Origin of the sequence: Dactylosporangium sp. NPDC050588, from assembly GCF_040654975.1 — a bacterium.
Classification (GTDB): Bacteria; Actinomycetota; Actinomycetes; order Mycobacteriales; family Micromonosporaceae; genus Dactylosporangium; species Dactylosporangium maewongense.
The window spans coordinates 1-49,166 of sequence record NZ_JBFAJA010000098.1 but is presented as its reverse complement, the minus strand read 5'-3'; the positions used below and the strand labels follow the sequence as shown (position 1 = coordinate 49,166).

Here is a 49,166-nt window from a genome sequence, read left to right as displayed (position 1 = left end):
CCCCCGTTGGCGCGCAGGTCGAGCAGGATCCGGGCCGATCCCTGAGCGAGGGCGAACGCGGCGTCGAGATACGGCTGGGCGAGGCTGACGGCGTCGAGGTCGTCGACGCTGATGAGGCAGGTGCCGTCCGCCAGCCGCCGCACCTGCGAAACGCACGCGGCCCGGGCCCGGACCACGTCAGGGTCGGGATCCGGCCAGCCCGGCGACACGGTGTCAGGCCCGCCGGTGCCGCCGGGCTCGAAGGTGAGCGCGAGATGGCGGGAGACCGTCCACGCACACTGTTCGATCGCCACGCAGTCGGCGCCGGCGACCGGGGCGTCCACGGCCCCGAACCGTTCGGTGAGCACGGCGATGAGCGCGTCGCGTCGCGCGCCCGGTGGCATCAGTCGGTGCAGCCAGCCGGTGAGCCGCTCGACGAGGTCATGCACCAGCAGGACGTCGGACATGACCGAACGGTAGAGCAGCGGGCCCGCGCCCAGCAGCCGCAACCGCTACGCCCGCAGCGAACCGGCGACAGAGTGTCTTCAGTCAACGGAGGAGCTCCGTTTCGGACCTCCCTCCGGAATCGGGTTCGGGCCCGTGTCGCAGCGCGTCTGCTGCGGCAGCGCGTTCCACTTCCTGGTGATCTCCCCTGGATGTCGCCGGCCGCGCGCCACCTGCGGCTACGAGCGGACGCTCTGATCAATGCGTTGCCGATGGGTCAGGGTCGATGCGACACCGGGGTCGCCGTCCGGATGGCCGTCGGTCGTTATGACTGCTTGGTGTGAGTTACGGCGCCCATACGGTCACGTTGAAGGTGATCAGGTCGGGATGCGCCGGTCCTTTTTCGATCGACACGACCTCCAGCAGTGCCACGTTGTTCGCGCTGGTTCGTGCGCAGATGGGGCGCTTCGAAATGAGCTCACTATATGGGATCGTTTGGCCGATCATTCCGCCACTGTGGCATCCCGCGAATGAGGCTCGCCCGTTGGGCGCCGGATCCAGGGTCCCCGCGGTCGCTCGCAGTCCCTGATAATCCTGGCCGAGCAGCAAATCGGCGCCATTGCCGCAGTCCGCGTTCGTCATCCGCCAGTACTCCACCGCGATGGTGTCCAGGTCGACACAGTAGAGGTACGGAAGGAGCAGTGTTCCGCTTCGAAGCTGCCGTCCGGTCGCGGGGCTCGGGCTCGGGCTCGGGCTCGGGTCGGCTTGGACGATGGGATTCGCGGCCAGCGCTCGCAGCATCCTGTTCGCGTCGCGCAGCTCGTCGATCGTCGCCCGCTGCTCAGCGATGGTTCGCCGGTTCGCGTCGTTCTCATTGTTGGCCATAAGCAGGAGGCAGCCGAGGATCGGGCTGACCAGAAACGCCGCCAGTCCGATCGCGGCAACGATGGCCTGGAGGCCGCGGGTGCGGCTGCTGTCGGACGGTGTTGATCCGCCGCGCGGTGCCGGCTCGGATGAACCGTCTGTCTGGGATGACCCGTCCGTCAAGGCGACCTCCACGAGATTGCGCTCGCCATCGAGACCGCGGCGACCTCAGCGAAGGGTAACGATGTCGTGCCAGGAATGGGTGCCCACCACAGCACGCCTGACACACCGGACTGCCACCGCGTAGCGCGACGGCCTCTACAGCCACGCGAGGACAGCGGCATGAGCGGACGTTCACAGTCTGGCGCTGGGCTCTGTTGTAGGTTGGCCGCGTGAACGTGAAGGTGATCGAGGGCAGGCTGACCGAGACGCAGGTCGGGATGGGTCTGGAGCGGCGCGCCTTCGGCGAGTTCGTCGGGCCGCGCGGTGAGCTCGCGTCGTACGCCTTCGGCTGGACGACCGGGGCGGAGCACCACGTCGCACGGCTCACTGTCGGGATCGGGGCCGGGAATCCGGGCGGCGCCAGCTTCCACGCGATCGTCTTCGACAACGATGACAGCTACGCCTGCTCGCTCGTCGACGAAGCGTTCGAGCGCGTACCCGAGGGTGGCCCCGACCTGACCGCGAGCGAGGCCCGCGCACACGAGGACCTGCCGTTCATCTGGTGGGTGGTGGACCACGTCATGGAGCGCGACCGTCGCGCGCGGTGGATGAAGCACTGGCTGCTGGGCACGACCAGCATTCAGACCGGTGAGGTCTTCGCACGGACAGAGCCGATCTTGTACGTCAGCCACGACGCCGACGACGGACTCTGGCAACTCATCGGCGCGAGCGACGCCGACCCCGCCACGGGCAAGCTCAGTCACCTTCATCACGCCGTCGAGCACGACCTCACATTGCTCGACGTGCTCGACCTCGAGCCGGGCGAGAGCGCCTACCGGACCGGGCCGGACGAGCCCTGGACCAACGAACGGTCCTCCCGGTCACCCAGCGGCGAGGGGTGACTCGTGATTGCCAGATGAGGATGCAACTGGACCGGACAGGATTCGAACCCAGCGGCACACGGCACGCCGGCCGGTCGACGGCGAACTACTCACGCGGCGCCTGCTGCATGATCGTCTGAGTGAACGCGGTCAACCTGCTCGGCGACGAGATCGCCAACCCCGGCCACGGAACCGAAGCCGTCGTTTCGGCCCTGCTGGACGTGATGCTGCTCTACATCCTGCGGGCCTGGCTCGCCGACCAGACCGAGGGCGGCCCGGCCACCGGTTGGGCCGCGACGCTGGCCGATCCCGCGATCACCGCTGCGCTGCGCCACATCCACCAGGAACCCGCCCGGCAGTGGACGGTCGAAGCGCTGGGCGCGAAGGCCGGGCTGTCGCGGGCGGCCTTCTCGCGCCGGTTCACCTCACTGGTCGGCAAACCGCCCCTCGGCTACCTGACCTGGTGGCGGATGACCTTGGCAGCGCGCCTGCTGCGCGACAGCAACACATCGGTGCAGACCATAGCGCAGAGCACTGGTTACACCTCCGAATTCGCCTTCGCCAAAGCGTTCAAACGGGAGCAAGGCCTGGCCCCCGGCCAGTACCGCCAGCACTCGCGCAGGTAATCCGATGCATCTCGACTGCCGACTCGTCTCCAACGGCATCGAACTCACGGCGGCCGGCTACCGCGACCCGCGCGTCCCGGACCTTCAGACCGACGCCGTAGGATGCGGTCGTGGTGTCGTTGCTGTCGTTGTCGCTCGAAAAAGCGCTGCATACGCGGTCTGCCGAGCAGGTGCGGGTGATCGTGCGGATCGACGGCGACGACATCAGCCACGCCAACGGCGACGACGGCCCAGGCCCGTGGGATGCGCTGGTGCCGGTGAACCGTTTCGTGGCGACCGGCGACTTCACGACCGCGACGCTTGCCTGCTGCCCGAGCTGCGGCCCGGACTGCTGCGCGATCGAAGCGCGGGTCCGCCGCGAGGGCGACGTGGTGCGCTGGGAGGTGGGTGACCGGCGCGGCGTTCGTCATGTGGGCGAGCGGCGCACAATCCTGTTCGATGCCGCGGCGTACGACGCCGAGGTTGCCCGCATCGAGGCCGACCGCAGCTGGGAGACGGCGATGCACCGGGCCGGGCGGCTCATCCTCGCCGGCCTTGCCCTGCCGTCAGGGATCGAGGGCGTACGGGTCGGCGTGGTCGGCACCGGGGAACTCGAGGTGTGGCTCGAGGAGCCGGACGAGTACCAGATTTGGGTGGACGCCCCGTGGGACCCGCAGCGGCCCGACGAGAGCTCCGCCGCGGTGCGGGCGATGCTCGCCGGACCCGCCGCCGACTGGCCCGCGCGGTGGCACAGCATCAAGGGTGGCCGCGAGGACCCGCCGGCGTACGCCGGTCCGTCCTGGCGGCACTTCGAGTTGTAACGGAACAGCGCGAGTGGCGCCCGGCTTCAGTCGCCGTACGGCACCTGCCGACCGCCGTGACTTGGTAGCTCGCGCAGAACACAACGCGATTGACCGTCGTGGGACGCTGGGGCATGGCTCAGTTGAAGGTCACCTACGACGAGGCCGTGAATGCGGCCTACATCTACCTCAGGCCCGGCTCCGAGGGCGCCAGAGTGGCCCGCATGTACGCGTGCGACCCGATCGGGGTCGACGGAATGATCAATCTGGACTTCGACGGGTCCGGCCGCCTTGTCGGCGTCGAGGTGCTGGCCGCGCGCACGAAGCTTGCACCGGAGCTGCTCGCGATGGCCGAGGACGTCACCGAGCCGGAGCAGAGCGGCGAGTAGCGATGACGGCATGACCTCGGATCTGTTGTGGGACGACGTCCGAGTGGCTGTCGTTGCTGCGGTACGCCGACGAGTTCGGCACCGCCGCCGGCTCGCTGTGCGGCCGGTGACGGTGCCGCGGCAGGAGGTGGACTGCCGTCAGGGCAGGTCCCGGCGCAGGATGTGGTTCAGGCCGAAGTCCGTCTCGATGGAGCGGACGTCGACGTAGCCGAGCCGGCGGTAGAAGTCGTGCGCGGTGATGCTCGCGCTGGTCTCCATGTGGTCGTAGCCGTCGGTCACGGCCAGCGCCTCGATGTGGCGCAGGAGGAGTCGTCCGATGCCGTGGCCGGCGGACGTCGGGTGCACGAACATGCTGTGGACCTTGTTGCCGGCGCGGGAGATCGTGCCGGTGATCCCGTCTGTTTCGGCGACGAACATCTGCCGTTGCGCGGCGAGTTCCTGGACGCGTTGCGCGGTGAAGTGGGCGCACATCCGCTCGATGATCTCGCTCGGGTAGTCGTGGCTGTTGACCTCGCGCAGGCAGCGTTCGATGATGCCGGCCACGGTGGGGGCGTCGGCATTGTCGAACCTTCGAATCGTCACCATCGATCCATCGTGCCAGCATCAGGCGCCGACACGCCCGGGCGAGGCACCGGTGTGACCCGGCGCGGCGGTCGGGTGCACTGTATTCGGTATGAGCGAGGTTGAGCGTTGCCGGATGGTGGCCGACGGCGTCGCGGAGTACGACGATGCCGAGGCGATGGTGGGCATCGTCGCCGACCGGCTCGGGCTGGAGCCCGCCGACCCTCTCGTGCTGGATCCGTGTGCCGGCCAAGGAACCCGGGTTCGGCTGATGGCGGGGCACTGGGCGGTGACCGTGGCGGCGGTGCAGGAGGACGCCGACCTGCCGCTGACGGTGGAGGTCGACCTGACGTACGGCGCCGACCTGCCCGGCCGGCTGGCCCAGCTGGCCGGACCCGCGCTCCGCCCCGGACCCGTCGACTGGGCGGCGGTGTCGGCCCGGATCGGGGTCGAGCTGCCGGACGACTACCGCTGGCTCATGGAGCAGTATGGTCCCGGCACGTTCGACAGGTACCTGACGCTCACCCCGCCCGAGGCGTTGCCCGCTCCGGCGCCGGGCCCGCTCGTCGGGGTGCTGCGGGTCGAGTCGGCGCGGACGCTGCCGGTCGCCACGACCACCGACGGGGCGGTGGTGTCACTGCTCGCGGATCCGTACTGGGACGGCGCCTGGCAGGGCCTGCGGATCGCCAGACCAGACACGGCACCGTGGGACGTCGACACCGGCCTGCTGTACTCCCTGGTGCTGGTTATGTCCGGCCGGTATCCGGTGTCGCGGTTCCCGAGCGCGTCCCCACGGCGCGACGACGGCGAGGAAGCCACCGGACGGTAGGGTTCGGCGCATGTCCAAGCTGGCCGGGAGCCTGTCGGCGGTGTTCGCCGGGTACGCCGAGTTCTGGCTCGGGGTGTCGCGGCCGGTGCCGGCGTTCCGGGTCGAGGTGCACGGGCCGGACCTGGAGCTCACGGTCGAGGTGGACGGGGCCGAGCGGCGCGTGGTCGGGCGGCTGTCCGCCTACGCGGTGCTGGCGCACCGGTTCTGGGCCGCGGTCCTGCCGCCACCGGTGGTCATCCCGTCGCTGATCCGCGAGGGCAACGAGGGACGCGACTGGGCGCAGTTCGACGACGAGCACGCCGGAGCACCGCTGCGGGAGGCCGCGGCCTGCCTGGAAGCGGCGGGCGAGCGGACCGAGGCGGCCCTCGTCCATCGGCTCCTGGCGGCCACCGACGGCGACTGGGGTGTCCCGCCGTGGACGAGCGACGAGGACTACACCGGCCATCACCAGGTGCCGGTGCCGTTGCTGGCGGAGGTCCAGCGCCGCAGCCCGGTCGTGGAGCGGATCGCGGGCCGCAAGTCCTGGAACGCCACCGGTACGGTCAAGGCGCTGCAGGCCGGCATCGGGGTGAGCGACCCGTCCGACCGGCTGGCCCTCGCGCACCTCGCCGCGCACACGATCGGTGAGTGGATGTGGTCGGAAGGGCTCAAGCACGACGAGGCGCTCCGGTTCCTGCTGGCGATGACGACCGATCCGGACGCCGCCGGCATGGTGGCGCTCGGCGGGGCCGAGGACATGGCGCTGGCGCTGGCCCGGCAGCGGGCGTACGCGGAGGCGATCCCGTGGCTGACCGCCTGCGTCGACGGCGACGTCCGCGTGGCCGAGCTGGCCGCGGCCCGGCACGAGTGCCGGCTGGCGGTCGGCGACCCTGCCGCCGACGACGACTGGGCCCTGGTCGAGCGGACCATCGACGCGCCGGACGCCAAACGGAACCGTGGCGAGGCGTACTGGAACGACGTCCGGTTCTCGGGCGGTCTCGCCGCCAGGCGCGCGGTGGCCCTGGCCCGGGCCGCGGAGGCCACCGCGTTGCGGGCCGCCGGTGAGGATCTGTGGCTCGTCGAGCAGGTCCGCCGGTACGGACGCGACACCGCACGCAAAGGCATCGAGCGGCTGCTCAAGCAGCGGGCCCGCACGCCCGGCGACGACGAGGCCGCCGCGCTGCGCGCCCGCGCCCGGGACCTGTGCGAGCAGGCGTTGCGCACGGCCGGGCCGGAGGCGGCGGACACGACACCCACCACCGTGGAGGGCGGCAAGGACCGGGAGCGGTTCTTCCGTGCCAACGCGCTGTTCGGCTCGGTCGGCCGGGCCCGCGAGGCGCTCGGCGACCGCGACGGCGCGCTCGCCGCCTACACCGCGGCCCGCGACATCGCCCTCGCCTCCGGCATCACCGGCGACTGGTGGGACGGCGACGTCCAGCGGGTCGGAGACGCCGCTTAGGGAGCGTCGACGACATCCACCACCTCGCCTTCGTACGTCCACACTTCCGGGGGTGGGCCGAACGCGCGGCGAGCGGCGCGCGCGGCCAGACCGGCGACGGCGGCGTTGGCGCCACCGCCGATCCCCGTGCCGACGCCGGGCGCGGTCGCGGCCCCGCCGACCGCGGCACCCGTCCCGGCCAGGGCGCTGACGTACATCCGCTCCAGGTTGCGGATCACCTGTGCCGGTGTCGCGTCCGGGTTCCGCTGGCGGGCCCGGGCGACGTTCCTGGCCACCAGCGAGCCGTGGACACCGATCGCCCTGTCCAGCACGTCGAGCACCCGTTGCCCACGTCCGGCCGCCGGAACCGGACCTTCGGGGGCTTCGGTGTCCACATCGTCGTCGCGTGCCGTCATGGCCGCGCCGCGCTGTTCGACACCCCGCAGCGCATGGTCTTCGGCGCCACCACGTTCCGGGAGAACGCGGAGATCATGTCCTCCGGCATCGACCCCCACACGCTCGACGAGTGGAACGTCCGGACGATGCGGATGCCGGCGACGGTGATCTCCTCCACGTTGCGGGACACGCTCGGCTGGCCCGACGCGACCATCGTCAGCGGCGACGCGGTGGACATCGTCAAGCGGCTCAAGGAGGAGTCCGATGTGCCGCTGCGCTCGCAGGCCAGCCTGTCGCTGAACCGGGCGCTGATGGCCGCCGGCCTGGTCGACCGCCTGCAGGTGACCATCTTCCCGGTCATCTCGGGCCTGACCGGGACCAGCCCGATCCTCAAGGGGCGCCGCCGACTTCGACCTCGAGCTGCTCGAGAGCCGGACCCTCGACGGGCGCACCCAGGAGCTCGTGTACCGGCCGACCCGCCGGCGGTGAGGTTCAGCGCAGCTGCGGCAGGAAGCGGTGCCGGGCGAGCGCCGCTGTCGTCTCGGCCGCGAGGGCGGCGACGAGCGCGGTGATCGCCAGGATGACGACCCAGGCCCAGATCCGGGCTCCCGGTGGGTGGCCGTAGGCGATCCAGTGCAGCCCGAACGTGGCGACCGCCGCGTACGGGAACGCGTACGCCCAGAATCCGGAGCTGAAGCGCAGGTGGCGGTACATGCCGATGAGCCGGAGCTGGACGAGTGCCGCCAGGAGCGTGTAGCCGGCGAGCCCGAAGGCCACGGCGTCGACCTTGCCGTGGGTGATGGCCAGGTACGCCAGGCCGGCGAGGGCGGGCGGCGCCGCCAGGATCGCCAGGGTGGGTTGCAGCTGCGGGGGAAGCGGCCCGCGGAAGTACAGCCGGGCCAGGATCATCGACTCGATGACGAGCCACGACACGAGCCCGAGGCCGAAGAACACCCGGGCGAGCCCCGGCCAGCCGGCGAGCGCCGCGCCGATCGTGGCGATGAGCCCCCCGGCGACCGTGGGCAGCACGTACCCGGGGTGCAGCTTGTCCATGTCGAGGCCGCCGGCGATCCACTGGCCGGTCATCCACCCGGCCAGCACGACCGTGATGATGGCGAACACCCCGAACAGCCACTGGCCCGCTCCGCGGTCGTGCCGCATCAGGCCGATGGACAGCAGCATGCCGACGATCGGGATCACCGAGATGAACGGTCCCAGCACCGGGTCGGTCAGTTCGGCGCCCCAGCCGCCGGCTCGCCGCGACACCTGCGTGACGTAGCCGACGAGCAGCGTCAGCCAGACCGCGGCCGCCAGGATGCACAGGATGTCGGACACGAGGGCGGGCGCGAATCCCAGCACCGCGGCGTAGCCCCAGCAGCCGGCCAGGCCTGTCAGGCCGTACGCGATACCGAACAGATTCGGTGTGATCCCGACGCGTGGCTCATTCGTCCGTGCGTTCACCGCGGCACGCTACCCGCCGATCCGGCCGTTATGCCGGTGCCGTGGTCCCGGGCATCAGCCGCATCCGTCGGTTGCCGGCGTGCCCGCGACCCGGCCGCCGATGCGTTCGGGGTGGCCGGGCCGGTTGTCACCGCGACCGCTGAGGACCCGCTCGCGGCACGGGTCCTCAGCGGCGGCGCGACGGTCAGACGATCGTGGCGGGGAAGCGGTCCCAGACCCGGTGGGCGCCCATCAGCCGCAGCACGTCCGCGAAGACCGCTTCGGCGGCGTCGCCGGTGACGACGCCCGGTGCGCCGGTGACGCCGGTCGTGGTCAGCACCGTGGTGCCCGCGCCCCAGGCGCCGATCGCCTTGGCGTGCCGCCAGCACTCCTCGACCAGCAGCAGGACCCGCGGGTCGACGGCGGCGTCGGCGGGCTCGGCGGCGCGGGACGGGGGTGCGTCGGGGGCGGGGACGGGCGCGCCGGCGAGCAGCAGGGCGTCGAACTCGATCGACCGGCCGGTGGCGAACGTCCGCTGGACCGGCAGGCCGCCGGCCATCCCGCCGTGCGGCGCGATCAGCAGCGGCACCATGCCGGCGGCGAACACGGCCTCGCGGAGGGCTCGTACATCGGCCATGTCGCCTTCAGGGTCGACGACGACGCCGACGGTGCGGCCGTCCGGCGGCCACACGCGCCCCACCTGTGACAGCGCGGGGCTCGGCGTCACCGCGGCCACGGGCGTGGCCGGCTGCGGTGCGGGCAGGCCCAGCCCGGCGGCCACCTGCGCGCACAGCACCGGGTCGATGTTGGCGAGGGCCTGCAGCTGCCGTTCCTTGATCGCCTGCTCGTAGCACTTGCCGAGCTCGAAGGTGTACGCGCGGACGATGTGCTCCTGCTCCACCGGCGACATGCTGGCCCAGAACAGCCGGGCCTGGCTGAAGTGGTCGTCGAACGACGCCGGGTTGGCGCGGATCTTCGGCGCCGCCGCGACGGTCACCGGGGTGTCGAGGAAGGCGTGCTCGGCGTCGCCGGCGACGAAGGGGTTGCCTCCGTCGAGGGAGTTCGGCCGGTACGGTGCGACCCCGGCGTGCACGGCCTGCTGGTGGAAGCCGTCGCGGAGCATGTCGTTGACCGGCGCGTGCGGCCGGTTGATCGGGATCTGCGCGAAGTTCGGGCCGGCGAGCCGGGTGATCTGGGTGTCGAGGTAGGAGAACAGCCGGGCCTGCAGCAGCGGGTCGTTGGTGACGTCGATGCCGGGCGGCAGGTGGCCCGGGTGGAACGCGACCTGCTCGACCTCGGCGAAGAAGTCCCGCGGCGTCTGGTTGAGGACCATCTTCCCGACCGCCTGCACGGGTGCGAGCTCCTCCGGCACGATCTTCGTCGGGTCGAGCAGGTCGATCCCGGCGAACGTCTCCTCCGGCGTGTCCGGGAACACCTGGACGCACAGCTCCCACTCGGGGTAGGCGCCGGACTCGATCGCGTCGTACAGGTCGCGGCGGTGGAAGTCGGGGTCCATGCCGCTGAGCATCTGTGCCTCCTCCCACACCAGGGAGTGCACGCCGAGCTTCGGCTTCCAGTGGAACTTCACCAGCACCGTGTCGCCGGCGTCGTTGACCAGCCGGAACGTGTGGATGCCGAAGCCTTCCATCATCCGGAACGAGCGGGCGATGCCCCGGTCGGACATGTTCCACATGACGTGGTGCTGGGCCTCGGTGTGCAGCGACACGAAGTCCCAGAACGTGTCGTGCGCGCTCTGCGCCTGCGGGATCTCGCGGTCAGGGTGCGGCTTGCCGGCGTGGATGATGTCGGGGAACTTGATGCCGTCCTGGATGAAGAAGACCGGCATGTTGTTGCCGACCAGGTCGAACGTGCCCTCCTCGGTGTAGAACTTCGTCGCGAAGCCCCTCGTGTCGCGCACGGTGTCGGCGGAGCCGCGGGACCCCAGTACCGTGGAGAACCGCACGAAGACGTCGGTCTCCTTGCCCTTCCTGAGGAAGCCGGCCCGGGTCAACGTGTCCGCGGTGCCGTAGCCGGTGAAGACGCCGTGCGCGCCGGCGCCGCGCGCGTGCACCACCCGCTCCGGGATCCGCTCGTGGTCGAAGTGCGTGATCTTCTCGCGGAGGTGGTGGTCCTGCAGCAGGGTCGGCCCGCGCGGCCCGGCCTTGAGCGAGTGGTCGGTGTCGCGCAGGCGCGCGCCCTGCGCCGTGGTCAGGTATGCGCCCTGCTGTCCGTTCGCCACGGGCGGCGCGCCGGTCTTCTCCCCCGTCGGCGTCCGCGTGTCGGGGGCACCCTGGTCCTGCTTCGCCGGCAGCGGCGGCGCCGGCGTCGTCGGCTCCTCGACCGTCGGGGTCCCGCTGCCCGGCGACCCGGGCACGTCGGGCGTCAGCAGGTCGGCCACCTTCTCTGCGGCGGCTTCGACGGCGTGCTTGACGGCCTTCGCGGGCTTGCTGGTGACCATGGCGAGTACCTCCATGAAGTGGGCTCATGCAGGCCTTTCGGAATACCCGTGGCAGGTCAGGACAAACTCCTCCCTCGGCGGGCTCAGTGCCCGGGCGGCGGTCCGAGGAGCTCGATCGCGTGCTGGGCCGCGGCGTGGCCGAGGGCGACGGGATCGATCGGTCCGGGGTCGGGCAGCCGGGGTTCCCGCGCCGGCTCGCCGACCGCCGCGGCGAACCGGTCGAAACCTGACGGCGTGGTGATCTGCAGGGTGCGCAGGGGTTCGTCGGCGCCGACGACGAACGAGTGCGGCAGTCCCGTCGGCAGCAGGACGAAGTCACCCGGGCCGGCGGACAGCACCTGCCCGTCGCAGTGGAACTGTGCCGTGCCGGACAGCACGTAGAACAGCTCGTCCTCCTCGAGGTGCCGGTGCAGCGGCGGCGCGAAGCCGGGCGGGTTGACGAACTCGACGACCGTGAGACGCCCCCGCGTCTGCGCACCGGTCGCCTTGACCGTCACCAGGCTGCCGAGGAACCACAGCGCCTCACCCTCGCCGTCGCGCCGCACGTACGGACGGACCTGTTCCGTGTCTGACATGACCCGCTCCATTCACCATACCCGCGTCTAATGAATACGTTGCTAGTATGGCGGAACCATGAGCGATGTCAACGGCAAGCCGCGGCGGCGGTACCAGTCGTCCGTCCGCGAGGAGGGCGCCCAGCGGACCCGCCGGGCGATCGTGGCCGCGGCCGGCGAACTGTTCGTCGAGCGCGGGTATGTCGTCACCTCGCTGGCCGAGATCGGCGCAGCCGCCGGCGTCGCCCGGCCGACCGTCTTCGCCGCCTTCGGCTCCAAGCCCGCCCTCCTCAAGCAGGTGCTCGACCAGGCGCTCGCCGGCGACGACGAGCCCGTGGCCGTCGCCGACAGGCCGTGGTTCCGCCCCGTCTGGGACGCCACCACGCCCGGCGCGGTCCTCGACGCCTACGCCGACGCGTGCGTCGTCATCGCCCGCCGCGCCGCGCTGCTGTTCGAAACCGTCCGCAGGGCGGCCGACGACGCGCCGGAGGTCGCCGAGCTGTGGGACACCCTGCAGCGCAACCGCCGGGCGGGCGCGGCGATGGTGGTCAGGCACGTCCAGACGCTCGGCGACCTCGCCCCGCCACTCGACACGGAATCCGCGACGGACGTGCTGTGGATCTACAACGACCCGGGCCACCACGCGGCCCTGGTGTCACAGCGCGGCTGGCCCGAGGACGCGTTCCGCCGCTGGCTGGCCACCAGCATGCGCCGCGCGCTCCTGCCCGGCTGACCGCTCCCGGCCCGTCCGGCGGTGCTCAGTGCGTCGGGACGTAGCCGGTGCGGTCCGCGTCGGTGATCTGGCGCAGCACCCGGGCGGGGTTGCCCACGGCGAGCGCGCCGGCGGGCACGTCCCGGGTGACGACGCTGCCGCCGCCGACGACGGCACCGTGGCCGACGGTCACACCGGGCAGGATCGTCACGCCGCCGGCGATCCACACGCCGTCGCCGATCGTGATCGGCCTCGCCCGGCAGGCGCCGGCCTTGCGCTCGGCGAGGTCCAGGGCGTGGTCGGCGGTGTAGAGGCCCACCTTCGGGCCGATCAGCACATCGTCACCGATCGTGATGGGCGCGCCGTCGAGCATGACGCAGTCGAAGTTGGCGAAGAACCTCGCGCCGACGTGGATGTTCGTGCCGAACTCGCACCGGAACGTCGGCTCGAACTGCGCGCCCTCGCCGACGGTGCCCAGCACCTCGCGGAGCAGGGCCTCCCGTTCGGCCTGCGGTCGCCCGTACGCGGCGTTGTAGGCATTGGTCGCCAGCACTGCCCGCTGCCGGGCGCCGATCAGCTCGGCGGTGAGGTCGTCGTACATCGCGCCGGTGGCGATGTGCGCGAACTGCTCGGAAAGGCTCACCATGGGGATCAGGCTCCTCGGCACGGATCGACGTAGGTCAGCCGTGGCACGAGCGTCCTCCACTCGTGCGGCGACAACGGCTTCTGGAAGAGCCGGCACGCGGCGACCACCGGGTCGCCGGCGACGTGCCGCAGGGTCGGTGTCGTGCCTGGCTGGGCGGGGGTCTTCCAGACGGCGATCCAGTCACCGATCCGCCCGTTCGTCCGGTAGACGCGGACCTGGCGGTAGTCGCCGCTCTTGCCCATCGGCTGGAGTGCGCCGGTCGAGGTGTTCACCGCCTGTAGCTTGCCCGCCACGATCACGGATGCCCATCGCTCGTCGTCGGTGAGGTAGACCGCCGACGACAAGGGACCGCCGAGCGGGACGACCCGCTGCTGCCCCGTGGCGAGCCGCACGATCCGGAGGCTGCCGTCCCGTTGCCCGAGCACGGCGACCTCGTCGCCGACATCGACCGAGGTGTACCGGTCGCCGGGCCCGACGTACACCGGTGGCAGGCGACGGTTCCACACCGACCAGTTCCCGGAGGCGTCCGCGAACACGCCGCCGTCCATCAGCATCTCGCCGGTGGCGGTGACCCGCGGCGGATCCTGGGTCAGGTCCAGCAGCCGCGTGGTGTCGCTGGAATCGGATTTGAGCAGCACCGAATCGCCATTGTCGAAGTCGACCGTGTCCACGCCGGTCGCCACCGTCCGCCAGGCCGGCGGGTCCGCGGCGAAGTCGACGACCGCGACGACACCACCGCTGAGGACGACGGCACGGTCGTCGTGACCGGGCACGGTCACGGCGTCGTCGTACTCGATCGAGCGGGCGGGCGCCGTCCCCACATCGACCAGGCGGTCGTCGACGAAGACGAGCCGTGGTCCGGAGACGGATACAGTGACGTCGGTGTCAGCACCGCCCCCGTAGCGCGGCCGACCCGGGTCGGCGGGATCCCAGAGCGTGACGGCGCCGGCCGCCGACGTGGTCACCAGGACCTCGCCACTGGCGTTGGTGTCGAGCTTGGCGGCGGGGTCGGCGAGCGTCGCCACCCGGGGTGGTTCGGTCGCGAGGTCGATGACTCGGACGTGGGTGCCGTCCCGGCCGGCGGCGTACACCCACCGGGTGGCGTCGCTCGCCGTCTCCGTCACGTCGGTCGCCAGAAGCACCTCGCGCGCGGGCCACGCGCGGGCGTCGAAGGCGGTCAGCCGCCCGTCCGGGTACAGACACAGCAGCCGGCCGCCCGGGCCGATGCTGAGCTCGGCGTCGTCGTCGATGTGGGCGGACTCCAGCCGTGAATTCGACAGTTGCCACACCAGGCGGGGCGACCTGAACGACACCGCCCAGCCGCCGTCGGTGAACAGGTGCTGCAGCGGACCGGTGTCACCCAGCGGGACCGGACCGGCCGCCGACGTGTCGGCAGGTCCCCAGGCGGTGCCATGGCCGCCGTCGTCATTGAACATCAGCCACTGGTCGCCTTCGACGATCTCGTTCGCCGCCCGCCGCCAGGTCAGCACGTCGCCCGTCGCGAGCAGATCCAGGACGGACCCGAGATCCACCAGCGACGACTTGTCGGAGTCCAGCGCCGCCGCGGCGGCGCGCAGCCGCATCGCCGTCATCGGATCGGACTCCTGCAGGGTGTCCGCCTTGTCGATGAGCTCGGCCGCGTCGTCGCTCTTCTCCGCCGCGATCGCCGCCTCGAGGCGGTCGCGGGCCACCGGGAACGACACCGTCACCAGCAGCGCCGGCAGCACGAGCATCGCCACGGCCGTGACGCCGAGACGGGCGGCCCGTCGCGGCGGCGGACGCTCACCGCGCAGGATCGCGCCGACCTCCGCGCCCGTCTCCACCAGCCGCCCGTAGCGGCCGGGGCGGTGCCCGGCGGCGAGGCGCTCCAGCAGGCGGGCGTGACGGAACTGGTACACCGAACCCAGCTGCCGCAGGATCGCCCGCTCGTGCGCGTCCTCGAGGAACGTGAACAGCCGCCACGGCAGCCGCCGCCACAGCACCAGCCACCCGTGCGCGATCATGTAGGACACGCTCGGCGCGCCGGAGCCGAGCAGCACCGCGCCGAACGCGACCAGCGCCGCCCACGGCGCCGCCTCCAGCGGGGAGTCGGTCGAGTTCCCGGCGAACTGGACCAGCGATCCGCTGCTCATGCCGGACGTGACCATCGTGAGCAGCGCGTCGCCGAGGCCCGCGGTCACCGCGCAGCTCAACGCGGTCACGGTCAGGCTGATCAGGTCGCCGCGCAGCACCGTGCGCGGGGTGAGCGGGGTGTCGGCCTCGACCGGCGTGGCGAACCACCGCCCGACGCCGACCGGCAGTCCGACGGTCGCGCCGACGACGAGCACCGTCAGCAGCCCGGCGATGAGGCCGCTGCGCAGGTCGCGCTCGGACACCCCGGCGACCACGCCCAGTGTGAGTCCGGCGGGCAGCCCGAACGCCAGGCCCATGCCGAGCCCGGAGACCAGCCGCGGCACCAGCAGGCCGGGGCGGGGCGCCGCCCGGTTCGGCGTGGAGCCCCGGCCCAGCGCCAGGCCCTGCAGCACCACGCTGAGCGCCATGCCGAGGCCGGTACCGAAGACGAGCAGCTGGATGAGCTGGTAGAGCAGGCCGATCCCGCCGGAGGTGGCGCGGCCGGCGAAGTACCAGCCGGTCGCCGCGCAGACGACGAGGGCGCCGGCGAGCCCGTCGCGGGCCGCCGCGCCGACGAGCCCCGTCCAGCGCCGCCGGCCGGTCGCGGGCGTGTTGGTGGCGGTCATGCCGCGGGCCGCGTTGAGCCCGGCCACCGTGCCGGCCGCGAGCCCGATCCCGGCGCCGAACAGGGCGTCCGGTGCCGCGCCGTACCCGAAGGGCTGCACGTACGCCGTCGCGGCGGCACCCACCGCCGCGATCACGGCCGCGACGGACCAGACGACCACCCCGGTCGGCACCGCCCGCGCCAGGTGCCACCAGGCGAGGTTCGGCGTCGCGAGCCGCTCCTGCAGGTGCGCCGCCAGGAACGACAGCGCCCGCTCGGCGACCGGCAGGCGGCCGGCCGGGTAGACCGTCGGCAGGAGCCGGTCGAGCAGGTGCTGCTGGATCGCAGGGACGTCGGGCAGCGCGCACAGCTCCGCCGGCGTGGTGTGCGGCCGCTCGTACACGGCCCGGGCGAGCGCGGTCATCAGCGGCGTCGACAGGGCGGTGGCGAGCGCACCCGCCGGCTCCTGCCGCATCCGCTCGACCACCTCACGCCAGCGGTCGGCGTCGACCTGCTCGCCGGTGATGAACGCGATCGAGTCGCTGACCCGGATGGGCCTGATGACCGCCAGCGCGGCGAGGCGCAGCGGCGCGACGTCGGCGAGCGCGGCGTTGAACTCGGCCCGCCGGCAGGTGACCACCGTCTGCAGCCCGCCGACCCCGGCGACGTCGTTGAGCGCGTCGAACACGTCCGGCAGCAGCCCGGCGGGCATCTCGTCCAGCCCGTCCAGCACCGGCAGCACCAGCCGCTCGGCCACCAGCCGCGCGGCGGCGTCCGGGCCGTACCGTGCGGCGTCGGCGAGCTCCGGATAGTCCTCGACCAGCCGCCGCGCGATCCACTCGTGCAGCGTCTCCTGGTCGGCGCGCCAGGCGGCGAGGCTCAGCAGGACCGGCACGGGCCGCTGCACGGACACCGGGTCGTCGTCCCGGTCGGCCGCGGCCAGCACGAACAGCATCGCCACGGTCGACTTGCCGGCGCCCGGCTCGCCGAGGATGACCAGCTGGCGGTGCTGCAGCCGGCGGAACGCGTCCACCAGCGCCGCGGCCGGCTCCCGTCCGGTCGTCTCGTCGACGAGGTTGCCGGGCGTGATCGTCAGCGAGGCCGGCCGGCCGGGCACGGCGTTCTCCCAGCGCAGCTGCAGCGGCCGCGGGTGGCGCAGCCGGCGGTCCCCGACCTCGTCGTGCCACTGCTGGAGGATCTGCCGGCGCAGGAACCTGGCCGCCTCCAGCAGGCGTTGATGGTCGGTCGTGCCCGGCTCCGTCGCCGTGACGGACTGACGCCAGGCGATCGCCGCGAACACGAGCTGCCCGAGCCCCGCGACCAGGCCGATCGTGTCCACCGCGCGACCGAACGGCTGCAGCCCCCACCCGACGGTGATCGACCCTGTGACGACAGCGACGGTGGCCAGCCACCGCCAGCGCGGACGCGGCACTCGCCGTGGACGGGATGCGGACACGGCGTCATCATGTCGCACCCCGGCGACCCCGGCCACCCAACATCATCTCGCGACGCTCCTGAACGACGTCGATGGTTGGCGGTTGACCTGGAGTCCACTCCAGGTCTTAGGGTGCGCGGCATGCGATACCGCACTCTCGGCCGGACCGGCATGCAGGTCAGCGTCCAGTGTCTCGGCACCATGATGTTCGGCGCCGTCGGCAACCCCGACCACGACGACTGCGTGCGGATCATCCACGCGGCGCTCGATCACGGGATCAACTTCGTCGACACCGCCGACATGTACTCCGCCGGCGAGTCGGAGGAGATCGTCGGCGAGGCGCTGCAGGGGCGGCGGGACGACGTCGTGCTCGCCACGAAGGTGCACTTCCCGATGGGTGAGGGGCCGAACCGGGGCGGCAACTCGCGGCGCTGGATCGTGCGGGAGGTCGAGGACAGCCTGCGGCGGCTGCGGACCGACTGGATCGACCTGTACCAGGTGCACCGGCCCGACCCGACCACCGACGTCGAGGAGACCCTGTCGGTGCTCACCGACCTCGTGCGGCAGGGCAAGATCCGGGCGTTCGGCTGCTCGACGTTCCCCGCCGAGGAGATCGTCGAGGCGCACCACGTCGCGGAACGCCGGGCGCTGCACCGGTTCCGGACCGAGCAGCCGCCGTACTCGCTGCTGGCCCGCGGCGTCGAGAAGGACGTCCTGCCGGTCGCCGCCCGGCACGGGATGGGCGTGCTCACCTGGAGCCCCCTCGCGTCCGGGTTCCTGACCGGCCGCTACCGCAAGGGCGACCCGATCGACCTGTCCGCCGGACGCGCCGCCCTGAACCCGGCCCGGTTCGACCCGTCGCTGCCGGAGAACGCCCGCAAGCTCGACGTGGTCGAGCAGCTCGTCGCCGTCGCCGAGGACCTCGGCTGCACGCTGCCGGAGCTGGCGCAGGCGTTCCCGGTCGCGCACCCCGCGGTCACGTCCGTCATCATCGGCCCGCGCACGATGGCCCAGCTGGACGCCTCGCTGAAGGGCGCCGGCCTGACCCTCGACGACGCCGCCCTCGACCGCATCGACGAGATCGTGCCGCCGGGCACCGACCTGTACCGGGCCGACGGCGCGTGGCGGCCACGGTCGCTGACGGACCCGTACCCGCGCCGCCGCCCCGTCGCCGAACGCGCCGCGGCGTAACGAGGCGGCGAGCAGGAGGGCGAACCCGTTAGGCTGGCCGGCTGCCGTACGGAAGGCCGAGCGTGACAACTGACCCAGTAGCCCTCCCGCAGTTCTGGCAACTCAGGTGGCGGGACGTCGATCCCGCCGCGCGTCCCGTGGTCGACCCGGCCGGTGTCGCGGACCTGGTGCGGGCGCTACCGCCGGCCGCCGACGTCCCGCCGGCCGGCACCGACTGGCGGCTCGTCGACCTCTGGTACGACCGGATGACGCAGGCGCTGGTCGAGCACCTGGGCGACTGGGTGGTGAGCTGGTGGTACACCGTCGCGATGGAGGACTTCCAGGGTCGCGGACCCGTTCCGGTCTGGCGGGCGGAGCGTCCCGCGGTGACGGCCCCGACCCCGGAGGAGACGCTGTCCCTCCTCGCCGACGCCGTGGTGGCCTGGCACGAGCTGCTGGTCGAGCTCGCGACCGACGCCCGCGGCCGCTTCGCGGCGGCGGTCCCGGCGGAGGCGGACGGCACCGGCGAGCCGCCGGCCTGGCGAGCCGTTCGAGGCGACATCCAGGTCATCCGGTACACCGTGCTCCCGGACGGCCCGCTGCCCTATCCGTGGCAGCTGAACTGGGCGGACACCGACGTCCAGGATCGGCCCTTCGATCCGGACACGGTCCGGGCGGTGGTGGGCGACCTTGTCGCGGCGTCCGGGTTTCCGGGCGCCGACAGGCGGCTCAGGGGCCTGTGGCTGGACAGCTTGTCGTCCGGGCTTGCCGCCCGGTACGGGCGGTGGGCGGTGGGTTGGCGCTGGTCGGTCGGCGAGGGTGACCTCGACGGTGGCCCGGTCGGCTCCTGGTGCTGCGTCCGGCACTCGGTCACCACACCCGAAGCGACCGTTGCCGCGATCTCGGCGGCCCTGATCGAGTGGCGCGTGTGGCTGGACGACCTGGCGGAGCGGTTCGACCGGTTCCTGCCGCTTCCCGCCGACGACCTCGACGGATGGGAGCGTGCGGTCGCTCACCTAGTGACCGCCGTCGGTGACCGCACGCACTACGAGTCCGGCTGGTACGGCTGCTGCACGACGGTGCTGTGGTGGTTCCTCGAAGCGGCCGGCATCGACTCGGCCCGGCGGAGTGAGCTGATCGAACACGCGGTCGGCGGCCGGTTCCGCAGCTGGGTGGAGCCGAAGCGAGCGGTCGTGCTGTCGGTCGCCGAGGACCTGGCCCAGCGGGTGGCCGTTGACCGAACCTGATCACCTGACGGTGTGGCTCCGGTTGCGGGAGACCATCGGCTGGCGGGAGCTCGTCCCGCACCCGGAGGTGCCGGTGCCGGCGATCCGTGACGGCTTCGCCCTCTGGGCCGCCGGGTCCGACCCGCGACGGCAGTGCCGGCTGCTGACCGCATACGACGACGTGCGGCGCGAGGCCGCCGTCGGCGCCGACCTCACCGCGGACCTCCTGGCCCGCTGGAACCGGGCCGTCCGTGGGGTCCCGGTCGCCGCGTTCCGCCGGGCGCCGGCGCACGCGAAGCACGGCCGGGAACGGTACGGGCTGCACGCCGACACCGAGCACCGGTTCGCCGCCTGCCTGGCGGAGACCGCCGACCGGGACACACCGGTGACGGCCCGGGCCGCCAGGGTCTACCTCGACGTCGCCTTCTTCCACCCGTACGACGACGGCAACGCCCGCCTCGCCGGGCTGGTGCTCCAGTTCGTGCTGCTGCGCGAGGGCGTCGAACTCGACGAGGTCGCGCCGATCCTCACGACGGTGCGCCGCGCCGACGACGCCGAGGGAGCGGCCGACCTGGCCCGGCTGGTCCACGGCATCGCCGCGGCCACCCGTCGCCGCTGGCTGCGGGCGAACGGAGCTCCTCCCGCGTACTGACACCGCGCGCTGCACGGGATGCGCGGACGGCTTACGGTGGGATCATGAACGACGGTCTCGCGGATCACTTCCTGCTGCTGGCTCTCGACGACGAGGGCAACCACCTGGTCGGCGACCCGGCGCTCGACTACGGGCTCGCCGGGGCGGTGCTGCTCGACCTGATGCTGGCCGGGCGGATCGACCTCGCCGGCGACCAGGTCGTGGTCACCGACGCCACGCCGACCGGGGACCCGGTCGCGGACGCGGCCCTGGACCGTGTCGTGCTGGAGAAGAAGCCGCGCAAGCCCGACGCCTGGATCCAGCCGCTGGCCGACGGGCTGCGCGGGCGGCTGCTCGACCGGCAGGTCGAGGCCGGGGTGCTGCGCCGCGAGCAGGACCGGGTCCTGTGGGTGTTTCCCCGCACCCGGTACGCGTCGGCGACCGGCACCGAGCCCGCCGCCGAGACCACGGTCCGGCGGGACCTCGCCGCCGCCCTCGACGGTGACGGTCCCGTGCCCGCGCGGACGGCGGCGCTGCTCGGGCTCGTGCAGGCGGTCGACCTCGCGCGGAAGCTGTTCCCCGGCCGGGACAAGAAGGAGCTGAAGGCGCGCATCGACGCGATCGGCAAGGACAACTGGGCCGCCGACGCCGTCCAGCAGGCAGTCGCCCGCATCCAGGCCCTCATCGCCACGATGACCGCCGTCTCCGTCGCCACCACGGTCATCACCACCAGCTGATCAGGCACCACCGCGGTCAGGCACCACCGCGGTCAGGCACCACCGCGGTCAGGCGCCCCCGCGGTCAGGCGCCCCCACGGTCAGGCGCCCCCACGGTCAGGCGCCACCGCGGTCGGGCGCCCCCACGGTCGGGCGCCACCGGCTGGTCGGGATCGGCGGCGTTTGCGGAGGCGGACCAGGGCCGGGATCCACGGGGCGGTGCCGAGGACCGCGAGCAGGGTGAGCAGGGGCAGCCGCCACCACCACTGGATGGTCTCCGGCGGCGTGGACGGTGTCTGGGCGACCCACGGCCGGGCGGTCTTCGACCAGGCGAGGAACGCGTCGCCGACCGGGACGAGGCCGAGGGCGTAGCGCTTGGTCCACGGCGTGCCGAGCGGCAGCCCGGCCAGCTCGCCGTAGTTGGCCAGGGCCGCGGCGAGCGGGGCGTCGTGCTGCACCTGGGCGGCGCCGATGGTGACCACAGTCGCGGAGAGACTGACGCCGAGCGGCAGCGGCCCCGAGTCGACGTCCGCCGGGCCGTCCAGACCGGCCGGGTACTCGCGCACGGCCGGGCCGAGGCCGAGCGGGCGCACGACGTACTGGTCGCGGAAGCGCAGGTACTGCTCGCGGGCGAACGCCGGGTCGATGTCGCCGAGGAACCGGTGGATGATGCTCTGCGACGTCGCGCGGGCCACCTCGAGCGGCTCGCCAGTGGCGGGGTCGGCGCGGTGCGGCAGCAGGCCGGTCCGCGGGTCGAGCCGCTCGCGGGCGCCGGCGATCCAGCGGGTGACGGTCGCGCCGTACCGTGGCGGCAACAGCGCATCGTGCAGCCGTAGCGACGCGATGGCGACGGTCGAGTCCACCGGCCACGCCTGCCCCGGATAGGCCTGCAGAAACGGCGACGCCGACCCGTCGAACGCGGTGCCGAGCGCCTCGGCCGCCGCCGCGAACCGCGCCTGCTCCCCCGGGTCGCGCTGCCCGGCGGGTTGCAGGCTCAGCACGCCGCCGAGCAGCCAGTTGCTCCAGCCCTGGTAGAAGACGCCGTACGGCGGGGTGAGGCTCTCGCTGAACGGTGCCTTCCCGGCGGGCTCGTCGAGGTGCCGCCACGCCCACCTGGCCTCGCGCAGCGCCGTCGCCCGTTCGCCCGCGGGGCCGCGCATGCCGAGCTCGACCCAGGTCAGGCCGTACAGCACGTGGAGGAAGAAGTACCCCTCCGGGTACAGCTGCTGCGCGTCCTCACCGGCGCCGTCGTCCAGCGCGGCGCGCAGGAACGCCAGCTGCCGCCGCACCCCGGACGGCTCGCCGCCCGTGCCGCCGGTGGCGGGCGCGACCAGCCGGACCGCACCCACCAGCGCACACACGCTGACAACCACAGCGACGGTACGGCGTACCCACCGCAGCCAAGACATCCGCTGATCTTAGGAGGCGCTGTCCATGCTTTCGGCCCCGAACGACGCGCGGTCAGGCGGGCAGGTCGCCGGCCCCGCGAATCGAGGCGGTGACCGGGTGCGGCAGGAACACCCAGCAGCGGGCGTAGTGGTCGCCGCCGGGCCACGTCGACGGTTCGCCGGTCGGCAGGAACCCGACGGTGACGGCACGGCTGTGCATCAGGTCGCCGGGCATCGCGGTGTACGCGAGGGCCCAGTCCCGGCACTGCTCCCCGAACGCCGCGTCGCGGGCCGCCGCGGTCTCCGGGAACGCGGGCGCCGTCGACTCGGCCACGCCGGCGAACTCCATGTCGTGCGGCTCCGTGCACGGGGTCCGTTTCGTGCCGGCCCACTCGTCGTCGGCGACGAACCTGATGGCGCAGCCAAGGGTCAGGTCGCTGGACGGTCCGTGTCCGCCGTGCGCCGAGCCTTCGCGGTCCCGGACACTGGGGCGGAGGGCGGACGTGTCCCTGTGGTCCCGCGAGGAGGGGCTGAGCGACATGACCCTCAGCACCTTCGTCCGCGAGCACGACGGCGAGATCCAGGTCGACGTCACCGACCTCCACGTGCTCTGACCCCATCCCCACCGACGAGGAAGGCAGGGCCGCCACCGACCGGTCGCGGTAGCGGCCCCTGCCTTGTGGGTCAGGCGAACTGGGCGAGCAGCGCCGCCGGGGCGGGTTGCACGTCCGTGGCGGCGGGCTTGCTGATCGAGACCGGCTTGCCGAAGTCCGTGAACGTCGACGTCACCGTCGACGGCGGGACCTGGCCGGCGCCGGGCATCTTCACCGTCAGCGAGGTGACGTAGCCCTCGGCGCTGACCGTCGCCTCGAACGGCACCGACTTCGCCGCGTCGCCCATCTGCTGGAGCAGAGCGGCGGCGGCTGCCGGGATGTTGCGCTTGGTGGCGTCGAGCGTGCCCTTGTACGTGCCCGAGCCGGTGCGCTCGACCGACACGATCGTGTCAGCGAGGCCCTTGACGTTGGCCGGGTCGTCCGGGCTGCCGAGTCCCAGCTTGCTCAGCGACGTCTTAGTGCCGTCGATGTACATCCACTTCTTCGGGTCGACGCCCGGAATCGGCAGGCTCAGCTTCAGGTACAGGTCGGTGCCGACGACGATGACATCGCCATTGATCTGCTGCCCCTGCGCGGTGATGGTCATCGTGCCGCTGTTGGCCTTCTTGGCAGGGTCGCTGGAGCCCGTCAACTTGCTGCTGGCCATCGCGCCTGAATCGGTCGTCGACGTGTACGTCACGGTGACGCCGCTCAGTTTGCGGAACGCGCTGGTCAGCTCCGCGCGCGCGTCGGCCGTCGGTGACGCCGCGGCACTGGTCGATCCGTTGGCCGCCGGAGCGACGTCGCCGTTCTGGTTCTTGTCACCGCAGGCCGCGGTGACGGTGAGTGCGCCGGACAGCGCCAAAGCAAGCAGGACATTCCTGCGAGACCTCATCAGTTTCCTCCCGTTGGGCGGCTCCGTGCCGCCTCGGCGAGGATAGTCACGGCGCCGGCGGACCGCCGCACCCGGTGCTGGAAGCCGATCCGGAGGCGGTCCAGTTCGGTCTGGGTGCCGATGTCGGGTTCTTCTGACGGCGATCGACCTGATCGTCGGCCCCGGCCGCTTCATCGCCTACGGCCCCTGACCGTCACCCGCTACCGTTCTGCCGGTGCTGGTTCGGAGATCGTCGGTGCCCGGCCGGCGGTAGCCCGGTTCGCAGGGCGCGGTCCAGTGTGCTCATCAGCTGGGCGACACGGTTGCTGCCGGTCGGGGCCGGCGGGTAGCGGCGGAGCACGTCGATGAGCGGCGGCGTCGCGCGCTGCCGTGACCGTTCCAGCAGGGCGTCCCCGATCGTGGGGTCACCGCCCGCCATCACCTCCCCGATGCGGGCGGCGCTCGCGGAGGCTCGCAGGATGTGGCCGACCTGGCCGGCCTGGGCGATGGGGTGCAGGTATGCGGCCGAGGCGGCGTCACCGGCGGATCGCGCGGCCAGTCGCGCGGCCTCGGAGGGTGCGGACCGGGCGGCTCGATGCGCGTCGAGTGAGGTGACGCGCTGCAACTTCGTCCTGTTGGCGCCGTTGACGAACACCCACGCCGCGTCGATCGCCGCGCGGGGGCGAGGATCGTCGGGAACGGCCAGCTCGAAGACCGGCAGGACCTCCTCGGCGTGCCTGACCACGTACCGCGCCACGACGCGCAGCTCGTCCATCGTCAGGTCGAAGTCTCCGGACACGGTGTGCGGGCTCGGTGCCATGTCCATGAATCGTAACCTTGAACGTCCGGTAGAGGCTCTGCGACCAGTCCTCTGCCTGCCTGCGTCCGAAACCCTCAACGGGTCCAGGAAGCGTGGCATCCTCTCCGGGTGATCATCAGCGCCTTGACAGAGCAGGACCTCGACTCCTGTGCCTCGCTGTACGTCGCCACGTTCAACGCGCCGCCGTGGAACGAGTCCTGGCGCGTGGAGGACGCCACGCGGCGACTCGGGGACTTCCTCGCGACTCCGCGTGCGTGCGGTGTCGGTCTGCGAGCCGTGGATGGCGAGCTGCTGGGGTTTGCGATCGGGCACCTGGAACGGTCGGGAGCCGAAGACCACTTCCTGTTGCAGGAGTTGTGTGTACGGCCGGCACGCCAACGGCAGGGACACGGCAGCGCGCTGCTCGGAGCCCTGGCGGGCCGCATGCCCGACGTCCGTCACTGGTACCTGCTGACCGCTCGGGACAGCGACGCTGCACTGTTCTACGAGAAGCACGGCTTCAGGCCGGCTCCGCGGATGGCAGTGTTCGTCCGCCCATGAGTCCGTCGACCTCGAGGCTGTCGTGCCGCCGGGTCGGTGGTCAGATCGCGTACCTGCGGCTGCACTCCCGATCAGTTCTGGGTCGGGAAGTCGCGCAGGGTGCGGGTCTCGGTGGTGAGCAGAGGCAGCGGGGCCAGGACGTACAGGGCGGCGAGCGCCCACATCGCGGGCCGGATGCCGAGCGTCGAGGCCAGCAGGCCGGCGGTCGCCGCGCCGAGCGGGACGGTGCCGAAGACGAAGATGCGGGAGGCCGCGGTGACCCGGCCGAGCAGGTGTGCGGGGACGAAGGTGCCGCGGAAGGTCATGGTCATGACGTTCGACATCGTGGCTCCGGCGAGGGCGATGAAGGAGCCCGCCGTGAACAGTGACAGGCGCCAGCCGTGGCCGCCGAGCGGCAGCAGCAGGACGAAGGGGGCGGCGGCGAGGTTCGCCAGCAGGTAGGTGCGGGCGCTGCCGAAGCGGCGGGACGCGCGGGAGGCGAGGGCGGCGCCGAGGATGGCGCCGAGGCTGCCGACGCCGATCACGAGGCCCGCGGTCCCGGGTGGGGTGCCTTCGGCGCGGACCAGGAAGACGACGCGCAGCGCGGTGATGCCCAGCATCGCGAAGTTGGTCACCGCCGCGACCACCAGCATGGCCTGCAGGAGGCGTCCCCGCATGATGAAGCGGATGCCGTCGGCGATCTGGCGCAGCATGCCCGGGCGGTCGCCCGCAGCGGGGCGCGGCTCCGGGGCGGGGCGCAGGCCGAGCAGGCAGGCCGCCGACACCAGGAACGTGCCGGCGTCGATGAGGATGCCGCTGACCGGGCCGGCCGCCTGGGCCAGCAGGCCGCCGAGGCCAGGTCCGACGACGAGGGCGACCGACGCGCTGGTCTGCAGCTTGGCGTTGCCTTCCATGAGGTCGTCCGCGCCGACGAGATGGGGCAGGTAGGCGTTGAACGCCACGTTGGCGAAGACGCCGGCGGTCCCGGCGAGCAGCGCGGCCACCAGCAGGACGGGCATGGTCAGTACATCGGTCCAGGCCGCGATCGGGACGGCCGCGAGCACCGCCGCGGAGGCGAGGTCGGCGATCAGCAGGGTGCGCCGGCGCGGCCACCGATCGACCCAGACACCGACCGGCAGACCGATCAGCAGCCAGGGCAGCCAGGTGGCGGCGGTGAGCAGGGCGACCATGGCCGGGCCGGCCTGCAGGGTCGTGACGGCCACCAGCGGGAGCGCCACCGTCGTCATCGCGGAGCCGACCGCGCTGGTGGACTGCCCGGTCCACAGCAGGGCGAAGTTCCGCGTCCGCAGCAGCCCGCTCGCAGGCCGTACCGGCGCAGGAAACGACTTCATGGACGGAGCGGCCGATGCGTCAGACCGTCGATCACCAGGGCAGGACCACACGACCGGCCTGAGGGCGTCGATTGATTTAGCGGCCGGCCGCGCGCGGCGGCACCTGGTACATCTTCTGAATGCCACCCGACGGCGGATCGTTCCCCGAGGCGCTGCGGGCCGCGATCGTGGCCCGTGGCCTGACCCTCGACCGGCTGGCGCACCGGATGGCGTTGCGCGGGCACCCGCTCAGTCCGGCGAGCCTGAGCTACTGGTCGCGCGAGTTGCGGGTCCCGGAGCGCGCCGAGTCGATCGCGGCGCTCGGCGTCCTCGAGGAGGTGCTGCGGGTCCCGGCCGGCGCGTTGACGGCGCTGCTCAGCAGGGCGCCGAAGCGGGTCCGCCGGCCGGACGGGCCGCCGCTGCCGGTCGACCGGTTGTGGGGCGCCGACGAGGAGCCGGCGTCGCGGGTGCTGGCGGCGGTCGGTACGCCGTACGAGGGGCGCCGCACGATCAGCCTGCACGACCGGTACCGCATCGACGGCAACGCACCATTGATGCGGTCATCTGATGGTTTCAGAGGAGGGGGACGAGCTCCTCACGGATCCAGCTCCGCAGTTGGGTCGGGGTGGTGGTCACCACCGAACGGTCCTGCTCGGGCACGAAGTCGTCTCGCAGGCCGGTGGACATTCCGAGCACCGCGTCCGCCATGGCGGGCGGCATGCCCGCCTGGAGGTACTGCTCGCGCATCTGCTTGTCGGCGATCCGCTCGACGCGTACCTCCCGACCGAGCTCTTCCGTGAGGATCTTCGCGACCTGGGTCCAGGTCAGGTCCTCGGGGCCGTGGACGGCTTGGACGCGGCGTCCGCTCCACTGGTCGCTCAGCAGTGCGAGCGCGGCCACCTCGGCGATGTCCCGCGGGGCGACCCAGCTCATCGGGGCGTCGAGGGGCAGCACGGTCTGGAGCAGCCCGGTCTTCACCGATTCCGCCTCGAACAGCAGGTTGGTGAAGAAGTAGCCGCACCGCAGGTGCGTGACATCAGCGTCGCAGTTGTCGAGGGCGACCTCCGTCTCCGAGAGGCCGTCGATCTCACCCGCGCCTTGCCGCTTCTCCGCGCCGACGCTGCTCTGGAACACGACCCGTCCGATCCGATTCGCCTCGACCGCGGCGACGACGGACTCCGTCGCGCGGCGATAGTCAGCCAACGGGTCGGCGGATTCGGCGGGCGGGTCGACCCAGTAGATGACATCGGCACCGGCGGTGGCGGAGATGACCTGGCTCGGCTCGCGCGAGTCCGTCGCCACCAGGTCGACGTGCTCGGCGACGGCGGCGGGGATGTTCTCTGGGTGGCGGGTGAGCAGCACCGGCGTGACTCCGGCCCGAATGAGCATTCGCGTCAGATGCCGGCCCACGTTTCCCTGAGGTGTTGTGACGGCGATTCTCATACCTCCACGCTAGACACAGATGCGGCCTGCCACTGGCCGTATCCCAGGGGACCATGGACTTATGGACTCCCCGACTACCCGACGACGACGCCACAGCCGCGACCGCGCGCATGAAGCTCGAACAGGTACTGCCTGAGAGCCTGCGACGGCGCGCCGCAGCGGTGGCGCTGTCGACACAGGTCCTACGCGAGGCTCCTATGTCAGTGGACTGGGAGCTCGTCGGCAGCAGGACGCTGTCGGGCGTGTACCAGTAGCCGGTCTGCGTCACGAACCGCACGCTGTCCAGCACCCGGGCGTGCAGGTCGGCGTCGGCGAGCACCCCGTCGTACAGCGCCCGCTCCAGCACCGGCCGCGGCACCGGCAGCGCCACGTCCGACACCAGAGGCCTCAGGTCGGCGCCGGCGACGCACCGCGCGGAGTACTCGAGCTCACCCTCGCGGACCTCGTCGTCCTCGCCGTAGTGGCGGTACGCCAGCCACGGCTCGGACGACCGGGCCGCCTCGGCGAACGCGCGCAGCTCCGGCTCCGACGGGCCCGGCTCGCTCTCGGGCAGCATGCGCATCGAATCGTCGAAGTCGTCGGTGACCAGGACCGGCCGGCGCCCGGTGACCGGCACCAGCGCCTCGGCCGCCCGCCACGCCTCGTGCAGCCGGTCAGGGTCGACGTCGGCGACGATGACGGTGCCCGACGGGCCGTGCCCGGCCGGCAGCCCGGCCAGCGGCGTACCGACGAAAGCCGCCGCAATGAGGTCGAGGTCACTCAACACGGTGACAGTCTCTCCGATGCGGCGGCATGGAGGTGCCCGGGCTGCCCCGTGGCAGCCCGGGCGGACAAGGGCGAGGAGCGGTCAGTGCACCGGCACGGCCGGCTGGTCGGCGTGGGCCGGAGAGTGGGAGCCGGTGCGGGACAGGCGGCCTGGCCACCAGGCGGAGCGTCCGATGTGGAGGGTCAGGGCGGGCACGAGCAGGCTGCGCACCAGCAGCGTGTCGATGAGGACGCCGGCGGTGACGATGACGCCGATCTGGGCCGAGGGCACCATCGGCAGGATGGTCAGGGCCGCGAACGTGGCGGCGAGGACCACGCCGGCGCTGGTGATGACGCCGCCGGTGACCGTCAGGGCGTGCAGGACGCCCTCACGGTGGCCGAGCTGGGCGGTCTCCTCGCGGGCCCGGGTCATCAGGAAGATCGTGTAGTCGACGCCGAGGGCGACGATGAACAGGAACGTCTGCAGCGGCACCGCGCTCCACAGCCGCGGGTGGCCCATCGCGTCGAGGATGAAGCCCGCCGCGCCGAGCGCCGCCGCGTAGGACAGCACGACGCTCGCCAGCAGCACCAGCGGTGCCACGACGGCGCGGAGCAGGAACATCAGGACCAGCAGGATGACGGCGAGGACGAGCGGGATGACGACGAGGTTGTCGCGGCTGGTGACGGCGTCGCCGTCGGCCTCGAACGCGGTGTCGCCGCCGACGATCGCCGCCGAGTCGGGCACGCCCCGCACGGCGGCCCGCAGCCGCTCCAAGGACGCCAACGCAACGTCGCTGGTCGGTTCGGCGGTGAACGTCGCCTCGATGCGCACCCAGCGTCCGTCGGCGGAGCGCGTCGGCGCGCCGACGGTCGCGACGCCGTCGACGGCGCGGGCCGCCTCGAGCACGGGCGCTTCGGAAGCGGCCGTGGCGAGGACGACGGCGGGTGCGAGGGTGCCGCCGGGGTAGTGCCGTTCGATGAGCCGCTGCCCGGTGATCGAGCCGACCTCCTTGGTGAAGATCTCCGCACCCGGCAGGCCGATGCTCAGGTTCGTGACGCCGAACGTCAGCGCGGCCAGCACCGCCGCGGTCGCGAGCCAGACCGTGCGGGGGCGGGCGCCGACGACGCGGGCGATCCGCGCCCAGACGCCATGGTCGGCGGCGACGTCCTGGTTCGCGATCCCCGGCGTGTACCGCGGGACGAACGGCCAGAACACCCACCGGCCGAACAGCACCAGCACCGCCGGCAGCAGCGTCGTCATCGCGCACAGGGTCGCGACGACCGCGACGGCACCGACCGGTCCGAGGCCGTGTGTGGCGGGCTGGTCGGCGGCGAGCAGGCACAGCAGGCCGATCGCGACCGTCGCCGCCGACGCGCAGATCGCCGGGAAGGACCGGCGCAGCGCGATCGCCATCGCCTCGTGCCGGTTCTCGTGCCGGCGGAGCTCCTCGCGGTACCGGGCGATGATGAGCAGCGCGTAGTCGACGCCGACGCCGATGGCGAGGATCGTCATGATGTTCTGGCTCTGCAGGTCGACGGCGAGCCCGGCGTGCTTGGCGAGCAGGTAGACGACGCCGCCGGCGACCTGGCTGGCGACCGCCGCGGTCAGCAGCGGGATCAGCCACAGCACCGGGCTGCGGTACGTGAGCAGGAGCAGCAGCGCGACCGCACCGACCGTGGCGAGCAGGAGGGTGATGTCGAGCCCTTCGAACGCGTCGGCGAAGTCGTCCTCCGCGCCGGCGGATCCGGTCAGCGCGACCTGCAACCCGTCCGGGCGCTGCGCGGCGAGGCGTTCCTTCACCGGGGCGACCGCGGCGGTCTGCTCCTCGTCGGTGCCGGCGAGCGCGAACGACAGCAGCAGCGCCGTGCCGTCCGCGGCGGGCACCGGCTCCGGCACCGTCCCACCGGCGGCGTGCGCGGCGAACGCGGCCCGGTCCCCGGCGACCTTCGCCCGGTCGGCGTCGGTGAGCCCGGACTCGCGGACGTACACGGCGACGGCGACGAGCGTGTCCGGCTCGGGGAACGCGGCCTCGGCGAGGGCGGCGGCACGGCTGGCCTCCGCGGACGCGGGCAGCGAGCCGAGCGAGTCGTTGTCCTGCACGTCGGTGAGTTTCAGCGCGAGCGGGCCCAGCACCGACGCGATGACGACCCAGAGGGCCAGCATGAGCAGTTTCGTACGGCGGCCGGACGGCAGCCTGGACAGCGTGGACATCGCGGGTTCCTCCCTGGAGTGGCGATGCCTTCGATCCAACGCACCGCGCGCCGCGCGGGCAGGAGTGGCACGTCCCGAACCGTGGTGGTGATAGCACCACCGCCACCGCCGGGCGCGTGGGCGAGAATGGGACCGTGCCTGCATCCGATCGCGTCAAACGCGGACTGCTGGCGGGATTGCGCAGCATCCTGCTGGCGATCGGCACGCTGTCCACGAACATCGCCCTGCTCGTGCTCTTCGTCGTGTCGGTCGTGCTCACGGTCGCCGGCGTCGGCATCTTCCTCGTGCCGCTCGCCGCGGTCGGCGTCCGCGCGGTCACCGACCTGCACCGCCGGTTGCTGACGGAGTGGACCGGTGTCGTGATTCCGCGTCCGTACCGGCAGCGCCCCGCCGACGCCGGCCTGTGGCGCCTGTACCGCTGGGTGATGACGGACCCCGCGACCTGGCGGGACCTGCTGTGGCTGGTGTTGTCCGTGCAGGTGGTGGGGCTGCTGCTGATCACCCCGCCGGCCCTGATCGCCAGCGGCGTCGAGGGCGTGCTCGGCGTGCCGGTGCTGCTGTACTTCGTGATGGACTGGTATGGCTACGGCGTCTTCTGGCCCATGGACAACCTCGCGAAGGCACTGGCGAGCTGGCCGCAGGGGGTCGGCATCCTGGCGGCCGGGTTGACGCTCACCCCGTACACGCTGCGCTGGTATGCGCAGTTCGCCCAGTGGTTCCTGGCGCCGACGCGGGCCGCCGCGCTCGCCCAGCGGGTCGACCGGCTCACCCAGACCCGCACCGACACCGTCGACGCGCAGGCGACCGAGCTGCGGCGGATCGAGCGGGACCTGCACGACGGCGCGCAGGCGCGGCTCGTCGCGGTCAGCATGAAGCTCGGCCTCGCCGAGGAGCTGATGGCCCGTGACCCGGAGGCGGCGATGCGGCTCATGGCGCAGGCCCGCGAGCACAGCGGCCTGGCCCTGGCGGAGCTGCGCGACCTGGTCCGCGGCATCCACCCGCCGGTCCTCGCCGAGCGGGGGCTCGACGGCGCCGTCCGCGCGCTCGCGATCAGCGCGCCCCTGCCCGTCGACGCCGACGTCGACCTGCCGGGCCGCCCGCCGCCGCCGGTGGAGTCGGCGGCCTACTTCGCGATCGCCGAGGCCCTGACGAACATCGCGAAGCACAGCGGCGCGTCCGGCGCGCGGATCCGCCTGTCGTACCGGCGAGACCGCATCCTCATCGAGGTCGGCGACGACGGCCGGGGCGGCGCCGACCCTGCCGCCGGCAGCGGGCTGAGGGGGATCGAGCGACGCCTCGCCGCGTTTGATGGCACCATGTCCGTGGCCAGTCCGCCCGGCGGACCCACCACCGTGACGATGGAGCTGCCGTGCGCGTTGTCATCGCCGAGGACCTCGCCCTCCTCCGGGACGGCCTGATCCACATCCTGCAGGCGTTCGACTTCGAGGTCGTCGCGGCCGTCGACAACGGCCCGTCGCTGCTGCCTGCGCTGCTGGAGCACCGGCCCGACGTGGCGGTCGTCGACGTGCGGCTGCCGCCCACCTTCACCGACGAGGGGCTGCAGGCCTCGATCGCGGCCCGCGCCGAGGTCCCCGGGATGCCGATCCTCGTGCTCTCCCAGCACGTCGAGCAGCTGTACGCGCGGGAGCTGCTCGCCTCGGGCGCCGGCGGCGTCGGCTACCTGCTCAAGGACCGGGTCTCCAACGTGGGCCAGTTCATCGACGGGGTCCGCCGTGTCGCGGAGGGCGGCACCGTCATGGACCCGGAGGTGATCGCGCTGCTGCTGGCCCGCCGCCCCGCCGACCGGATCGCCGACACGCTCACCGCCCGCGAACGCGAGGTCCTCGCCCTGATGGCGGAGGGCCGCTCCAACGCGGCGATCGCCGGCCGGCTGTTCGTGACGGAGAAGGCCGTCAGCAAGCACATCAACAACATCTTCAGCAAGCTCGGCCTCCCCCCGTCCGGCGACGACAACCGCCGCGTCATGGCCGTGCTCACCTACCTCGACCAACTCGCCTGACGCAACTAATCTATGTATCTGGAGTGACGCTCTGCGGGGGGTGGCAGCATGCGGTTCTATCGCGGTCCACGGTCGTTGCGCGGTGTGCTCTGGTTCTTCGGTGTCTGGATCACGTTCGCGTCCGTCCTGGTCGGGCTGGGCCTGTGGCTGACGTGGGAGGACACCCACGGCGGCGAGGCCATCGCGACCGTCCATCGGGTCGACCGGCACCCGACCCTCCCGAGTGAGTTCGCCGCGATCGACGACGCCGCATGGTCGAACACCGATCAACCGCAGTGGCAGTACACGTCGGTCTTCGTGCTGCCCGACGGCACCCGTTGCGAGACGACCACCCGGCTGTTTCCGGACGACCGGTGGGTCGAGGTCGGCGATGCCACCGAGGTGCACTACTCGCGCCGGCAGCCATGCTCGAACGTGCAGCGGGCCGACCGGCCGCGCCCCGAGATGTCCACCGTGCTCGGCGGGGGTGCCGGCATGCTGGGCATCAGCCTGGTCGTCTTCGTCATGACGATCGCGTTCGTCCGCGCCCTCCCGGCCAGAGCGGCGGCCGGGGTGACCGGTCCCGAGGATCACGGGCCGGCCCAGTCCGCGCGGCGGCTGCCGGGCTGGCGCCCCTGACGGCTGCCCTATATCGCGTCCACCAGGTCGTTGAGTGCGGCGGCGGTCGCGTCGTCGGCCGGCAGGAACGCTTCCAGCCGCAGCTCCGCCACGGTCACGTCGGTCGCGGTGCCGAAGTGGGTGAGGGTGGTGACGAGCCGCAGCTCGTGACCGGCCGTGCGCAGCCGTAGCGGCACCGCGAACCCGAGGTGGTCCTGCGGCACCTGCCGCGGCGGCGCGTAACCGGCGAGCTCTCCGGCGAGGCGGGCGAGCCGGTCGCTCGGGTTGCGTTCGCTCTCCGCCCGGACCCGGTCGATGACGTGCCACGCCCACTGGGCCAGGTTCACGATCCGTGGCGCGAGCCCTTCCGGGTGCAGGAGGATCCGCGGTACTGACACCGGCGCCGCCCGCAGCGACGGGGTGACGCCGCGGGTGATGGCGTCGAACCCGGCGTTGGCGGCGACGAGGTCACCGTGCCGGTCCACGACGACCGCCGGGTAGGGCAGGTGCCCGTGCAGCACCCGTTCGAGCGCCGCCCGGACCGTCCTGAGCTCGGGCCCGTCGAGGTCGCCGTGCGGGTATGCGGGCGCGAACCCCGCGGCGAGCAGCAGCTCGTTGCGCTCCCGGATCGGCACCTCCAGGGACTCCGCCAGCCGGATGATCATCGAGCGTCCGGGTGCCGACCGGCCGCTCTCGATGAAGCTGACGTGCCGCTGGGTGGTCCCGGCCCGCGCCGCCAGCTCCAGCTGGCTGACCCGCCGCCGGGTCCGCAACGTCCGCAACGCTTCGGCGATCATGCCTTCTGTCTACCGGTTCGGCGGCCGCCTGACGATTCCCTGCGGGGAATTGCCGGCCGGCGGTGGACGCAGCACAGTTCGGCGCATGTCCGATCACGATCTGCAGCAGCTCATCGACCGTTACGTCGCCGTGTGGGGCGAGCCCGACCCGGCCCGCCGCCGTGCCGCCGTGCGTGACCTTTGGACCGGCGACGCCGTGCACGTCCTGCAGCCGCCGCTGGAGATGCGCCAGGCGGCCGCCGGTCTCGGCTTCGGCCGGCTCGCGCTGGAGGCCCGCGGCCATGACGCGCTCGAGTCGCGGGTGTCTCGCGCGTACGAGGAGTTCGTCGCGCCCGGTGGCTACGTCTTCCGCGCCCGGGGCGACGCCGACCGCCTCCACGACGTGGTCAAGTTCCACTGGGAGATGGTGCCCACCGGCGGGGGCGCCCCCGCCGGCGTCGGCCTGGAGATCCTCGTCCTCTCCCCCGACGGCCGGATCGCCGCCGACTACCAGTTCATCGAGGCCTGACCCGTCCCGCGCGGCCGCGCTGGACCGACGGTCCCGTGCGGCCGGCGCTGGACCGACGGTCCTACGCGGCCGCGATGGACGCTTCCGCCGCGGCCTTGTCGATGCCCAGGCCGGCGAGGACGCCGGTGCCGTCCTCGAGCTCGAGCAGCGCGAGCAGGATGTGCTCGGTGCCCACGTGGTTGTGGTTCATCCGCAGCGCCTCCCGGAAGGTCAGCTCCAGGCCCTTCTTGGCGTGCGCGTCGAACGGGATGAGCGCGGGCACGGCGTCGGCGGCCGGCGGCAGGGTCGCGGCGGCGGTCTCCCGGACGGCGTCCAGCGACACGCCCTGGGCGACGATCGTCTGGGCGCCGAGCGCGGTCGGGTCGGCGACCAGGCCGAGCAGCAGGTGCCCGACGCTGATGTGGTCGTTGCCTCGCGTACGGGCCTCCTCCTGCGACGCGACGACGACCTTCCGGGCCCGGTCGGTGAAGCGGCTGAAGCCCTGGCTGGCGTCGAGGTCGGGCGCCTCGCCCTTGGCGACGAACCGCTTCTGCGCCGCCTGCTTGGTGACGCCCATGCTGCGGCCGATGTCCGTCCAGGAGGCACCGGAGCGGCGGGCCTGGTCCACGAAGTGCCCGATCAGGTGGTCCGCCACGTCGCCGAGGTGGTCGGCCGCCAGCACCGCGCTGCTGAGCTGGTCGAGGGCCTCGGGGTGCGTCTTCTTGATCGCTTCGATCAGGTCGTCGAGCCGGATCTGGCTGGTCACGGGTTCAGGTGTCGTCATGCGTCAACCATAAGTTGACGATCCAGTTTGCGTCAACCCGACGTTGACGATCCTGATGGTCATTAGACTGCCGGAGTGACCGAAGCTGGCAGGCAGACGGGGAGCTACACGGACAGCTGGCACCGGCAACCGCTGCCCCCGGCGCTGGACGGCGCTCCGTGGCCGACGTCGGCGCAGTGGTCGGCGATCGCCGCCGTGTGGCTGCTCGCCGCATGGACCGGCGAGGCGACGCCCGGCTGGCGCGGCGAGTGCGTCACCGGCACCGCGCCCAGCCGGGACGCCGAGCAGTGGCCGCAGCCGCCCGCGCCGGAGTCGCTTCAGGTCATCGGCGGCTTCCCCACCGAGCCCGAGGCGGCCGAGGTCCTGATCAGCCTGGTCCAGCCGGCCCCCGGCCGCCCGTTCGACTCCGCCCGCCCCGAGGCCGACGTGGCCGCCGACGTCGCCGCGCTGCTGGCCGCCCGGATCCCCGCGACCGACCACCGGGCCGCCGTGCTGCTGGAGTACCTCGCCGGGCGGCTGACCGGGCCCTACACCGACCTGCTGCGCGTCTCGACCGGCGACGACGACCTGCACCTGCTGCACCGCGACCCGTCGCACGGCCGGACGCTGCGCCTGACCGTGTCCCCCGCGGCCACGACCGAGCCGCCGCCGGTGCTCGCCGCCGACGGCGCCGACGGTCCGCTGCGCACCAGGCTCGCGTGCCTGCTGACGCTGCTGAGCGCCGAGCTGTGGGTGAACAACAACAACCCCGTGACGTTCCGGGTGTGGATCGGCCCGCGCGACACCGCCGACCCCGTCGCCGACGCCGCCTCCTGGTGGACCCGCACCCGCGAGGAACCACCCGACGAGCCGCCGCACCTGCACCCGGTCACCGTCGAGGAGCTCGACCTCGGCGTGTACACCATCGTGCGCAGCTCGTTGCGCGACCTGTTCGACGACGACTGGGACGGCATCGAGGAGTGGCCGCACGTCCCCCAGGACCACCTCACCCGGCACCTGTACCGCGACCTGCTCGACCTCCTGCTGACCCGCACCGCCGGCCGAGGCGCCCCGCCGGACGTCCTGTACACCGGCTACCTGCCGATCACCGGCCGCCCCGACGACTCCGAGGACGACGACTTCCTGGGCACCGTCATCTTCGTCGGCCCCACCGACGTCGCCGTCCTCGACCTCGACCTCAACTGCTGACCACGGCTCACTGGCGGATGACCAGCAGCGTCCTCGCGCGCTCCCGGGCGACCGCGAGCGCCCGCTCCAAGGTGTGCGGGTCGAGCGCGCCGAACGTCTCGTCGAGCACCAGCACCTCCGGCTCCTGCAGGAGCGCCCGGGCCAGGAACACCAGCGACCGCTCGCCGTGAGACAGCTGCCAGCCGGTCTCGCCGACGATCTGCGCGAGCCCGGACGGCATCCGGTCGAGCAGGTCGCCGAGGCCGAGGGCGCGGCAGACCGATTCGGCGTCGGCGAGGTCGCCGGGCGTGGCCGGCCAGCCGCGCCCGATGAGCAGGTTGAGCGCGAGCGGTCCGAGCATCAGGTGGTTGTGGTCCGGCTGCGGGACGGTCAGCACCCGGCCGCGCCACCCGGCGGCACCGACCTCGGCCAGCGTCGCGCCGTGCAGGCGCAGGACGCCGCTGGACGGGGCGCGCTGCCCGCCGAGCAGTCCGGCGAGGGTCGACTTGCCGCTGCCGGACGCGCCCTCCAGCAGGATCCGGTCGCCGGCGTCGACCCGCAGCGTGACCCGTCGCAGGACCGGCCGCCCGTGCCCGGCGTAGGTGTAGCCGACGCCCTGCGCCTCCAGCAGCGGAACACCGTCCGTCCCGTCTGGACACGGTGGACCGTCCTTTGTGGAGCTGCTGCCCACCTGCGGGTGCAGGAAACCGTCCTCTTTGGACGCGCCAGGCAGCAGCGGGCGCAGCGCGTCCCAGGCGCACCTGGCGTCGGCGACCCCGGCCAGTCCGCCCACCAGCCGGCCCAGCGCGCCGAAGGTGAACAGCACGCCGCCGGCCGCGGCGGTCACGCTCACCCGGTCCGCGCCCTGCGCGGCCCGCGCCGCGAGCAGCACGACGCCGGTCAGCGCCCAGCCGCGCGGCACCAGCGCGGTGAGCGCCGTCCAACCGCGGTCCATCCGGCGGGCCAGTGCGTCGTACAGGTCGTGGGTGCCGTCGCCCGGCGGGTCGTCGGGCTGCTGCACGGCCCGCGTCCGGTGCCCGGCGACCTGCTCGGCGAGCATGTTGCCCAGCGCCAGCCGGACCGTGCTCCACCGGCGGCGGCGCTGCTCGTGCCGGCGCAGCAGCACCGCGGCGACCACCAGCCAGGCGGCCAGCAGCAGACCCGCGACCGGCCCGAGCGCGGCGGTGAACAGCACCCCGGCGAGCAGCAGCTCCAGCCCGCCGGCCAGCCCGGCCAGCGCGCCGCCGACCGCCAGGTCCTCCAGGCTCTCCGCCTCCAGGACCCGGCCGAGGAGGTGGCCGGTGCCCTCACGCCGTACGTGGGACTCGTCGAGCGCCAGTGCGCCTCGCAGCAGCCGCCCGCGCAGCCGGCGGCCGATCGCCGTCGCCAGCTCGCCCTGCAGCCGGACCGCCGCCGCCCGGCAGAGCAGGCTCCCGGCGAGCGCGGCGGCCCAGAGCGCGATGCTACGGCCGGTGACGGCGCCGTCCAGCGCGGCGCCGCCGAGCACCAGCCAGGAGCCGAGGAACAGTCCGTACTGCGCGGCGTGGCAGACCGCGAACGCGACCGCGAGCACCCGGATCACGCGTCCACCTCCACCGCGACGGTGCCGCCGGCGACCCGCACCCGCCGCCACGACGGGTCCGCGAACCGCGCGTCGACGGCGCTCTCCGCGTCCAGTAACGCGCGGAACCGCGATGCCGGATCGGCTGCGAGCGCCGAGGGGATGCCGTCCTCGGCGATCCGTCCACCGTCGACCACCAGGACCCGCGGGAAGGTCAGCGCGTCGGCGACGTCATGGGTGATGAACAGCAGGGTCGCGCCCGGCCACCAGCCGCGGGCCCGGGCCAGCAGCTGCCGGCGCCGGTCCCGGCTCAGGCCGCGGAACGGCTCGTCGAGCAGGACCAGCCGCCGGTCCGGCTGGTTGCGGGCGCGACCGAGCCGGACCCGCTGCGCCTCTCCGCCGGACAGCAGCCCGCCGCGCTCGCCGAGCACTCTGAACAGTCCCGAGCCGGGCCCCGGAGCGAGCCCCGGACCACGTCCCGTGTCGGGCCCTGTGTCGGGCCCTGTGTCTAGTGCGTCGACGACCGGCCCGAGGTCGGCGTCGATGACCACGCCGGACAGCGGCGCCGCCTTGTCGCCGCCGTAGCGGAGGTTGTCGGCGAGGGAGGCGTTCCACAGCGTCACGCCCGGCTCGACCCATGCGGTCACCCGGCGCAGCGCGGCCGCGTCGAGCGCGTCGCCGTCGACCTCCACGACCCCGGCCGCAGCGGTGTGCCAGCCGAGCAGCAGCCCGGCGAGCGTTGACTTGCCCGAGCCGGACCGGCCGACGACGGCGATCTGCGCGCCCGCGGGCACGTCGAGGTCCGTCACGCTCAGGATCGGCCGCCCGGCGGCGACCACCTCGACATCGCGGAGCCGGAGCCGTGTACCCCCGGGATGCGGACGGCCCGCAGTGGCCGGCGACTCGATGGTGGCCGGCGACTCGATGGTGGCCGACGGCTCGGTGATGGCCGACGGCTCGGTGATGGCCGACGGCTCGGTGATGGCCGACGGCTCGGTGATGGCCGACGGCTCGGTGATGGCCGGCGTCGCGAAGGGCTCGACGAGGCGCAGGGTGACGCTGCGCAGTCCGGGAAACCGTCGGGCCAGCACCGCCAGCTGCTGGCCCAGGGCCGGGATCGCCGCCGCCCAGTACACCAGGAGCAGCAGCGCGGCGGGGTCGGTGACCCGGCTGCTCGCCCCGGCCAGCAGCCACGCGACACAGCCCAGCCCGATCGCGCCCTGGACCAGGTCGGCAGCGGCGGCGGTGCGGTGCACGGCGCGGACGGCCGCGGCCCACGGGCCGAGCATCCGCTCGTGCATGCCCTGGACCACCACCTCGGCCCGGTGCGCGCGGATCGCGGTCAGGCCGGTGAGCGCGTCGAGGTAACAGCGGGCGATCGCCCCGACGTGGCTGCGCATCCGCAGGTCGCGCTCCGCCTGCACGGGCAGGAACAGCCAGCCGGCGAGCGTGCCGAGCACCGCCGCGCACGCGGCCGGCAGGGCGCTGCGCGGGTCGACGAGCCCGATGACGACGGGGAGCAGGAGCAGCAGGGTGCCCGTGCGGGCGGCGTCGACGACGAGCGCCGGCAGCTCCCGCAGGCGGTGCAGCCGGTGTGCCCGCTCGGCCAGGTCGGACAGGGGACGGCTGCGGATGTACCGGTCGGGCAGGCGCGGCAGGCGGCCGGCGAGCGCGGTCCGCAGGCCCTGTTCGAGGCGACGGCCGGCGGCGGCGACCTGACCGGCCACGACGCCGTCCAGCGCGAGCAGCGCCACCGCGAGCGCGACGAGCGCCGGCACGACCCGGCCCGGGTCCGCGGAGAGCAGCGCGCGCACGAGCACCACCTCGGCGAGGACGCCGGCCGCCGCGAGGACGGCACCGGCGGCGACCGCGGCGAGCCGGAGACGACCGAGGCCGCGCAGCCGCTCCCACAGGAAGCGCGACGGCGCGGGGTCCGGTCCGGCGAGCGCGGCACGCAGGTCCGGCGGCAGGGCGGCCGGGTCCGGAGGGTTGCCGGCCCGGCCGCGCACGGCGACAAGGACCGCGCCACGGATCGTGACCGTGCCGGCGCCACGGACCACGACCGTGCCCGTCCCGTCCAGCTCCGGCTCCACCTCCGGCGATGGCTCCGGCGATGGCTCCGGTTCAGGCGATGGCTCCGGCTGAGGCGATGGCTGAGGCGATGGCTCAGGCTCAGGCGATGGCTCAAGCTCCGGCGATGGCTCAAGCTCCGGCGATGGCTCGAGCGATGGCTCAAGCTCTGGAGCCGGCGTTGGCTCCGGGCGGGCGAACCAGTGCTCGTCGGCGATCGACGCCGGATCGTCGGCGAGCGCCCGCACCGCCGCCTCACCGCGCAGCCCGGTGGCCGCGGCCTGGCGGGTGGCCGCGTCCAGCGCGGCGAGCGGCAGCCAGCCGTCCCGGGCCGCATAGTCGTCCAGGACGGTCCCGGGCACGCGTACGCGCGACAGCAGCGCCCGCAACGGGTCGCCGAACGCGGCCGATCGGATCCAGCGCTCGAACGCGTCGGCCGGGACGCCGAACTCGTGCAGGTACAGCTCGTCGCGCCGGAACGCCGCGGCGGGCACCCAGCGGCGGCCGACCGCCGGGTCCATGATCTGCAGCAGGCCGCCGTGCCGCCGCCAGACGACCACGAAGTGCGTGAGACCGTCGGGGTTGCGGCTGACGACGATCGCCGGCAGCGCGCCCGCGGCGTCGAGCTCGAGATGGTCGGCCGGTAGCATCACCTGCTGGACCTGCAGGCCGAGCTGCGCGGCCGCGTCCTCCAGCGCGTCGATCGAGGTGCCGTCGACGTCGGTCTGGCAGGCGTCGCGCAGGCGGGCATAGCCGGCCCGGATGCCGAACCCGGCGAGCAGGCTGGTCAGCGTCGCCGGGCCGCAGTCCATCGTGGAGGTCTGGACCACCTCGGGCGCCAGGAGCCTGCGCGTTCGCATGCTCAGCCCTGCCCGGCAGGTCGCAACGACGCGAGGTTGGTCTCGGCGGCGCAGCGGGCGGGATGCCCGGCGTCGACCGCCGCGGTGAGGATCCGCAGCGCCTCGGTGGCCAGTTCGGCCGCGTGTCGCAGGTCCCCCGCGTCGGCGACGAGGACCGCGAGATTGTTGAGCGTGAACGCGAGCTCCGGATGGTCCGGGCCCAGCGTCGCGCGTTTGCCGGTGAGGGCCTGCCGGTACAGCGTGCCGGCCTCGTCGACCCGCCCCTGCGCGGCGAGGACGGCCGCGAGGTTGTGCTGGTTGACGACGACGTCGTAGTGCTCGGGGCCGTATCGGTCGGTGAAGTAGCCGACCGCGTCGCGCAGCAACGGCTCGGCCTCGACCGGTTTGCCCGCGGCGTGCAGGATCACGCCGAGGTGCGCGGCGTCGGCGACCACGGCGGGGTGATCCGCCGGGTACGCGCGACGGTGCAGCCGCAGCGAGCGGCGCGCGTGCGACTCGGCCTCCGCGGGCCGCCCCCGGCTGTGTTCCAGCCCGGCGAGGTTGTGGCACAGGCCGGCGAGCGCCGGATGGTCCGCACCGTGCCGGGCCGTGAGGGCCGCCTCCACCTCCTGGTAGTGCCGCTCGGCGTCCGCGAGGCGCCCGGCGAACTTGTAGAGCACGCCGAGTTCGTTGTGGATGGAGGCGAGCGCGACATCGTCGTAGGCCTGCGACGCCTGCGCCGCGTGCAGCGCACCGAGCAGCAGCGGCTCGGCCTCGGCGTACCGCGCCTGGCGCCGCAGCGTGCCGGCCAGCCCGACCCGGGCCGCGACGAGCAGCCGCAGCAGGTCGCCGTCGCCGTGCGGCAGCGCCTCCATCACCTCGACGGCCCGGCGGTGGTGCTCCTCGGCGGCGGTGTGCCGGCCCAGCTCGTCCTCGGCGGTCGCCAGCAGCGTCAGTACGTTGGCGACGTCGGGATGCCCGGGACCGCAGTGCGCCTCGAACGCGGCGAGCGCTGCCCGGCACAGCAGCACCGTCTCCGGGAACCGGTGCAGGGCCATCGCGGACAGCGCCCGGTCGTGCAGTGCGACCGCCTCGTCGAGCGGGTCCGTGATCGTCATGGTCGGTGTTTCTCCGTGCTGGGTCCGGCGGGGTACGGGGCTTGTTACAGGCCGGCGTCCCGGCGCCGGCCGGGACGGTGCCCGCCCCGGCCGGCGGTCTTCGGTCCTACGCCTGGCTGCGGACGGTCAGCGCCTCGCTGTGCTGCGAGTGGAAACCGCCGGCCGCGACGCTCGTGCGCACCACGATCGCCTCGCTGTGCTGGGTGTGGAAGCCGCCGGCCGGCAGCCCCGTGCGGACGGTCAGGGCGGTGCTGTGGTTCAGGATCCGGATCCCGCCGGCCTTGACGGCGCTGCGGACGGCCAGCGCCTCGGTGTGGTTGGCGATACGGATCCCGGCGGTGATGCTGGTCCTGGTGGTCAGGGCCTCCGGCTGCACCGGCGGGCGCCGGTCCGTCTCGCCGCCGGTCTTCTTCGACGTCTGCTCAGACATGCTCACTTCCTTCTGCTCGGATCACACGGGCCGCCGGCGGCGCGTGGCGTCCCGGTCCCCGGGTCGGAGCACGTCTCGCCGGTCGGGTGCCACGAGGGTAGAAGCGCTGTTCCGGTGCGAATTGTCGGCAAGAAGACCACCGAAAAGTGGCCGGGGTCACACCGGTGAGGCCCTCCGCCCCGAATGTGGGTGACCGTCTCCGGGCCGTTGTTCGCACTGATGCGGAGGTCACAGGCACCGCAGGAATCGATCACACCCGGTGTCAAGCGGCCGGGTCCACTGTCACCTTTCCGCCACACACGAGCGCGTTCGCGCAGCGACCTGTCCGGCGCTGTCAGGCGGCGTCGCGCAGGACCTCGGACGGGTCGGTGTGCAGGGCGCGCAGCAGGGTCCAGGCGGCGTTGTCGGGGACGGTCAGGGCGGCGCTGAGCAGCTGGGCGCTGCCGGCCGGGACGCCGGCCGCGGCGGCGGTGGTGCGGGCCTGGTCCGCCGCGGCGGCCGCGGCGGTCGACCAGGGTGGGTTGTTCGGATTGGTGCGCCAGGCTCTGCGCCGGGCCGGCCCGGCGACGGCGGGGTCGTCGGTGTCGGCCGCGGTGGTCGCGGCCAGGGCGGCGTCTGCCGAGGTGAGGCCGCGGACCGTCAGGAGGCTGCGGTGGGCCTGCACGGGTCGCAGCTGGCGGGCGGCCAGCTCGTCCTCGAAGGCGGCGACGGCGAGCACCAGGTCGGCGGTCGTCACCCGGTCGCGGCCGAGGCGCACCGCCTGCCGGATCGCTTCGAGCTCCAGGTTCGCCAGGATGACGTCGGCGCCGGCGGTCAGTGACGTGTAGGCCGACACCCATCGGGCCGGGGGTTTCTGCTGCGGCTGCGGGTCGGCCGTGACATACCGCCAGTGCAGCAGGTAGTCGGTCAAGGGACGCAACGGCCGGTCGTCGTCCTTCGGCCAGGCGATACCGCCGGTGCCGGGCAGGGCGGAGTAGCCGGTGAACAGCACCGCGGCGAGGTCGCCGGCGCCGACGGCGGGCCGGGCGGGCGGGACCAGGTCGATCGCGCGGCGGATGGCCGCCGGCACGTCGTCGCCCCAGTCGATGGCGTCGCCGGGGCGCCGGCGGCCCGGCGACCTGAACGCCTCCCAGCGCGCCTGCCGGAGGGTGGCGGCGACCTCGAACCCGGCCCAGCCGCCGGGCCGGTCCACGAGGGGACCGGCGCCGGCGAGCCTGCCCGGGACGAAGTTCGGGATCCTGCGCCGCATGCTTTCCTGGATGTCGTCAGCGCCGATCGTTGCCTGCTGCCGGCTCTTCGCGACCTGGCAGGCACCGACCAGGATCCGGTACAGGCCTTGAGCGACGAACACATGCTGTCCCACGGACGACATCTCTCCTACCCAGCTATTTCGGGTGCCGGATCGCTCGATAGCCCTTCACGTAACCATACGCGAACATGACTCCCCGGCCGCCCCACAGGACGTACCCGCTGAAGGGCTCCTTGATCAGGCCGATCGACGCGCCGAACCGGTCGGTGAAGTTGCTCTGCGCCTGGTAGCCGGTGTTCACGCCGTTGCGGTGGGCCAGCGAGCGGTCGAACCAGTTGAGCGGGCGGTGGCTCCGGACGCCGTTGTCGATCTCCCACTTGCGGTGCTTGCCGACGTGGTCGTTCGGTTCGGCCTCCTCGTCCGAGGCGTGCCGCGGCTGGTACTCCTCGGGCTCGCCGTCGCCGGCGCCTTCATCCTCGTCGTCCCCGCAGTTGTGCACGAGGACCGGCTCGCTGCCGGCGAGCACGTAGTACGTGTGGAGCTGCGCGACGGTGAGGTCGTGCATGTACTTCGCGCCGGTCCACACAACGGAGCCGATGACGACGGTCGTGGAGCCGTTCGGCGCGACCAGCCGGTCACCCGATGCCAGGTCGCCCGCGCGCTGCCACTGGTCGAGCGATTCGTTCCAGAACGGGTGGTTGGCGGTCGTCTCCAGGGTGGCCTTGACACCCGCTCCGTCCACCACATCGAGGGTGGCGAACTCCTTGTCGAGGTTGACGTGGGTGACCTCGACGGCCTCGGCGCGGGTTTCGCCGGTCTCCGGGTCGGTCGCCAGGACCTCGTCGCCGATCTGGATGTCCTTGATGGCCTTGACGGTGCCGCCCGCCATGAGCACCTTGGTGTCCGGGTCGAAGCTGTGCTTGCACGAGTCACCCGAGTCATCGTCGGTCTTGCCCGGCTTCTCCGGGTCCTTCGAGTCGTCGGTGCCGTCCCCGTCACGCTTGGGCTTGTCGGTGTTCTTGTCGGACCCTGGAACGCCGGAGTCGTTGTCGGGTGGCGAGCCGTTGCTGCCACCGTTGCCGTCGTGATGGTCGTGGTGTGAGGGTCCGGTGTCGATGCCGGGGATCTTGACGTGGAACTTGTCGGCCAACCGTTTGGCGAGGCCGGCAGCCTTGGCGGACAAGCCGCCCGCGCCGCCGGTCAGGGCGGACATCGCCATCTCGACCACGAGCTCGCCGATGGTCACGCCGCACTCGTAGGCGCTGGCGTCGCCGCCGATGCACGAGGCGATCTGGTCGCAGATCCCGCTCAGCGCGCAGGCCCAGCCCATGAGCCAGTTGCCGGTCTTCTCCTCCCACTTCTTCGCGTCGCCCTCCATGGCCTTCCAGGCGCCCTTGGGGTCCTGGAACATCTTCTTGAGGCCGCGGTACATGGCGAGGATGTTGATGGCGTTCCACATGCCCTTGAGCAGGCCGCGGAGGAAGTCGCCGGCGTTGGACTTCAGGCCGCTCGGGTCGGACCACGTGGTCGGGTTGTTGTTCGAGTACGAGTAGCCGTGCAGCTGTTGCGGGTCGTTGAAGTCGACGATCGGGTCGACGGAGATGAACCGGCCGGTGTTCGGGTCGTACTCGCGGGCGCCGAGATGCACCAGGCCGGTCGGGTCGGTGTCGCCGCCGACGAACCCCTTCTTGTTCGGCCACGTCACCGCGGCGCCACGGGCTTCGCCGTACGGCGTCTGGCGGCGTCGGGTCACGGTCTGCGCGGCGTCGGCGCTGATCGCGACGGTGCCGGTGCCCTGCTGATCGCCGCAGAGCCAGGCGATCCCGCTGCCGGTCCGCTGCCCCACGACCTGACCGTTGAACATGTAGTAGCGCGTGGCCGACAGGGAAGCGCCGGTGAGCCGGATCTCCATGCCGCCCAGGTACAGGGTGGCGCCGGTGCTGTCCTTGGCCAGCAGCCGGTTGCCGGTCCCGTCGTAGACGTATGACGTGGTGCCGGTCGTGTCGGTCACCGAGGTGAGATGCCCCTCGGCGTCCCACTGCAGGTCCTGCTGCCCGTTCGGCCCCGGCCGGGAGACGGTGTTGCCCGTCTTGTCGTAGTCGAAGGTCGAGGTCTTGAGGACCTGCCCGGTGGAGTTCTTGAGCGTGGAACCCTTCAACAGGTGCGGCTGGGTGCCGGCGACGCCCTGGTTCGGGTACGTGTAGTCGGTGGTCTGCAGCCCGGTCGGGGTGAGGTGGTCGATCTCCTTCAGCCTGGAACCCGTCCGCCCCTTGGGGTCTGTGGCGGCACCGAAGTCCCACTCCTGCCAGTACGGTGCCGGACCGCCCATCGTCGTGGACGCCGGCGCGGTGGTGCAGTCGCCGCTCTGCGGCGTCCACGCCTGCTTCAGCCGGCGGGCGTGGTCGTACTCGAAGCACTGGGTGTCCCGCTGCCCGTTGAGCGGGTTGTCGTCGATCTTGATCAGGTTGCCGGCGGGGTCGTACTTGTACGCCGCGTCCGCGACGTACGCCGAGCCGACCGACTTGATGACCGCCTGCCGCTTCACCTGGTGCGTGACGTCGTCGTACTCGGTCTTGCTCTGCACGAACGGCGCACCGGTCAGGGCCGTGGACCGGATCACCGAGCTCGACTCGCCGAACTCCGTGTACGTGGCGTCGGTGACGTAGTACGTCGCGTCGCCGTAGTTGGTGCTCAGCGCCTTCGGCAGACCGTACGTCGAGTCGTACTCGTACGTCAGCGTCTCACCGGCGAGGTTGCCCGTCGTCGGCAGCACCACCGTGTTCGGGCTGCCGTCGACCTTGTACGTCATGCGCACCGAGTACGACGTGCCCAGCAGGCCCTCTGAGGTCGGGATGGTCACCCGGGTCTGGGTCGGCCGGTACAACGTGTCCGCGGTGATGAGTTCGGTCTTGTACTCATTGGTGCCGACGAACCGGGACACCGACTTCGTCAGACCCTTCGCGGGCAGGTCGTAGACCGTCTTCGTCCGCAGGGCTCCGGTGATGCTGCCGTCGCGGGTCGTCTCCGGCCGGCCGAGATCGTCGTAGGTGAAGGCCAGGATCCGGTTCTCGGCGTCCTTGCTGGTCTCCACCTCGTCCCAGGCGTTGTACGTCAGCTCGACCGCACCCTTGTCCGGATCCACGGACTTCTTCAGCCGGCCGAGCTCGTCGTACTCGTAGGACCACACGTTGCCGGAAGCGTCGGTGACCTTCTCCAGCTGGCCGGTCTTGCCGTACCCGTAGCTGAGCTCGTCGTACGTGCCGGTCGGGGTGCCGCCGTGGTACTGGCGCAGCTTCGTCGTCTGTCCACGGTTGTCGGTGAACGTGGCACCCGCGGTCCCACCCAGCGGCGGCGTGACCGTCGTGTAGTCGCCGTAGTAGTTCACGAGCGTGCCCCACTTGCGCACGTTCTCGGAGTACAGCGCGGTCTCCGTCGTGCGGCCCAGCGTGTCGAACGAGACCCGGGTCTGTGACGGCACGTCGAGATCCGCCGGCTGGTGCAGCGTCGTGCCGGCCGTGCCGGTGGTGTCGTAGGCCTGGTTGGTCTTCCACACCCGGCCGAACGAGTCGTAGAAGTTGGTGTCGGCGATGATCCTGCCCCCACCGACCGCCTGGGTCTGCTTCTGCCGGGGGCGCAGCAGCCCGTCATACAGGTCGAACAGCGACTGGTAGTTGCCGTTGGCGTCCTGGGCGCGGGTCTCGACGGCGTTCACCGAGGTTTTGCTGATGGTGTACCGGTATTCGACGCTGGGCGTGTTCAGGTTGCTGGCCTGCGCCCGGTCGGCGTACCAGACCTTCGTGCGGCGGCCCAGCGCGTCGTACTGCGCGGAGGTGATCCGGCTGTTGACGTCGGACTCGGTGAGCACCTCGCCGTGAGCGGGGTCGATGGTGACCGTGGTCTCCCACAGCTTCGGGTTCTTCGTCGTCATCCCGACCAGCGGGCCACCCGTCGCCGGCGAGTAGTCGGTCTTCGACAGCCGTCCGGCGATGTCGGTCGACTCGGTCGTGCGGCCGTGGACGTCGTGCTTGTACGTGCCGACGGTCTGGAACTGGACGTTGCCGCCGTTCCAGGCGCTCATCCGCTCGATCTTCGTGACCAGACCCGTCGTCGGCGTCGCGCCGTACGCCAGGTCGTCATACGTGAACCGCATGTCGGAGATGACCTGATCCGCCGCGGACGGCGCGCTCGCCGAGCAGTCACCGGCCCAGGACCGCACCCGCTTCACCGAGTGCAGCAGCCACACGTTCGGGTCGGTGTTCGGCAGGTACTCCTGCAGCGTGCACTTGTCGTCGGTGGTGTCGGCGGGGTTGCCGAGGTCCTTCACCTTCAGCGGCACACCCCGCTGATCGTTCTCGGTCACCGTCTCGAACCGGCGCCACTGGTTGTTGCTGATCGACGCCCGGGTCGCGGTCTTCTCGGTGCCCGCGTACCGGGACTCGGTGACGACGTTGTTGATCGTCCGACTCGCGGCGGCGTTCGTCGACCGCCACGGCGTCGTCACCGTGCCGGCGTTGACCGCGCCGTCCAGGTAGACGAGCTGCTCGCGAGGCGAACCGGCGAACTGCTCGTAGTCCGGGAACGGACCACCCTCGAGGCCCTCCACGTTGACCGTGCGGGTGCCGGATGCCGTCTTGTCGCCGTGCATGCCGCGGAAGTACAGGGTCTTCATCACCTGCTGCTTCGCGCCTTCACCGAACTTCGTCTTCACGTACGGGTAGCCGCGCCACTGCCCCCACGACTTGTACTTCGCCTGGACCAGGCCGTCCTCGCCGTCCCAGTGCCACAACGGGAGATTCTGCGGGTTCTCGTACTCGTAGAACGTCTTCGTCGCGCTGCCACCGGCCGTCAGGTCGATCTGCTGCACCGAATCGACCACGTACGTGTGGAAGTAGTCCGTCCTGGGCTGTGTGTATCCCTGCGGCACCCACTTCACCGGGTAACACCGCAACGTGTTGCTGTCCAACGCGTTCACGTTCGGCAGCCGGCCCGGGTTCACACAGTCCGGGTCGCTGTAGTCGACCGCGATCTCCGCACCCGCCTCGGTCCGGATCGACGTGATCCGCCACCAGTTCATCGCGGGCGCGAAGTCCGA

General features: G+C 72.5%; 43 protein-coding genes. 18 read left to right on the top strand and 25 right to left on the bottom strand.

Going from position 1 to position 49,166, the window contains the following annotated elements:
- On the bottom strand, nucleotides 1-446 hold a 446-nt coding region (locus tag AB0I21_RS47735), incomplete at its 3' end, for a hypothetical protein (protein WP_360571162.1).
- 322 nt (nucleotides 447-768) lie between these two features.
- Nucleotides 769-1,482, bottom strand: a complete 714-nt coding sequence (locus AB0I21_RS47730) for a hypothetical protein (RefSeq protein WP_360571160.1) — start codon at nucleotides 1,480-1,482, stop codon at nucleotides 769-771.
- Nucleotides 1,483-1,679: 197 nt separating this feature from the next.
- Between AB0I21_RS47730 and AB0I21_RS47725 the strand changes: the two genes are divergently transcribed.
- The 4 genes from AB0I21_RS47725 (at nucleotide 1,680) to AB0I21_RS47710 (ending at nucleotide 4,124) form a co-directional block, all read left to right on the top strand.
- Nucleotides 1,680-2,351 (top strand): hypothetical protein, encoded by a 672-nt coding sequence (locus AB0I21_RS47725; RefSeq protein WP_360571158.1) that lies wholly within the window; start codon nucleotides 1,680-1,682, stop codon nucleotides 2,349-2,351.
- Between the two features lie 119 nt (nucleotides 2,352-2,470).
- Nucleotides 2,471-2,956, top strand: coding sequence for an AraC family transcriptional regulator (locus AB0I21_RS47720; RefSeq protein WP_360571156.1), 486 nt, complete (start codon nucleotides 2,471-2,473; stop codon nucleotides 2,954-2,956).
- Between the two features lie 110 nt (nucleotides 2,957-3,066).
- Entirely contained in the window at nucleotides 3,067-3,756 is a 690-nt protein-coding gene (locus tag AB0I21_RS47715) for a hypothetical protein (RefSeq protein ID WP_360571154.1), read from the top strand.
- Between the two features lie 113 nt (nucleotides 3,757-3,869).
- Entirely contained in the window at nucleotides 3,870-4,124 is a 255-nt protein-coding gene (locus AB0I21_RS47710) for a DUF2283 domain-containing protein (RefSeq protein WP_360571152.1), read from the top strand.
- Between the two features lie 138 nt (nucleotides 4,125-4,262).
- On the opposite strand, the gene AB0I21_RS47705 is transcribed toward AB0I21_RS47710, so the two are convergent.
- Nucleotides 4,263-4,709 (bottom strand): GNAT family N-acetyltransferase, encoded by a 447-nt coding sequence (locus AB0I21_RS47705; RefSeq protein ID WP_360571151.1) that lies wholly within the window; start codon nucleotides 4,707-4,709, stop codon nucleotides 4,263-4,265.
- Between the two features lie 88 nt (nucleotides 4,710-4,797).
- On the opposite strand from AB0I21_RS47705, the gene AB0I21_RS47700 reads away from it, so the two are divergent.
- Together AB0I21_RS47700 and AB0I21_RS47695 are read left to right on the top strand one after the other, a co-directional pair.
- Nucleotides 4,798-5,514 (top strand): hypothetical protein, encoded by a 717-nt coding sequence (locus AB0I21_RS47700; protein ID WP_360571149.1) that lies wholly within the window; start codon nucleotides 4,798-4,800, stop codon nucleotides 5,512-5,514.
- Nucleotides 5,515-5,524: 10 nt separating this feature from the next.
- Entirely contained in the window at nucleotides 5,525-6,952 is a 1,428-nt protein-coding gene (locus AB0I21_RS47695) for a hypothetical protein (RefSeq protein WP_360571147.1), read from the top strand.
- Here the strand turns inward: AB0I21_RS47695 and AB0I21_RS47690 are convergent.
- A complete protein-coding gene (locus AB0I21_RS47690) occupies nucleotides 6,949-7,263 on the bottom strand; it encodes a hypothetical protein (protein ID WP_360571145.1) in 315 nt (104 codons plus the stop codon). The two genes, AB0I21_RS47695 and AB0I21_RS47690, sit on opposite strands and share 4 nt — an antisense overlap.
- Between AB0I21_RS47690 and AB0I21_RS47685 the strand changes: the two genes are divergently transcribed.
- A complete protein-coding gene (locus tag AB0I21_RS47685; RefSeq protein WP_360571143.1) occupies nucleotides 7,237-7,899 on the top strand; it encodes a dihydrofolate reductase family protein in 663 nt (220 codons plus the stop codon). The genes AB0I21_RS47690 and AB0I21_RS47685 overlap by 27 nt on opposite strands.
- Here AB0I21_RS47685 and AB0I21_RS47680 read toward each other — a convergent pair.
- From AB0I21_RS47680 to AB0I21_RS47670, 3 genes are all read right to left on the bottom strand, one after another.
- Entirely contained in the window at nucleotides 7,820-8,788 is a 969-nt protein-coding gene (locus AB0I21_RS47680) for a hypothetical protein (RefSeq protein WP_360571141.1), read from the bottom strand. The genes AB0I21_RS47685 and AB0I21_RS47680 overlap by 80 nt on opposite strands.
- A gap of 184 nt (nucleotides 8,789-8,972) precedes the next feature.
- On the bottom strand, nucleotides 8,973-11,225 hold the full coding sequence (locus AB0I21_RS47675) for a catalase (RefSeq protein ID WP_360571164.1): 2,253 nt from the start codon (nucleotides 11,223-11,225) through the stop codon (nucleotides 8,973-8,975).
- Between the two features lie 83 nt (nucleotides 11,226-11,308).
- A complete protein-coding gene (locus AB0I21_RS47670; protein WP_360571139.1) occupies nucleotides 11,309-11,800 on the bottom strand; it encodes a quercetin 2,3-dioxygenase in 492 nt (163 codons plus the stop codon).
- A gap of 58 nt (nucleotides 11,801-11,858) precedes the next feature.
- Between AB0I21_RS47670 and AB0I21_RS47665 the strand changes: the two genes are divergently transcribed.
- The gene (locus tag AB0I21_RS47665) at nucleotides 11,859-12,512 is read left to right on the top strand and encodes a helix-turn-helix domain-containing protein (RefSeq protein WP_360571137.1); all 654 of its coding nucleotides are present in this window, start codon (nucleotides 11,859-11,861) and stop codon (nucleotides 12,510-12,512) included.
- 25 nt (nucleotides 12,513-12,537) lie between these two features.
- Here the strand turns inward: AB0I21_RS47665 and AB0I21_RS47660 are convergent, their stop codons facing one another.
- Both AB0I21_RS47660 and AB0I21_RS47655 read right to left on the bottom strand, forming a co-directional pair.
- Nucleotides 12,538-13,137, bottom strand: a complete 600-nt coding sequence (locus AB0I21_RS47660) for a sugar O-acetyltransferase (RefSeq protein ID WP_360571135.1) — start codon at nucleotides 13,135-13,137, stop codon at nucleotides 12,538-12,540.
- A 5-nt stretch (nucleotides 13,138-13,142) separates the two neighbouring features.
- Nucleotides 13,143-17,192 carry a hypothetical protein gene (locus tag AB0I21_RS47655; RefSeq protein WP_360571133.1) on the bottom strand — a complete coding sequence of 1,350 codons (4,050 nt, stop codon included), beginning with the start codon at nucleotides 17,190-17,192 and terminating at the stop codon, nucleotides 13,143-13,145.
- A gap of 237 nt (nucleotides 17,193-17,429) precedes the next feature.
- On the opposite strand from AB0I21_RS47655, the gene AB0I21_RS47650 reads away from it, so the two are divergent.
- The 4 genes from AB0I21_RS47650 (at nucleotide 17,430) to AB0I21_RS47635 (ending at nucleotide 21,052) form a co-directional block, all read left to right on the top strand.
- On the top strand, nucleotides 17,430-18,479 hold the full coding sequence (locus AB0I21_RS47650) for an aldo/keto reductase (protein WP_360571131.1): 1,050 nt from the start codon (nucleotides 17,430-17,432) through the stop codon (nucleotides 18,477-18,479).
- Nucleotides 18,480-18,541: 62 nt separating this feature from the next.
- Nucleotides 18,542-19,705 (top strand): hypothetical protein, encoded by a 1,164-nt coding sequence (locus AB0I21_RS47645; RefSeq protein ID WP_360571129.1) that lies wholly within the window; start codon nucleotides 18,542-18,544, stop codon nucleotides 19,703-19,705.
- Complete coding sequence (locus AB0I21_RS47640; RefSeq protein ID WP_360571127.1) at nucleotides 19,692-20,336, top strand: hypothetical protein; 645 nt, start codon at nucleotides 19,692-19,694, stop codon at nucleotides 20,334-20,336. Before AB0I21_RS47645 ends, AB0I21_RS47640 begins: the two co-directional genes overlap by 14 nt.
- A gap of 44 nt (nucleotides 20,337-20,380) precedes the next feature.
- Nucleotides 20,381-21,052 carry a GPP34 family phosphoprotein gene (locus tag AB0I21_RS47635; protein WP_360571125.1) on the top strand — a complete coding sequence of 224 codons (672 nt, stop codon included), beginning with the start codon at nucleotides 20,381-20,383 and terminating at the stop codon, nucleotides 21,050-21,052.
- An 80-nt stretch (nucleotides 21,053-21,132) separates the two neighbouring features.
- On the opposite strand, the gene AB0I21_RS47630 is transcribed toward AB0I21_RS47635, so the two are convergent.
- From AB0I21_RS47630 to AB0I21_RS47615, 4 genes are all read right to left on the bottom strand, one after another.
- Nucleotides 21,133-22,392 carry a hypothetical protein gene (locus tag AB0I21_RS47630; RefSeq protein ID WP_360571123.1) on the bottom strand — a complete coding sequence of 420 codons (1,260 nt, stop codon included), beginning with the start codon at nucleotides 22,390-22,392 and terminating at the stop codon, nucleotides 21,133-21,135.
- 100 nt (nucleotides 22,393-22,492) lie between these two features.
- The gene (locus AB0I21_RS47625; RefSeq protein WP_360571121.1) at nucleotides 22,493-22,960 is read right to left on the bottom strand and encodes a septum formation family protein; all 468 of its coding nucleotides are present in this window, start codon (nucleotides 22,958-22,960) and stop codon (nucleotides 22,493-22,495) included.
- Nucleotides 22,961-23,103: 143 nt separating this feature from the next.
- Nucleotides 23,104-23,907 (bottom strand): hypothetical protein, encoded by an 804-nt coding sequence (locus tag AB0I21_RS47620; RefSeq protein ID WP_360571119.1) that lies wholly within the window; start codon nucleotides 23,905-23,907, stop codon nucleotides 23,104-23,106.
- A 193-nt stretch (nucleotides 23,908-24,100) separates the two neighbouring features.
- A complete protein-coding gene (locus tag AB0I21_RS47615; protein ID WP_360571117.1) occupies nucleotides 24,101-24,712 on the bottom strand; it encodes a putative immunity protein in 612 nt (203 codons plus the stop codon).
- 102 nt (nucleotides 24,713-24,814) lie between these two features.
- Between AB0I21_RS47615 and AB0I21_RS47610 the strand changes: the two genes are divergently transcribed.
- Nucleotides 24,815-25,246: a GNAT family N-acetyltransferase gene (locus AB0I21_RS47610; RefSeq protein WP_360571115.1), complete on the top strand. Its 432-nt coding sequence runs from the start codon at nucleotides 24,815-24,817 to the stop codon at nucleotides 25,244-25,246.
- A gap of 71 nt (nucleotides 25,247-25,317) precedes the next feature.
- On the opposite strand, the gene AB0I21_RS47605 is transcribed toward AB0I21_RS47610, so the two are convergent.
- The 4 genes from AB0I21_RS47605 to AB0I21_RS47590 form a co-directional block, all read right to left on the bottom strand.
- Nucleotides 25,318-26,577, bottom strand: coding sequence for an MFS transporter (locus tag AB0I21_RS47605; protein WP_360571113.1), 1,260 nt, complete (start codon nucleotides 26,575-26,577; stop codon nucleotides 25,318-25,320).
- 247 nt (nucleotides 26,578-26,824) lie between these two features.
- Nucleotides 26,825-27,091 carry a hypothetical protein gene (locus tag AB0I21_RS47600; RefSeq protein ID WP_360571111.1) on the bottom strand — a complete coding sequence of 89 codons (267 nt, stop codon included), beginning with the start codon at nucleotides 27,089-27,091 and terminating at the stop codon, nucleotides 26,825-26,827.
- 38 nt (nucleotides 27,092-27,129) lie between these two features.
- Complete coding sequence (locus AB0I21_RS47595; RefSeq protein ID WP_360571109.1) at nucleotides 27,130-27,999, bottom strand: NAD(P)H-binding protein; 870 nt, start codon at nucleotides 27,997-27,999, stop codon at nucleotides 27,130-27,132.
- Between the two features lie 847 nt (nucleotides 28,000-28,846).
- The gene (locus tag AB0I21_RS47590) at nucleotides 28,847-30,955 is read right to left on the bottom strand and encodes an MMPL family transporter (RefSeq protein WP_360571107.1); all 2,109 of its coding nucleotides are present in this window, start codon (nucleotides 30,953-30,955) and stop codon (nucleotides 28,847-28,849) included.
- A 134-nt stretch (nucleotides 30,956-31,089) separates the two neighbouring features.
- Here AB0I21_RS47590 and AB0I21_RS47585 point away from each other — a divergent pair, with 134 nt between their 5' ends.
- From AB0I21_RS47585 to AB0I21_RS47575, 3 genes are read left to right on the top strand one after another with little or no spacing between them, the layout of a single operon-like run.
- Entirely contained in the window at nucleotides 31,090-32,373 is a 1,284-nt protein-coding gene (locus AB0I21_RS47585) for a sensor histidine kinase (RefSeq protein ID WP_360571105.1), read from the top strand.
- A complete protein-coding gene (locus AB0I21_RS47580; protein ID WP_360571103.1) occupies nucleotides 32,325-32,975 on the top strand; it encodes a response regulator transcription factor in 651 nt (216 codons plus the stop codon). The genes AB0I21_RS47585 and AB0I21_RS47580 overlap by 49 nt, the downstream gene beginning before the upstream one ends.
- A gap of 48 nt (nucleotides 32,976-33,023) precedes the next feature.
- Entirely contained in the window at nucleotides 33,024-33,593 is a 570-nt protein-coding gene (locus AB0I21_RS47575; RefSeq protein ID WP_360571101.1) for a hypothetical protein, read from the top strand.
- Nucleotides 33,594-33,601: 8 nt separating this feature from the next.
- On the opposite strand, the gene AB0I21_RS47570 is transcribed toward AB0I21_RS47575, so the two are convergent.
- A complete protein-coding gene (locus AB0I21_RS47570) occupies nucleotides 33,602-34,369 on the bottom strand; it encodes a helix-turn-helix transcriptional regulator (protein ID WP_360571099.1) in 768 nt (255 codons plus the stop codon).
- Between the two features lie 85 nt (nucleotides 34,370-34,454).
- Between AB0I21_RS47570 and AB0I21_RS47565 the strand changes: the two genes are divergently transcribed.
- Complete coding sequence (locus AB0I21_RS47565) at nucleotides 34,455-34,877, top strand: hypothetical protein (protein WP_360571097.1); 423 nt, start codon at nucleotides 34,455-34,457, stop codon at nucleotides 34,875-34,877.
- Nucleotides 34,878-34,938: 61 nt separating this feature from the next.
- Here the strand turns inward: AB0I21_RS47565 and AB0I21_RS47560 are convergent, their stop codons facing one another.
- Nucleotides 34,939-35,640, bottom strand: coding sequence for a Clp protease N-terminal domain-containing protein (locus AB0I21_RS47560; protein ID WP_360571095.1), 702 nt, complete (start codon nucleotides 35,638-35,640; stop codon nucleotides 34,939-34,941).
- Nucleotides 35,641-35,715: 75 nt separating this feature from the next.
- On the opposite strand from AB0I21_RS47560, the gene AB0I21_RS47555 reads away from it, so the two are divergent.
- Nucleotides 35,716-36,828, top strand: coding sequence for a hypothetical protein (locus AB0I21_RS47555; protein ID WP_360571093.1), 1,113 nt, complete (start codon nucleotides 35,716-35,718; stop codon nucleotides 36,826-36,828).
- 7 nt (nucleotides 36,829-36,835) lie between these two features.
- Here the strand turns inward: AB0I21_RS47555 and AB0I21_RS47550 are convergent, their stop codons facing one another.
- The 6 genes from AB0I21_RS47550 to AB0I21_RS47525 all read right to left on the bottom strand — a co-directional run bounded on the left by AB0I21_RS47550 (nucleotide 36,836) and on the right by AB0I21_RS47525 (nucleotide 49,148).
- Entirely contained in the window at nucleotides 36,836-38,389 is a 1,554-nt protein-coding gene (locus tag AB0I21_RS47550; protein WP_360571091.1) for an ATP-binding cassette domain-containing protein, read from the bottom strand.
- Entirely contained in the window at nucleotides 38,386-41,298 is a 2,913-nt protein-coding gene (locus AB0I21_RS47545; RefSeq protein WP_360571089.1) for a cysteine peptidase family C39 domain-containing protein, read from the bottom strand. The genes AB0I21_RS47550 and AB0I21_RS47545 overlap by 4 nt, the downstream gene beginning before the upstream one ends.
- 2 nt (nucleotides 41,299-41,300) lie before the next feature.
- On the bottom strand, nucleotides 41,301-42,395 hold the full coding sequence (locus AB0I21_RS47540) for a tetratricopeptide repeat protein (RefSeq protein WP_360571087.1): 1,095 nt from the start codon (nucleotides 42,393-42,395) through the stop codon (nucleotides 41,301-41,303).
- A 106-nt stretch (nucleotides 42,396-42,501) separates the two neighbouring features.
- Complete coding sequence (locus AB0I21_RS47535) at nucleotides 42,502-42,825, bottom strand: hypothetical protein (RefSeq protein WP_360571085.1); 324 nt, start codon at nucleotides 42,823-42,825, stop codon at nucleotides 42,502-42,504.
- A gap of 334 nt (nucleotides 42,826-43,159) precedes the next feature.
- On the bottom strand, nucleotides 43,160-44,188 hold the full coding sequence (locus tag AB0I21_RS47530; RefSeq protein WP_360571083.1) for a hypothetical protein: 1,029 nt from the start codon (nucleotides 44,186-44,188) through the stop codon (nucleotides 43,160-43,162).
- Between the two features lie 22 nt (nucleotides 44,189-44,210).
- Nucleotides 44,211-49,148, bottom strand: a complete 4,938-nt coding sequence (locus AB0I21_RS47525; protein WP_360571081.1) for a polymorphic toxin-type HINT domain-containing protein — start codon at nucleotides 49,146-49,148, stop codon at nucleotides 44,211-44,213.
- Nucleotides 49,149-49,166: the final 18 nt, after the last annotated feature.

Excerpts from the sequence above, each read along its gene's own strand:
- AB0I21_RS47710 (WP_360571152.1), top strand. The coding sequence starts at position 3,870 with ATGGCTCAGTTGAAGGTCACCTACGACGAGGCCGTGAATGCGGCCTAC.
- AB0I21_RS47705 (WP_360571151.1), bottom strand. The coding sequence starts at position 4,709 with ATGGTGACGATTCGAAGGTTCGACAATGCCGACGCCCCCACCGTGGCC.
- AB0I21_RS47700 (WP_360571149.1), top strand. The coding sequence starts at position 4,798 with ATGAGCGAGGTTGAGCGTTGCCGGATGGTGGCCGACGGCGTCGCGGAG.
- AB0I21_RS47695 (WP_360571147.1), top strand. The coding sequence starts at position 5,525 with ATGTCCAAGCTGGCCGGGAGCCTGTCGGCGGTGTTCGCCGGGTACGCC.
- AB0I21_RS47675 (WP_360571164.1), bottom strand. The coding sequence starts at position 11,225 with ATGGTCACCAGCAAGCCCGCGAAGGCCGTCAAGCACGCCGTCGAAGCC.
- AB0I21_RS47670 (WP_360571139.1), bottom strand. The coding sequence starts at position 11,800 with ATGTCAGACACGGAACAGGTCCGTCCGTACGTGCGGCGCGACGGCGAG.
- AB0I21_RS47665 (WP_360571137.1), top strand. The coding sequence starts at position 11,859 with ATGAGCGATGTCAACGGCAAGCCGCGGCGGCGGTACCAGTCGTCCGTC.
- AB0I21_RS47660 (WP_360571135.1), bottom strand. The coding sequence starts at position 13,137 with ATGGTGAGCCTTTCCGAGCAGTTCGCGCACATCGCCACCGGCGCGATG.
- AB0I21_RS47650 (WP_360571131.1), top strand. The coding sequence starts at position 17,430 with ATGCGATACCGCACTCTCGGCCGGACCGGCATGCAGGTCAGCGTCCAG.
- AB0I21_RS47635 (WP_360571125.1), top strand. The coding sequence starts at position 20,381 with ATGAACGACGGTCTCGCGGATCACTTCCTGCTGCTGGCTCTCGACGAC.
- AB0I21_RS47625 (WP_360571121.1), bottom strand. The coding sequence starts at position 22,960 with ATGTCGCTCAGCCCCTCCTCGCGGGACCACAGGGACACGTCCGCCCTC.
- AB0I21_RS47620 (WP_360571119.1), bottom strand. The coding sequence starts at position 23,907 with ATGAGGTCTCGCAGGAATGTCCTGCTTGCTTTGGCGCTGTCCGGCGCA.
- AB0I21_RS47615 (WP_360571117.1), bottom strand. The coding sequence starts at position 24,712 with ATGGACATGGCACCGAGCCCGCACACCGTGTCCGGAGACTTCGACCTG.
- AB0I21_RS47605 (WP_360571113.1), bottom strand. The coding sequence starts at position 26,577 with ATGAAGTCGTTTCCTGCGCCGGTACGGCCTGCGAGCGGGCTGCTGCGG.
- AB0I21_RS47600 (WP_360571111.1), bottom strand. The coding sequence starts at position 27,091 with ATGCGGTACCGGTCGTGCAGGCTGATCGTGCGGCGCCCCTCGTACGGC.
- AB0I21_RS47595 (WP_360571109.1), bottom strand. The coding sequence starts at position 27,999 with ATGAGAATCGCCGTCACAACACCTCAGGGAAACGTGGGCCGGCATCTG.
- AB0I21_RS47590 (WP_360571107.1), bottom strand. The coding sequence starts at position 30,955 with ATGTCCACGCTGTCCAGGCTGCCGTCCGGCCGCCGTACGAAACTGCTC.
- AB0I21_RS47575 (WP_360571101.1), top strand. The coding sequence starts at position 33,024 with ATGCGGTTCTATCGCGGTCCACGGTCGTTGCGCGGTGTGCTCTGGTTC.
- AB0I21_RS47570 (WP_360571099.1), bottom strand. The coding sequence starts at position 34,369 with ATGATCGCCGAAGCGTTGCGGACGTTGCGGACCCGGCGGCGGGTCAGC.
- AB0I21_RS47565 (WP_360571097.1), top strand. The coding sequence starts at position 34,455 with ATGTCCGATCACGATCTGCAGCAGCTCATCGACCGTTACGTCGCCGTG.
- AB0I21_RS47560 (WP_360571095.1), bottom strand. The coding sequence starts at position 35,640 with ATGACGACACCTGAACCCGTGACCAGCCAGATCCGGCTCGACGACCTG.
- AB0I21_RS47545 (WP_360571089.1), bottom strand. The coding sequence starts at position 41,298 with ATGCGAACGCGCAGGCTCCTGGCGCCCGAGGTGGTCCAGACCTCCACG.
- AB0I21_RS47540 (WP_360571087.1), bottom strand. The coding sequence starts at position 42,395 with ATGACGATCACGGACCCGCTCGACGAGGCGGTCGCACTGCACGACCGG.
- AB0I21_RS47535 (WP_360571085.1), bottom strand. The coding sequence starts at position 42,825 with ATGTCTGAGCAGACGTCGAAGAAGACCGGCGGCGAGACGGACCGGCGC.
- AB0I21_RS47525 (WP_360571081.1), bottom strand. The coding sequence starts at position 49,148 with ATGAACTGGTGGCGGATCACGTCGATCCGGACCGAGGCGGGTGCGGAG.